Raw genomic sequence first — 57,671 nt, forward strand, 5'->3', positions numbered from 1 at the left:
GGATTCGGAAACCGGCGCACCGGTGCGCGAAAAGGTGCGGGTGTCGGCGCGGACCGTCGGCGCGGAGGTGGCGCGTCGGGCCCCGGGTACCGTCGCGCGACGGGATCGCATCTCGCCGGCGGTGGAGTGGAGCGGCAGGGGTTCGGCGACCGAGCGGCATGTCGAACGGGCACGTCCTCGCCACCCTGACGTGCTCGACTCGACGCCGGTGCTGCCGCAACTGCCGCCCGGGAAGAAATCTTCCTCGGCCGCGGCCGACCCGGGTACCAACGCCCGCCTCGCCGCCACGAGCCACGGATTCGGCGCCGCCGAGAACACGCAGGCGCGGGCGGCGAGCGCCACTCCGACGCACCTTCCCGACCCGGGCCACGGTACGCGTACGCATGGCGTCGAACGTGTCGAGCGCGACCCGGGCGGACACAGGTTTTCCTGACTCGACCGCGCTGCCCCGGCGTCGGCCGGGTCCGTTCGGGAGGCGATCGCCGGATGCCTCCCGGTGCCGACCCGGGCGGGTCGGGTCAGGGGCGGGTGAGGGCCTGATCGAGGAGGGCCTGGAGGGTGTGCTGCGGGACGGACGGGACGGACGGGTGTCGGCCCCGCCGTGGGGCGGGGCCGACGGAATCAGGCGGGGAGGGCGTCGACGGTGGGGACGACGGTGCCGAACAGGTCGGTGACGGTGGTGAGGGCGGCGGCCTGGAGCGCGGCTGCGGGCAGGACCGTGCCGTCGGGGGCGGTGAGCGCACGGGTGGCCGTGGCCTCGGCGACGACGGTGGGGCGGTAGCCGAGGTTGAAGGCGCCCTCGGCGGTGTGGTTCACGCACATGTGGGTCATGAAGCCGGCGATGACCAGGTCCTTGCCACTGCCCGGCGCGGCGCCCAGGTCGGTCAGGGTCTTCTCCAGCGCGGTGAGGTGGAAGGAGTTGGGGAACTCCTTGACCACGACCGCCTCGCCGTTCGCCGGCGCGACCTCGTCGCTGATGGCGCCGATGTGGGCGCGGATGTCGTACGGGGTGTTCGCGCCGCCGTCGTTGAGGACGTGGACGACCGGGGTACCGGCGGTGCGGGCGCGCTCCAGCAGGCGGGCGCCGGCGGCGAGGGCCTCCTCGGCGCCTTCCAGGGCCATCACACCGGTGCGGTAGGTGTTCTGGAAGTCGACCAGGATCAGGATGGAGTCGCTCAGGTTGGGCGGCCGGTTGTCCAGACCGATGACGTCGCGCAGGGTCGTGGAGGGCTGGTTCGTGCTCATCGAGCAACCTTTCGTGGGGAATCGGGCATGGCGAAGTCGACCGCCACGGCGGCGTGCCGGGCGGACGGGGATGGATGGTTGTTCGAGGGTGGCCGAGTGGCCGGGCGGTCCCGTGGTCGGGCGTTCCCGTGGCCGGGCGCTTCGGGCGCTCGGGCCGGTCAGGGGGTCCGGGTGCGGAAGCGTCGGCGGTAGGCGGCGGGGGTGGTGGCGAGCTGCCGTTTCACCGCCCGGTGCAGGGTCTCCGCCGAACCGAGTCCGGACGCGGCGGCGACCTGGTCGAGCGGATCGTCGGTGGTCTCCAGCAGGCGTCGGGCCACCTCGACCCGGGCGGCTTCGACGTAGGCGGCGGGGCCGGCGCCGGTCTCCTTCCTGAAGACGCGGGCGAAGTGCCGCTCGCTCAGACACATCCGGTCCGCGAGCACCTGTACGGACAGGTCCTCGTCGAGGTGCTCGGCGATCCACAACCGCAGCTCGTCGATGTCGCGGCGGGCGGAGGCGGGCCGGCTGAGCGGTACGGAGAACTGGCTCTGCCCGCCCTGCCGCTTGAGGTACATCACCAACTGCCGTGCCACCGCCAGCGCGACCTCCTCGCCCAGGTCCTCCGTCACCAGTGCGAGCGCGAGGTCCAGACAGGCGCTGATCCCGGCGCCCGTCCACAACCGGCCGCAGTCGTCGCGTACGAAGATCGGATCCGGGTCGACCACGACCGCCGGATGGTCGGCGGCGAGCTGCGCGGCGGTCGACCAGTGTGTGGTCGCCGTCCTCCCGTCCAGCAATCCGGCCGCCGCCAACACATGCGCGCCCACGCACACCGACGCCACCCGCCGGGCGTGCGGGGCGGTCTCCTTGACCCAGGCGACGACATCGGGGTCGATCCGGGCCACGGGGCCGTCGGCGGTCACGTCGACCGCACCGGGTACCAGCAGCGTGTCCACGTCCGTGCCGACCTCGTCGAAGGCCAGATCGGCCAGCAGCCGCACACCCGCCGACGTCCGCACCGGCCCGGCGGCCGGCCCGGCGAGGCGGACCCGGTAGTGGGCGCCGCTCGTGGTCTCCTCATTGGCCAGCGCGAAGACCTCGGCCGGTCCGGTGACGTCGAGGAGATCGACATCGGGGAAGACCGCGATGACGACACGGTGTGTGAGGGGCATGGCTCCATCCTCACGGGGACGACCGATGACCGCAATGACGGGCGACTGTCACATTCGGACATGCGGACATGCGGGTCTTCCCGGCATCGGGACATCCGGCCGAACGCGTCGGTCGGACCAGCCGTGCGGGCCGGTAGCCGAGAATCGGCCCGGGTACGTGCGTGCCCCGCGTGCGGGGGAGCCCCGCGGGCCCGTCTCGCAGGCGCCGTAGCATGCACAACAGCGCCTGCCCGGCGGGCAGTTGGCAATGTTCCCGGAGACGGAAAAGAGGCGAGGAATGTCGGACGCGGAGTGGATGTCCCAGGAACCGCAGGACGATGAGTGGCCGGTGGTCGATTTACGGCTGGACGTCCCGCATTCGGCCCGGGTCTACGACTACCTCATCGGAGGCAAGACCAACTTCGAGCCGGACCGGGTCGCCGCCAAGGCGTCGGTGCGGGCGTGGCCGGCGCTGCCGATCTCGATGCGCACCACCCGTACGTTCATGCAGCGCGCGGTGCGGCGGCTCACCGACGAGTACGGGGTCCGTCAGTTCCTGGACATCGGCACCGGCATCCCCACGTCGCCGAACGTGCACGAGATCGCGCAGGGCATCGCTCCCGAGACGCGGGTCGCGTACGTCGACAACGACCCGATCGTGCTGACCCACGCGCGGGCCCTGATGTCGAGCACCGCGCAGGGCAGGACCTGCTATATCGACGCCGACCTGCGCGACGTGGACTCGATCATCGGCGCCCCGCAACTGCGCGAGGTGCTGGACCTGACGAAGCCGGTGGCGCTGTCCCTGATCGCGATAGTGCACTTCGTCCTCGACGAGGACGACCCGCAGGGACTCGTGCGGCGGCTCATGGACGAGCTGGCGCCGGGCAGCTTCCTGGCACTCACCGTGTTCACCGGTGACACCGACCCGGTGGGCGTCGGCGGCGTCGAACGCGAGTACAACGCGCGCGGCATCCCCCTCCAGGTTCGGGACAAGGCGGAAACCCTCGCCTTCTTCGACGGCTACGACCTCCTCGACCCCGGCGTCACCCTGGTCCACCACTGGCGCCCCGACCCGGACGCCCCGCCCGTACGCGACGAGGACATCGCCATGTACGCCGGAGTGGCCGTCAAACGCTCCTGAGGGTCGTCGCGCGGGCGTGTCGGAGTCGACCCCGCTGCCGGTGGCGGGTAGTCGGCACGCTGTGCGGGTCGCGGTCGCGGGCCGCACCGGGCGGGTTCGTCACGGGTGGGGGTTGGGGTTGCGGGCCAGCCAGTCCTGGAGTTCGCGGTGGCGGAATTGGTAGGCGGTGCCGGCGGTGCGCAGGAGTCCGGCGGCGGTGGCCCAGTGCAGGAATCGGCCCAGGCGCCAGGGCAGGGCGCGGGAACCGGTGCGGACGCACAGCAGGAACAGTGCGTATCGCTGCGCGGCGGCGGTGGCCGTGAGCACGATCGCGAGGAAGACCACCAGTCCCAGCGCCGACCCGAACCGGACCCCGTAGCCGAGGCTGATTTCGTCCGCGACTCCGAGGGCGAGCCCGACCGTCACGCCGACCACGAGACCCGCCGCGAGACCCGCCGCGAGCGCGCCCGCGAGTTCGTCGCGCACGAGATCGCGGGGGTCCGCGACAGTGGCCCGACCGTCGTCGTCGCGCGAGCGCACGATCAGGCTCGCGACGCCGAGCGAGAGCGGCCACGTGAGCATGAGCACGATGGTGGAAGGGTCGATGCGGAGATCCCGGTCCAGGGCGCCGACGAGCACCAGGGCGAGGAAGCAGGCGACCTCCAGGGCGAGCAGGGTCAGGAGTTCGTGGCGACCCTCCCGGGTTGCCAGCCGCCCCGGAACCAGGTGCGTGGGTCCGGGCCAGGCCGCGCCCCAGCGCACGCCGAGCAGGCCGGAAACCGAGGCCCCGAAGACGACCGCGGATCCGATGGCGGCCCAGGAGGACTCGTACAGCAGGGGGCTCGACTCACGAGCCATCATCGCCGCCGCCACCAGGCCCACGCACACCACCAGGGCGGTGTGGATCAGCCGGGCGCGTCGAAGTCCTGCCAGCGGCCACAGTTCGTGCGGAATCAGGTCGGTCCCCGACAGTGTCCTGCCGTCCAGCACCCGAGGGGTCGCGGTGTTGGCGTCGAGATGGCGGGCGAGGACGGCGAGCCAGATGTGGACCCGGTCGGGGGAGTAGGCCGTGCCGCCGTCGGAGCGGGGGTGGTCGGCGGCGGCACGGATGTAGAACCCGTTGAGGTGGTCGCGCATGTCCTCGTCCCGGGCCAGGGCGGGGGAGAGGAGGTTTCGCGGCTGGTGGCGGTAGGCCGCCCCGCCGGGGTCGCGTTGTTCGTGGACGGTGACCGCCATCGTCAGCCGCCACGGGGTGGACAGTCCGCGGGCGAGGGACCCGGACGGCGCGGTGTCGAGGGCGTGGATCACCTCGCGCCACCGCCGGGGGTCCTCGACCCGGGCGAGGATGAACTCCCGGCCCTGGACGGGGGTGACGGGCGTGATCTCGACGCGGGCGGCGTCCTTGGTCCAGGTCTCCAGCGCCTCGTACGGGCCGCTGCGGCAGGTGAGCACGATTTTGGCCCGGGCCCGGCCGAGCGCGTACGCGTTCAACATCTCCAGAGCCCGCCGGGCTCGCGGCCCGCCGCGCGCGCCCCCGCCGGGCCCCGGGCCGGGTGCGCCGGGTGTGCCGCGCGGTTCGGTGTCGGTGGTGTCCATCTCGTCCAGCCCGTCCAGGACGGGCAGGATCATGCCCGCCTCGACCAACGCCCGCGCGGTGGCGGGGGTGAGCCGGTACACGCGTTCGAGGTGATCGCGTACCCACTCCTCGATCGCCGCACCACCCGCCGCCGCCGTCCCGACTCCCGGTGCGGTGTCGGGGAGTTCGCTCCACGAGGCCAGGGACATCCGCACGGGGACCGGGTCCTTGGGATCGCGGTTCTCCAGGAGCGCGAGCAGGAGTTCCAGGGCCAGGACGGTCTTGCCGGAGCCGGGCGCCCCGGTGATCACCAGGCGGCGCGGGCGAAGTCGGCGGTAGTAGTCGACCACGGTGCCCAGCCGCCCGTCGGGATCCGCGCCGTCGGCGTTGTGCGCGGGGGCGGGGCGAAGGACGAAGCGGAGGTCGATGGGCGTGTGCTCGCCGCCCAACAGCCGGGTCCGTTCCGGGGTTTCGGCGCGGATGACCGCGGCCGCCAGGCGGGCGGCCATCACCGCGGTATCGGTGGCCTGGAGCCGCAACGCGGTCCGTGACATGCGCGCGGACCATACGGCAACGCCCAGTCCGGGCAGGGCGATCGAGGCGCTCAACCAGTCGACGTCACCGCGCTCGACGCCCCGTGATCCCCACACGGCGAGCCAGACCACCCCCATCGCGCACACGATCCCCCACGCCCACCCGGCCGCGCGTCCCCCACGGTGTCCCATGAATGGTCATCATGGCGACCGGAGGCGCGCCGCATCGGGGTTTCGCGGGATCACGACCCGCCGGCGGCTCGGTGACGACGCGCGGTAGGGACCGGTGCGCCGGCGAGTGCACGACGGCTTCGGGTCGCGGCCGCACCGGGTGACGCCCGGCGGGAAGGTCCGCCGGGCGTCACCGTGTTCGGCTCGGGCCGGGTCTGGGGCCGCGTCTCGGGGCTGTCCCGGGTGCGCCCCTCGGATGCCCGTGGCGGCCCCGTTCAGCAGGCCCCGAGGTCCTGCCAGACGCCCCACTGGCCGGTGGTGCCGGGCGTCTCGCCGGTCGTCCACCACTTGGCCTTCCAGGTGTGACCCTGGTACGAGACCTGCTGCCCACCGGTGTAGATCGTGCCCGACGCCCATGGGGGCGCCGTGCACTGGTGGCCGTTGCCGCCGGTGACGGTCACGGTGTAGGTCGTCGCGTGGCTGCCGGAGGTGCCGGTCGCGGTGACGGTCAGGGTGTACGTGCCCGACACCGCCGCCGAGGTGGTGGCCACGGTGAGCGTCGAGGAGTCGCCCACCGGCACCGAGGTGGGGTTGAGCGAGGCGGTGACACCGGCAGGGGCGCCGCCGACGGTGAGGTTCACCGTCTGCGTGGCGCCGGCCGTCACCGCGGTCGCGATCGTGGAGGTGGTGGAGGCCCCGGCGGCGACGGTCCCGGACGCGGGGGTCGCCCGCACCGAGAAGTCGTTGGTCGGGTTGGTGGTGCCGCTGGTGAAGGGCTCGAAGATGTGGCTGAAGTCCCAGATGTTCTGGGCGATGCCGGAGCAGTTGTCCGCCGCCGGCTGGTTCGGGCAGTTGCCGTTGTCGCGTTGGAGGGCCCAGAACGAGAGGGTGTTGATGCCCTTGGCGACGGCCCAGTTGTAGACCTGTCGAGCGTTGGCGAGGGTGAACGTCTCGGCCGGCCCGAAGTCGTCGACGCCGATCATCTCGGTGACGCCGATCATGCCCCACAACTGCGCGGGGGTCTTGGTCGGGTAGAGCTGCGCGAGCGTGTTGTACAGCCCCTGGGCCGCGGTCTCGGTGTCGTTCGCCATGTTGTGCGTGGCGTTGTCGTAGTAGTCGAACGTCATCAGGTTGACGACGTCGACCTTGGTGCCGTTGGCGACGGCATTCCTGAGCAGGGCCACGCCGTTGGCGGCCGGGCCGCGGGTGGTGGTGGGCAGCGTGTAGGAGATCTCGATCTTGCGCCCGTTGGCCGCGGCCCAGTCCTGGACCTGCTTGATGGCCTTGTTTCGCCGGTCGATGCCCGCCGTGTTGTCGAGAGCGTCGATCTCGATGTCCATGTCGAGCCGGGTGACGTCGTAGGTCGTGATGACCTTCTGGTACGCGGCGGCGATCTGGTTGACGTCGTTGCAACTGTCGGCGATCTCGGTGCCGGTGGTGTCGGCCGTGTAGCCGCCGAACGAGGGGATGACGTCCCCGCCGTTGGCCTGAATGGTCCTGATGTCGGCGCCGAACGTCGAGGAGGCGATCGGCATGCCGGTGTCGCCGTTCCAGTACGGGGTGCAGGATCCCGCGGTCGCGGTCTGGAGGAACGCCATGGTCAGGTGCTTGGCACCGGACTGGGCGGCCAATGCGGCGGGACTCTCTCCGGTCCACGCCTCGAAGTAGGGGGCGAAGACGTGGGCCGGCAAGGGGGTTGCGGCCTGGGCGGGCCCACCACCCAGCACGGTCAGGCTCACCGCCGCGGCGGCGGTGACGGTCGCGGCTACCGCCGCGCGGAATGTACGTAAGAGTCGCATCTGCGTCCAGTCTGTATGCGGGGGACGTACCGCCGATTCGCGTGGCAAGGCGGCATGGGGTATGAGACAGCCCGGCGCTCGCAGAAGTCAATGGTCTGGACCAAAATTGGACTAGACCATTAATCTTGGAGGAAATCCTTTACGTGCAAGGGGAGTTGCTCGCCGGCCGATCCGCCGATCCGCCGGGCAAATGCGCGGGAGGCGCGGCGCAGGGCAGGATGGGCCCAGGCCGGACGGACCGGGCTCGCGGCACGACTCGCCCGACCCGTACGGCACTTGCCGCGTTGTACCCCAACCCGCCTCGGCCGGCCAGGAGTCCCATGAGCGACCCGAACGACATCCGCGCGACCCTGCTGGTGCTCTACTCGACCCGAATCGACGAGTGCCGAAGCTTCTACACCGATCTCGGCCTGCGTTTCGTCGCCGAGCAACACGGCCGGGGGCCCCGCCACTACGCGGCGACTCTCGCGGACGGCACGGTCTTCGAGATCTATCCGGCCCGTCCCGGCCGGGAGACCGGCGCCCTTCGCCTGGGCCTCGCGGTCACCGGTGCCACCGCGACGCCTCCGCTCACCCCCGGCCACCATCTGCTCTCCGATCCCGACGGTCGGACCGTCGACATCCGCGCGATCTGATCAAGATCAATTGTTTCCCGGGGGTGCGGTGTTCGGCGGCGTTCGTCGAATTGCGGTTCGTCGAACGTCGCGAGAGCGATTCGACGTATCGGAATTGCACGTGCCGGCTCTTTTCGGTGCCGGTGCCGGTGCCGGTGCCTTTGTCGACGCGATGCGCGTGAAGACCGTGCGCCGGCCGATCACCACATCCGACCGTATCGTTTTTTGGTGACCCGGAGGATTGGGCCGATCACCCGTGCCGATTTCCCGAGGTGCCGAAAAAACGCGACCGCCCCGGACAGCCTGACGGCGCTCCGGGGCGGGACCCGCGGATCGATTCACCCGCGTCGTCCGGGTCAGGGAGCCCGGAAGTAGTCGGGCTCGGGGCGCCTCGGCTCGCCGGGCGGCTGCTGCTGCCCGCCGCGGGCCGGGTCGGTGAAGGCGATGCCGTCCGTCCGGCGCTGCGCGAGGCGTTCCAGGCGGGCGCCGAGTTCGGCCTCCTCGCGCAGTTCGCCGGTCGAGGACGACAACGCGACGATGAACAGGGTGATCACGGTGAACAGGCTCACCCCGACCACGAGGGGAGCCAGGAACTGGGATGCCTCCACGCCGTGGAGGGCCGAGACGTGCGTGTTCGACTCCAGGGTCATCGCCGACATGCCGGTGTAGTGCATGCCGCTCACCGCGATGCCCATGATCAGCGAGGCACCGGTGACGGCCACGACTCCCTTGACGTTGAGCGCGGCCCACAACGCGGCGGTCGAGGCGACCACGGCGATCAGCACCGACAGCGTGACCCGGAACGTGTCGTAGCCGATGTCGTCGTTGATGCTCATCGCGGACATCCCGACGTAGTGCATGATCGCGACGCCGGAGCCGGTGGCGATCCCGCCGACGACGAGGCCGGTCGTCCGGGATCCACGCCTGCCGATGATGGCCATCCCGACGCCGACCACCGCGATCGCCAGCAGGAGGCTGACGACGGTGCGGGTCGCGTCGTACCGAATGGGTGTGTCGGTGACCGCGAATCCGAGCATCCCCACGAAATGCATGCCCCAGATCCCGGTACCGCCGATGGAGACGGACGCCAGGGCGAACCAGCGAACGCGCGGGGCTCCGGTGACCGCTCGGGCGCGGATCGCACACAAAAGCCCGAGTGCCGACCCGACGCAGGACATCAGATAGGCGACTGCCGGTGTGAGCAATCCGTTGGAGAAATGATCGATACTGCCCACGCTGGGTTACGCTCCGGATCGTTCCGAGTGCGATCGACTTGATCGGCCGCGCCAGCGTAGAACGACGCCGAAAGAAATATACACGCGGGTCGGTGAATTCTCGATAACGCCCGGCGTCGCGCAATTCCGGCCGCACGCTGAGTGAACGACCGCATTACGGGGAGCACTCGGGGCGCCCGATCACCGTCGTGTTCGCATCCACTCGGCGAAGGCCGCGAGACCCGCCTGCGGGTCGGCGCGCCCGACGCCGATGCGGAATCGGGCGGTGGGGGTCGCGGTGAGGTCCGAGCGGTAGATGCTCGCCGGCAACAGCAGGACGCCGGCCTCCTCGACCAGTCGGGTGCAGAACCGCTCGACTCCGTCGGCGCCCAGGTAGCGGGGATAGGCGACGCATCCGCCGTCGGGCGCCTGCCACTGGAAGTCGTCCCCGAACTCGGCGAAGAACGCGTCGAACGCCACCAGGTTGGCGGTGATCAGCGCGCGGTTGCGGGCCAGGATCCTCTCGCGGGCCTTCAGCGCGATCCGGGCCAGGACCTCGCCGGGCGCCGAGTTGCAGATGGTGGTGTAGTGCTTGGCGCGTTCCAGGCGGGTACGCAGCGCCCGGTCGCGGCAGGTGATCCAGCCGATGCGCAGCCCGGGCAGCCCCAGGGCCTTCGAGGTCACGTTCAACGACAGCGCGCTTCGCGACAGGTCGGCGGCCTGCGGCAGGGTACGGGCCGGGTCGCGTTCGAGTCCGCGGTAGACCTCGTCGCTGAACAGGTGGATGCCGCGCTCGTCGCACAGCCGGGCCAGGGCGGCGAAGTCGGTGGTGTCGATCACCTTGCCGGTGGGGTTGTTGGCGAAGTTCACCGAGAGGACCCGGGTGTTCGGGCGGATCGCCGCCGTCACCGCGTCCAGGTCCAGGGCCCAGTCCCGCGCCGCGTCCAGGGCCACGCCGGTGACCTCGCACAGCGCCAGCGGTACGGTCTCGGCCGCCTGATAGTTCGGGGTCACCACCACCGCGTGGTCGCCGGCGTCGAGCAGGACGTTCATCGCCAGGTAGAGGGCCTCCTCGGCGCCCGCGAAACAGATCACGTCGTCCGCGTCGGCGTGCTCGTACGTCGAGGCGATCACCGCGCGCAGGGCCGGGTCGCCGAAGGTCTCGGTGTAGCCCAGCGACAGGTGCTCGAAGGCGTCCCGGTCGGCGTCGTCGCCCAGCGCGAGCAGTTCGCGCAGGGTCATGGTCTGGGCGTCGGAGGCGGTCAGGTGGTGGCGGGCGGTGAACTCCCAGCGGGAGAAGTACGTTTCCAACCGGAATTCGGGCAGCCGGGTCATCCTTGTCGGCCTTTCGTGCTCGGTGCTCCGACTTCGGCCGGGGCCGGTGTGTCGATCAACGCCGCCCGGCCATGACGCGGGCGCGGAAGTCGTCCATGGACACGATCTTGTCCGGGGTGGGCATGGTGATGCTCACCGGCGCGCCGAACGAGTCGTAGGTCGTCGAGGAGACGTGGCCCGAGCGGTTGGAGTCCAGGCGCGGGATGTACGGCTTGTTCGTGGCGGCGACGAAGCAGGTGTCGGTGGTGGGGCCGGCGGTGGCGGTGACGGCCGTGGTCGCGACACCGGTCCGGCCCGCGCCGGGCGAAGGTGTCCAGGCCGGAGCCCAGGAGGCGTCGGCGCACTCCCAACAGTCGTGCCGGGAGAGCCGGACGAGGACGGCGTCCCGGTCGCCGAAGAAGCGCTATGACGTGGATATGGTGCCTTCGGGGATCTCGGCGGTCTTCGCCTTGTCGCCGGGGGCCAGCAGGTGCTCGTAGCCGGCGCTGCGCCAGACCAGGCGCTTGAACTGTTCCGGTGCCAGGGTGCCCCGCCACGGTGTGTCGCCGGGGCAGAACACCGCTTCGCACGCGGGGCAGTAGTGCGCCGGCTTCCACATCGGATCGGCTCGCGCCTCGCCGGCCGACTCGGAGTCCTTGTCGTGCCGGTCACCGCGGACCACCGCGATGGTCCCGACGAACAGCAGCACCGCCACCACCGCGCCGCCGATCGTGTACAGGGGCTTGTCGTTGGCGACACCCGTGTACGCGAAGCCGATCGCCATGGCGACCATGACCATGCCCTCGACGAAATGCAGGCAGCCGTCGCCGGAGGTGTTCGGCCCCTTCGCCAGCCGGTCGTGCAGGTTCTTCCGCGAGGCCCCCTTGGCCGACAGTGCGTTCTCCACCGAACGGGCCTCGGACCCACCGCAGTTCGGGCAACGGACGCCGGTCGGCTGTGCCGCTTCATGGTTCGCCATGTCTGTCACGCTAGTCCAGCCCGGATGCCCGGGTGCGTGGGCACCCGGGTCACCCGGTGCCGACGGGCGCCGGCAGACGCTCGCCCTCACCGACCGGAACTCGCTCGGCGACGCCGGAATCGATCAGGACGCCCGGGCGGCCTTCCCACGGGGCCGGCTATCCGGAATGCGCGTCGTCGGCGAAGTTCGCCGGGCGGGGCGTGGGCGCCCCGGGGGAGGGGCGGCACGCGGTTTCGGGGGTGGGGTCGCAGGGGGTGCGGCTGTCCCGAAAACGCGAGGGGGCGGTGGGCGGTTGGACGCGCGGCGGGGAATCACGTAGCTTCCCCGCCTGGGACAACTCGCTTGCCTGGTAAGGCATTTGCGCCCGATCCAGGTGATCCGCGCGCGCCTTGGTCGCCGGCGGGGAGGCCGCCCGACGCCGCTGTGCGGGAGGCTCGCACCCACCGCCGGTCCCGGGCGCTCGACCCAGGAGGCAACGCGTGACCATCACCACCCGCCACCGGCGAACCATGTACCTGTCGGCGGCTCTCGTCGCCATCTCCGTCGCGACACCCCTGACCCCGGCATCGGCCGGACCCCTCGGCAGCACTGCCGGGACGACCTACTACGTGGACGCCACGAACGGAGCCGACAGCCGAGCGGGCACCACCCCCGGCACCGCGTGGCGCACCCTCGACAAGGTCGGGGCCGCCGCCCTGCGCGCCGGCGACACCGTCGCCTTCAAGCGTGGCCAGTCCTGGACCGGCACCCTGGCACTGTCCCGCAGCGGCACGGCGACCGCACCGATCACGGTCGGCGCGTACGGCACCGGCGCGCTGCCCGTCGTGCGCGGCGGCGGAAGCTGTGTGGCCGTCACCGGCGCCTACTGGACCGTGCGCGACCTGCGGTTGACCGGGTGCGACTGGGCAGGCGTCGAGATCGAGGGCCACCACAACACGGTGACCGGGATCCGCGCCGACGCCAACGTGGTCGGCGTCTCCATCGCGGACACCGCCCACCACAACACCGTGACCCGCAGCCAACTGGTCGACAACAACAAGATGAGCGTCAACGATCCCGGCGGCGACAACGACTCCGGCGCCTTCGGCGTGCTGCTCAACGGGGACGACAACGTCGTCTCGCACAACACCATCAGCGGAAGCTACGCGGCCAGCTACGACTACGGCCAGGACGGGGCCGCCGTCGAGATCTACGACGGGGACCGCAACCGGATCGAGTACAACATCACCCGCGACAACGAGACCTTCTCGGAACTGGGCCACGACACGGGCAAGACCGCCGACGGCAACGTCTTCGCGTACAACGTCGTCACCTCCACCCACGAATACGCCACGTTCCTGGTGGTCCGAGGCCCCGGGAGCGGACTGGGCCCCAACCGTGACACCGTCGCCGTCAACAACTCGGTGAACCTGCCCGGCGCCAAGGCGCAGGGCTGGGTGTGCCACGACGGCTGCGGCCCGGACATCCTCAAGCTGCGCAACAACGTGATCTCGGTCGGCGGTCAGACCGGGTACGAGGACGGCGCGGGCGCGGACGAGAACACCGGGGTCTACAAGGGCGCGCAACACCGATTCACACTCGGCGCCCGCTCGGTGGTCGCCGACCCGCGCTTCACCGGCAGCACCGATCTGCACCCGCTCGCGGGCAGCCCGGCGATCGGGCGCGGGGAGCCGGCCGGCTACTCCGTGGACCTCGACGGCAAGCCGGTTCCGGCCACCGGCGCGACCGCGGGCGCGTACCAGTACCAGCCCTGACGGATGCCACCCGACACCTCGGCGCGGCGCCCGTCGTGGCCGCGTCGGGGTGTCCCGGGACGACCGGCCTGGAGCGCCTGTTCACCGCGTCGCGCGGCCGGTCCGTCCGTCCCTGGACCACGAGGAGACCGCACCGCGGTGATCGGATCGCGGCGATCGCACCGCGGTGATCAGATCGCGGTGATCCGACCGCACTCGCGGCACGCGGTGTTGATGCGGTCGAGGATGAGGCGGGGGTTCTTCAGGCCGGCCGGGTTGCCGACGGTCGCGACGTTGCTGCCGGCCACGAGGAATCCCGAGACACCGGACAGCGCTTCGACGTCGCGCAGATACAGCGCCGCGGCGTCCTCGGTGGCGAAGGTCAGGAACGTGCCCAGGCCGCTGATCAGGGGCTTGCTGTCGGTGGACTTCGCGTAGCAGTCATAGCTGCGCATCTGCACGATCCTGGCGCGATGCGCGGCCGGAACGCGGGTCTTGAGGTCGGCGTCGGACCACTTGGGGACGGGGCAACTCGGGAGGTTCGCGTACGCCTGGCCGAGCGAGCGGTTCACGTCGTCGAAGCCGAACGAGCCGCCGGTTGCCGAGGATGTCGCGGTGGGGGAGGTGGTGACCGTCGGCGTCGTGGTGTAGCGGGCGCCGCCGGACGTACTGCCGTACGAACCACTGGAGCCGCTCGACGAGGAACCGCCGGACGAGGAGTGCGAACCGCCGCCTCGGGAACGGTGCTTCTTTCCGCCGCCACCACATCCGGCCAGCAGGCTGCCGGCCACCACCACCGCGAGTACCGCCGTCGTGGTCCGCCGGTTCGGGCGTATCCGTGGTGTCCGCACTCGAAGGCTCCTGCTCGTTTCGTCCGACTCGGTCCCCGTTGCGGCGCGGTGAGGTGGCGCCGACCAACCGCAGTGACGCTATCGGCCGAGTCCACCGGCCGCTTCGGGGTAATCCCTCGCGCGCTCCGAGCGCTCTGTCCTGGGCAGGGGGAATTCCAAAGTTTCCACCCGCGGCCCTGTGCTCGGGCCGCGCAGGTTGGGACGGCTCTGTTCGCCGGCTGCTCCCGGCCGGGGACAGCCATGCTTTTGACTTCGTCCCCACTCTGGAAAACATCGAGTTTTCTTTTCGCGAGAACTTCTACTCGAAAGACAAAGTCTCTAGCGTTGCCGAGCACACGGCGGGCTCGAGCGTTTCGGTTCCTCCCTCCTCGCCGTGCACGACCCGACGCACGCCGCCTGACCGCCCTCGGCCCGATCCCGGGCCTGCTCGGCCGTCCGTGAGAAGGAGTCCGCAATGGCCGCGATCCCGCCCCCGGAACAGGAGCCCGTGCTCCTGGCCATGCGGGCGATCGTCAAGCAGTTCCCGGGAGTTCGCGCGCTGGACGGCGTGTCCCTGGAGGTTCGCGACGCGGAGGTGCACTGCCTGCTCGGGCAGAACGGCGCCGGAAAGTCCACGCTGATCAAGGTGCTCGCCGGCGCCCACCAACCGGACGAAGGCATCCTGGTGTGGCGCGGGCAGGAGGTGCGCCCGGCCAATCCCACCGCCGCGATCCGGCTCGGCATCTCGACGATCTACCAGGAACTCGACCTCGTGGACGGGCTGTCCGTCGCGGAGAACGTCTTCCTGGGCCACGAGCGTTCGCGCGCCGGATTCACTCGGCGAGGCGAGATCAACCGCGCGACCACAGCCCTGCTCGCCCGGCTCGGACACGGCGAGATCCCGCCCACGACACCGGTACGTCGACTGCCCGCGTCCGGGCGACAGATCGTGAGCATGGCCCGAGCGCTCTCGCACGACGCCCGACTGATCGTGATGGACGAGCCGTCCGCGGCGCTGGCCCACGACGAGGTCGACAGCCTCTTCCGCACGGTGCGCGAACTGACCGCCTCGGGCGTCGCGGTGGTGTACATCTCGCATCGCCTGGACGAGATCCGCGAGATCGGCGACCGGGTGACCGTGCTCAAGGACGGCCGCACGGTCGCCTCGGGACTGGCCGCCCGGGACACCCCGACGCAGCGGATCGTCTCGCTGATGACCGGGCGGCGGATCGAGTACGTGTTCCCGCCGCGTGCGACACCGGCCCCCACGGCGCAGGTGTCCGCCGCGCCATTCGCGGCGTGCACGGCGTCCGCGCCGTCCGCGAAATCCGCGCCGTCCGCGAAATCCGCGACGCGCGACGCCGGGGCCGGCGCGCGTTCGGATCCGGCGGACCCGGCCGTCCCCGAGGTCTTGAGAGTCGTGGGACTGGGCCTGCGGGGCCGTTTCCACGACGTCTCGTTCTCGGTGGGCGCGGGCGAGATCGTCGGCCTGGCCGGACTCGTCGGCTCCGGTCGCTCGGAGATCCTGCAGACCATCTACGGCGCGATCAGGGCCACCACGGGACAGGTCCACCTCGACGGGAAGCCGGTCCGGCCGGGCAGCACGCACGCGGCGGTCGGGCGTGGCATGGGCCTGGCCCCCGAGGAACGCAAGTCGCAGGGCCTGCTGATGCTCGACAGCGTCGCGCGCAACATCGGCATCGCGTCGTTGCGGCGCTACTCCCGGCTCGGGTGGTTCGACCGGGCCCGGGAGGTCGCCGACGCCGAACGCCAGGCCCACACGCTCGACATCCGCCCGGCCGACCCGCTGCGGCCGGTACGGGTGTTGTCCGGCGGCAACCAGCAAAAGGTGGTGCTGGCCCGGTGGTTGCTGCGCGGCTGCCGGTTGTTGCTCCTGGACGAGCCGACCCGCGGCGTGGACATCGGCGCGCGCAGCGAGCTGTACGCGCGGATGCGCGCGCTCGCCGACAGCGGAGTGGCCATCCTCCTGGTCTCCAGCGAGATCCCCGAGGTGTTGGGGCTGTCCGACCGGGTCCTGGTGATCCGGGACGGCCGCATCATCGAACACGCCCCCGCACGCGACCTGGACGAACACCGCGTCCTGGACCTGGTCATGGAAGGCGGCAGCCTGTGAACCGCGACGTGCGCGAGGGACCCGCGACCGACGGCCCGCTCGGGAAGTCGTCCGAGAGCGCCGACGACCGGCCCGCCCCGGCGGACCCCGAACCGACCGGGATCCGGGAGACCGGCGGCGCGCGGCACGGCCCGCTCGGCTTCCTGTTCGCCCGGGCCGGCGGCTCCGGCGCCGCGCAGCACGTCGCGCTGCTCGTGGCGCTGGGCCTGCTGTTCGTGATCGGCCTGACCACCAAGGGGGATCGGTTCGCGACCGGCAGCAACATGGTCACCATCCTGTCGCTGGCGGCCGTCGTCGGGGTGATCACGGTGGGCATGACGTTCGTGATCATCGGCGGTGGCATCGACCTGTCCGTCGGCGCGTTGATCGCGCTGTCCTCGGTATGGTCGACCACCGTCGCCACCCAGGACACCGGCCTGTTCGGCATGTTGTTCACCGCGATCGTGGTCGGGGTCGTCTGCGGACTCCTCAACGGCCTGCTGATCGCCTACGGCGGACTCGTCGCCTTCATCGTCACGCTCGCCGTCAGCGTCTCGGCCCGGGGCCTGGCCGAACAGATCTCCGACCGCAAGTCGCAACTGGTCGAGGTCGACGGCTTCCTGAGGATCGCGGAGAACAAGGTGTTCGGGATCCCCACCCACGTCTACCTGTTCCTCGTGGTGGTGATCGTGGGCTGGATCGTGCTCAACCGCACCACCTTCGGCCGCCGCACGTTCGCGGTCGGCGGCAACCCGGAGGCCGCGCGGCTGGCCGGGATCAACGTCCGGCTGCACGTCTGCCTGTTGTACGTGGTCTCCGGCCTGTGCTGCGGCATCGCGGCGATCATGCTCACGGCGCAGGCGAACACCGGGGCCAGTACGCACGGCCAACTCTACGAACTCGACGCCATCGCGGCCGTGGTGATCGGCGGAACGCTGCTCACCGGCGGCTTCGGCTCGGTCGTCGGATCGATCCTCGGGGTGCTCGTGTTCACCACGATCCAGGACCTGTTCATCCTCAACAACCTCGCGTCGCCGATCCAGCAGATCGCCAAGGGCGTGATCATCGTCGCGGTCCTGCTGATCCAGCGCTGGGGCGGCATCCGCCGCCGCGTGAACGGCTGATCGCTCCGCTCTCCCGCCGCCAACCCTCGTCCCTCGGGAGTCATCCATGTCCCACCTCCACCGCAGAGGCTTCTTCCTGGGCGGCGCCGCACTCGGCGCGGGTGCCCTGGTCGCCGGATGTACCGGCAATTCCTCGGACAAGGACACCGGTCCGCAGGTCAAGGCGCCGCCGGCCGCGTCCGGCGGGTCCACGCAGCCGGGCAAGCCGGTCACCATCGGCTTCTCGGCGCCCGCCGCCGACCACGGCTGGACCGGCGCGATCAGTCTCAACGCCAAGGCCCAGGCCAAAGAGTTCGCCGATGTCACGCTCAAGGCCACCGAGGGCACCAACGACGTCAACCAGCAGATCCAGCAGGTCCAGTCGCTGATCGACGCGAAGGTCGACGTCCTGGTGATCCTGCCCTACGACGGCAAGGCGCTGACGGCCGTCGCCCGTCGGGCGATGGAGGCCGGCATCCCCGTGGTCAACCTGGACCGGGTGTTCGCCAACGCCCTCTCGTTCCGCACCTGGATCGGCGGCGACAACTACGGCATGGGGGTCAACGCGGGCACCTACATCGCCAAGCGGATGAAGGAGGCGGGCAAGGCCAATCCGGTGGTCGTCGAGGTGGCCGGGATCGACAACCTCGAACTGACGCAGCAGCGCAGCAAGGGCTTCCGGGAGGCGTTGGAGGCGGCCGGGATGAAGGTCGCCGCCCGCCAGTCGGCCGACTTCACCGCCGCCACCGGGCAACGGGTCGCCGCCCAGATGCTCCAGGCCACCGGGCGGATCGACGCGATGTGGAACCACGACGACGACCAGGGCATCGGCGTCATGGCCGCGATCAAACAGGCGGGCCGCGACAGCGAGTTCCTGCTGGTGGGTGGCGCCGGTTCGCGCAAGGCCCTGGAGGACATCAAGGCCGACAACACCCCGCTCAAGGCCACCGTGCTCTACCCGCCGAGCATGGCGTCGTCGGCGATCATCCTGGCGCGGATGATCGGTCAGGCCGCGGCGCCGGCCGACCTGGCCGAGCAGGAGGTACCCGCGTCGATCACGACGTACTCGGCCGTGGTGACCAAGGAGAACGCCGACCGGTACATGGCCACCGCGTTCTCCTGAGGGCCCCGCGGCGGCCGGACCGTACCTCGCCGTATCCGGCCGCCGCCCGCGGTCCGCACATCGAGCGCCGTGACCCGGGGTGCGAGCCCGAGTCGTGTCCCGACATCGAAAGGCACATCACGCCCATGTCGTCTCTGCCGCACCTCGACCGAAGCACCGGCCCGACCCTGGGCATCGGCCTGGTCGGGCACTCCTTCATGGGGCGTGTGCATTCGCACGCCTGGAGATCGGTCGGCGCCTTCTTCGACCTGCCGCTGGTGCCGGCCATGCGGGTCGTGGCCGGTCGCGACGCGGCTCGCGTCCGGGCCGCCGCGGCCCGGTTGGGGTGGGCCCGGGCGAGTACCGACTGGCGCGAACTGCTGGAGTGCGACGACATCCAGCTCGTGGACATCTGTACGCAGGGCTCCTCGCACGCGGAGATCGCGATCGCCGCGTTGGAGGCCGGCAAGCACGTCCTGTGCGAGAAACCGCTCGCGAACACCGTCGCCGAGGCGGAGGCGATGGCACGTGCGGCGGACGAGGCCGCCGCACGCGGGGTGCTGGCCATGGTGGGCTTCAACTACCGCCGCGTGCCCGCCCTCGCGCTGGCCCGGTCGCTGGTGGCGGAGGGTCGGCTCGGCACGATCCGGCACATCCGCGCGCGCTATCTCCAGGATTGGATCGTCGACCCCGAACACCCGTTGGTGTGGCGGCTGGTGCGTGAGCAGGCCGGCTCCGGGGCACTGGGCGACATCGGCGCGCACATCGTCGACCTGGCCCAGTTCCTGACCGGCGACGTGATCACCGGCGTGAGCGCGATCACCGAGACCTTCGTCCGGGAACGACCGCTGGGCGTCGCGACAGAGGGCATCGGAGCCGGGGCGGGCGGGGCGGTACGCGGCGCCGGCACCGGAACGGTCACCGTGGACGACGCGGCCATCTTCCTCGCCCGCACCAGCGGCGGCGCGCTGGCGACCTTCGAGGCCACCCGCTTCGCCACCGGCCGCAAGAACGCGCTCAGCGTCGAACTCAACGGCTCGCGCGGCAGCGTGACCTTCGACTTCGAGGCGATGAACGACCTGTGGTTCCACGACCACGACGAATCCACCAGAACGGCGGGCTTCCGCCGCGTCGTGGTCACCGAACCGTCCCACCCGTACACCGCGGCCTGGTGGCCGCCGGGCCACGGGCTGGGCTACGAACACAGTTTCACCCACCAGGCCGCGGACCTGATCGAAGCCGTGGCCGACGGCGCCACGCCGCGCCCGTCGTTCGCGGACGGCCTGCGCGTACAGCGTGTCCTGGCCGCCGTCGAGGCCAGCGCGGCCGACCAAAGCCGCTGGACCCCCGTACCCGGCGGCGTGTGACCCGCGGTCGTCGAGTCAACGAAGCGGGCCCGATTCCCGGTTCGGCCTGCGGTCCGAAGGCGTGAAACCGGATCTGCCCCGGTCGGCTTCGCCACCGTGCGCGGCATCCCGGGTCGACGACGAGCCGGCCCGGCGCGGACCTGCCCGGCGCAAGGAGGACAGTCCCTTCGCCGTCACCGGGCCGGCGACGCTCGTCACGGCCCTGGTGGCCGGGGGCCGCCCGGACCGGCCCCCGGCGGTCGGCCCCGGCGGCTCGGGCCCCACCGACCGCGCCTGTGCGGGCCGCGCGAACGGTTGGAGCGGGGAGGAACCCCGCTCGGCGGGCAACCCGTCCCTCTTGTCGAGTCGGGTGTGCAGTTCGCGCACGGCCAGACGCAGATGCGGAGCCGCGGCGATGATCGCGTCCACGGGACCCACGGCCCGGGTGACCTCCAGACTGACCCAGTCCGCGCCCCGTCCCAAAAGATGGACTCGGGCGCCGGACTCGGCGAACAACTCGTACTTGTTCCGCGCCGCGTACTTGCCGACGTGGTGCGCGGCCGTTCGGTCGTTCACCAGGCGTAGCGCGGGCTGCTCCTTGAAGAACATCTCCGCCGACTTGGTGTACGCGGGCACCTGCGGCTGGGAGGAGGCCGCACGTTCGAGGGCGGCCTGCTTGGCGAAGTGCGGATCCCGCTTGAGCAGGTCGGGCAGGAATCCCTCGCCCACGTGGATCTCGCGGAGGTGCTCCAACTCGTGCAGGAACATCGCCACCGCACCGAACCGGTCGCCCATCAGCAGGTGGTTCGCTTCCCGGTTCTTCACCAGTCTGGTCAGCAGCTCCGGGCGTCGGCCGGCACCCAGGTAGTCGATGTTCAGCTTCACCTCCCCGGCTTCCGCTTCCGCGAGTGTCGCTTCGTTCTTGTTGTCCGACGGGATATGGCCCAGGGAGAGCCGGTTGAAGGGCACGTCGCGATGGAGGCGGGCCCAGTGCACGGAAGCCAGCGCGAGTTCCTTCATCGAGTACAGGTCCCCGCCGGTCAGATCGACCGCGACGTCGCGCCCGGTCGCCTTGCGCAGCTCCTCGCGCATGAGCCGCTGGACGTCGGCGACCGAGCCCGCGTCGACGAGTTCCTCGAAGAAGGGCTCTCGGTGCGTGACGCCCGAACGCACCCGGTTGTTCGCCCGGGCCGCAGCCGCCGTTTCCGGGGCGCCCATCGGTCGGCCATCCGTGTCGGGCGTCGCACCGGCTCGTAGCCAGTCGTCCAAAGGCACCGCCCCGCCCCCTTGCCACCCTTGTCCAAGGTCGCCGGGCCCGAGCGTACCGAAGGGTTTGGGCCGGGTGGGCGATGCGGCCGGCGCCGCGTCGACATCGGCCGTTCGCTCGGCGATTCGGGGCGGGGGATATCGGTTCGCGTACCGGCGGGCCCGCGTCCTAGCATGCGCGCCATGGCCAAGACACCCGTGCTCACTCCGCGGTCGGACGACTTCCCCCGCTGGTATCAGGAACTGATCAACAAGGCCGAACTGGCGGACAACGGTCCGGTGCGCGGCACCATGGTCATTCGACCGTACGGGTACAGCCTGTGGGAGCGGATGCAGCAGGAGATGGACGCCCGGATCAAGCGGGCGGGCGCCTCGAACGCGTACTTCCCGCTCCTGATCCCGCAGTCCTACCTGACGAAGGAGGCCGAGCACGTCGAGGGCTTCGCCCCCGAGCTCGCCGTCGTCACGCACGGCGGCGGCAAGGAACTGGACGAGCCCGTCGTCATCCGCCCCACCTCCGAGACGATCATCAACGACTACTTCGCCAAATGGGTGCAGAGCTACCGCGACCTGCCCCTGCTGATCAACCAGTGGGCGAACGTGGTGCGTTGGGAGCTGCGCCCGCGCGTGTTCCTGCGGACGACGGAATTCCTGTGGCAGGAGGGCCACACCGCGCACGCCACCCAGGAGGAGGCCCGGGACTACGCCGCGCTCATCCACCGCGACGTGTACGCCGAGTTCATGGAGAACGTGCTCGCCATGGACGTCGTGCCGGGGCGCAAGACGGCCAGGGAGCGGTTCGCCGGAGCGATCAACACGCTCACCCTGGAGGGCATGATGGGCGACGGCAAGGCGCTGCAACTGGGCACCAGTCACGAACTCGGGCAGAACTTCGCCAAGGCGTTCGACATCCGATACCTGTCCAAGGACGGTCGCCAGGAGTACGCCTGGCAGACCTCCTGGGGCTCCACCACACGCATGATCGGCGCCCTGGTGATGATGCACGGCGACGACAACGGTCTGCGGGTCCCGCCGATGCTGGCGCCGATCCAGGCGGTGGTGGTGGCGATCAAGGCCGACGACGCGGTGGTGGCGAAGGTCCGCGAGATCGGTGAGCGGCTGACGGCGGCGGGTGTGCGGGTGCGGGTGGACGACCGTACGGACACCCCCTTCGGCCGCCGTGCCGTGGACTGGGAGCTCAAGGGTGTGCCGGTACGGATCGAGGTCGGGCCGCGCGATCTGGACAACGGCACCGCCGTGTTGGTCCGGCGCCACGTGGGAGGCAAGGAGCCGGTGGCGATCGAGGCACTGTCCGCGCTCGTGCCCCGGGCGCTCGCGGACGACCAGGCGCTGCTCCTGGCGCAGTCCCGCGAACGCCGCCGGGACCGCACCGTCGAGGTGGGCACGATCGAGGACGCCGCGGCGGCCGCCGGCACCGGCTGGGCGCGCATCCCCTGGGCCACACTCGGCCCGGAGGGCGAGGCGCGGCTCGCCGAGCAGGGCGTGTCCGTGCGCTGCCTGATCGCCGAGGACGGGTCGGTTCCCGCGAGCGACGAGCAACCGGGCAACATCGCGATCGTGGCGCGGGCATACTGATCCCCGAACTGCCCCCCGCCGCACCCTGATTGCGGGCGGGGGGCGGCACACGGGAGCGAAGGAGCACTGTGCAACCCACCGCGTCGCCGGCGTCCGAGGACCCCGAATTGCTCACCGCGCCCATCGACCGGTGGGGAAATCATCGATGGTTCCCGGTCCGCAGGGTCGAGTCCTACGCCGACCTGAGTGTCGCGCTGCACGAGCTCGTGGCCGATGCGATGCCCGTGATCACCGTCGTCGGCGGCGCGGCGGGAGCCGGTGCGGCGACGGCCGCGGACAAGGCGGTGTACGAGGAAATCCTGCTGACCGCCGCGAGGTTCTCGGCCGCGGTGTTCTTCGGCGGTACCGATTCCGGCTGCCTCAAGGAAGTCGGCGAGGCCAAGCGCCGGTTGGTCGCCGAGGGTCGACTGGGGATGGCGGACGCCCCGCTGGTCGGCGTCGTGGCCGAGGGCACGGTGGCCGCTCCCGGATCGCGCTACGATCCGAACAGGAAGGCACCGCTGCAACCCGACCAGGATCTGATCCTCGTGGTGCCGGGCGAGAACTTCGGTGACGAGTCCTGGGCGCTCGCACAGACCGGTCGGCTCCTGTCCCAAGGGCAGGGATCCGCCACCGTGCTGATCAACGGCGGCGGGATCACCGTCCAGGACGCGACGCATCGCGTGCGGGACATGACCGAGAACGGCAGGCCCGTCCAGGACGCGATCCTGCTGGCCTACCGAGGCTCCGGACGCGCGGCCGACGACATCATCGCGGCGAAGGAGAACGGTGGCGGACACCGGGACCCCCGGATCAACACCATCGCCGCGCACAGCCAAACGCGTGCCTTCGGCTCGGCAGCCGATCTCCGACGCCAACTGGGCGCGCACTTCACGGCCGCCGGACACGTGGCCCGCGTGCCCGGCGATCCGAGAACGGCGAGAATGGCGCCGGAGGTCACCGTTCCGCCGGTTTCGCTCCCGGTGCCGGCCGTCGTCGCCGGTCTGACACCGATGCGGGCGTACGAGATGGGACAGATGACGGTCGGCAGCACCGGGCCGCGCCATCTGTCCCACGCACGCACCGATCCGGTTCTGCATCGATCGTGGCGGGAGGCCGGCAAGGCCTCCCGCAAGGCCGCGCTGGACAAGCTGAGCCGGGACAACGCCGGCTACCGGGAGGACGATCGGGCGGGCGACGAACGGCGAAGCGTCGCCGCCTACAACGCGGGGCTTCGGGAAGCCTTCTGGCGCGCCCACGACCACATCCGAGACGGCGATATCTCGGCGCCGGGCAGGCTGACCCACCTGGCGGCCAAGGGCTTCGGCGTGTCCAAGCAGGCGCCGCCGCTGGGCCCCGGCGACACGGCACCGGTCAACGGCGGCAGCCCGGACTGGACGCGGGTCGTGGTGCCCTCGCTCGCGCCCGGCGTCGATCGGCGCGCCGGCTCGCCCGACGCGCGTGCGGGGCGAAGCGCCGTGCACGGCCGGGGAGCCTGACCCGTCCGGCCCGCCTGACCCGTCCGGCCCGTCGACCCGTGTGGCCCGATGTCAGGGAACCCGTCGGCTGTCGGCTGCGTCAGTTCTGCGAACCCGCACGGACGTGACGAACGAGGGAGTGGCACGGTGACGGCACGACAAAGGACCGCGGCGGCGTTGACGACGGGGCTGGTGGTGCTCGGCCTGGCCGGTTGTGGGAGTTCGGGGAAGGATCCCCTGTCGTTGCCGAGCCCGGAACCCACCCGGTCGCAGTCCTCGACCACCGCGCCGCCGGTCGAGCGGGAGACCGAGGTGAACACCGAGGCGGTGGCGTTCCGGGTCCGGGCCTCGAGTCCGGTGCGGCCGACGACCGCGCCCGCGACCGAGGGGTGCGCGCAGGTCGTGGTGCGGCTGGGCGATGTCACGATCGAGTCCAACTCGACGCAGTGCAAGGCGCAGACCCAGGCTCCGGGCAATGGCCGGCACGGCATGTACCGCACCGCCGCGGACGTTCCGGCCGGCGCCGCGACGGAGACGATCCGTACGCCGCTCGGCGACGCGATCCTGTTCACCCAGCGCTACTTCGAGGCGACCAACTCGGTGACGTACTGGAACGAACCGGTCGCCGTGGTGACCTTGAGGAACCCGAAGCAGGCGACCCATCCGACGCTGATCCTGCGCTCCGACAAGGGAAAGCTCGATCAGGCGGCGCTGCGGACGTTCGTCGAGACGAAGCTGTCGCCCTCGGGGTGAGTAGGACAGCCGCGTGTCCGCTTCGGGCAGGTCGGTGCGCGGATCGACGTCCCGAGAAAGAGGATGGCCCGAACCGGTGCCGTCTGCCGTCGGCGATTCGGACGGATTCGGCGGTCGTTCTTTGTCCGGCAGGACGAGTCGAGGTGTTCGGACGCTGCCTACCGTGAGCGTCCTCTGCGGCACTGGGCCGTTCTCCGAGGAGGTATCCAGCATGGGACGATCCGATGCGGTCGGGTCCACCGTCCGGATGGTGGGTTCGGACGCCCGTACACCGGTCGGCGCCGAACCGGAGGGCGGAAGGCAGGCGTGGTTCGCCTTCCTCGGCAGTGGCGACCGCGCCGGGATCCCACAGACGAGGCGCGCCCTCTCCCGGGCGGCCGGCACGGGGACCGGCTCGGGCGCGGCGAAGGTCGCCGGCCGGGGTGCCGTCGACGGCCGCGTCGGTGATGCCCGATGAGACGCGGTGTACGCGGAGCCGCGACGGTGGTCGCGTTGGGTCTGCTCGCCGTCGGGTGTGGCGGCACCGGCTCGAGCGGCTCGGGTGGCGGCGACACGCTCACCATCGCCATCACCGCCGACCCCGGCAACCTGTCCCCGCTCACCTCGCTGACCAAGATCACGTCGTTGCTGAGCCGGTTCTCCTACGACACCCTGGTGAACGTCGAGCCCGACGGGAAGATCGTCTCGGGCGTCGCCGAGAAGTGGACGACCGACGCCGTCTCGGCGACCTTCACGCTCCGGCGCGACGTGACGTGCGGCGACGGCCGACCGCTCACCGCGTCCGCCGTCGCGGCCCAGTACAACTACGTCCTCGACCCGAAGAACACCTCACCCCTGTTGGGTCTGGGGGTGACGCCCGGAACCGTCGCGACCGCCGACGACGCCACCAACACGCTGACACTGAGGACTCAGGAGCCCACCCCCTTCCTGCTGCGGGGTGTGTGGGGACTGCCGTTGGTCTGTCCCTCGGGGCTCGCGTCGCCCGACTCGCTGACCCACGCGACCGACGGCACCGGTCCCTACCGACTCACCGAGACGGCACCGGGCGACCACTTCACCTTCACCAGGCGAGCCGACTACACCTGGGGCCCGAACGGGGCGACCACCGCCGAACTGCCCGAGCGGGTGGTCTTCAAGGTCGTCGCCAACGAGTCCACCACGGCCAACCTGCTCCTGGCCAAGCAGATCGACATCGCCCCCGTCAACGGTCCCGACCGGGTCCGGCTCACGGCGGCGGGGCTGAAGTACCAGATCCAGCGCGACCCGCTCGGCATGCTCTTGTTCAACGAGGCAGCCGACCACGTCACCGCCGATCCGCGGGTGCGGTGGGCATTGACCGCCGTGCTCGACCGCAAACAGTTGGGGGCCGTGGCCACCGGTGGCAAGGGAGCGCCGCCGGCCAGGGTCGGCGTCACCATGTTGCCGCCCTGTCCGGCCGACGCCGTGAGCGCGAACAGCCCGCCGCACGACAAGGCCGGTGCCGCGGCGGCGTTGCGCGCCGCGGGCTGGGAGAAGTCCGGCGGGCACTGGAGCAAGGACGGCAAACAACTGTCGATCGTGCTGCCCTACCCCTCCACGTCGGGTTCCCAGGTGGTGTCCGCCGTCGAGTTGGCGGTCAAGCAGTGGAACGCGTTCGGCGTGAAGGTCACCCGCAAGCCGCTCACCTCGGCCACCACCGGCGAGGTGCTGGCCTCCGGCCAGTGGGACATCTCCTGGACGCCGCTGGCGCTCGCGCAACCCGACCATCTCGTCCCCTTCTTCAGCGGCCCCCCGGGGCCCGACGGGATCAACTTCGGCGCCGTCGACAACCCCGAGTACCAGCGCCTGGTGGGCCTCGCGATGGCCAAGCCGGACGTCGCGGGCTGCGACGAATGGACGGCGGCCGAAGCCGAGTTGATCAAACGCGTCGACGTGGTGACCTTCGTGGACTCGCTCTCGCCGTACTTCAACACCAAGGGCACCACGTTCGCGATCGACGCCGCCGGCATCGCGCCGATGTCCCTGCGCCGGGGCCGCGGGTGAGCAATCCCGCCTCCCGGCCGCGTCGACGTCGGTGATCGCACCGCGACAGTCGGGGACGAGCACGCCTTCGCAGCCGTGACGAACCGCCGCCCGAACTCGGGAAGATGTCGGGGATCTGTCGGAAACCCTTGGGCGCACGGTGATTTCGTCTCGTAATCCGGTGGCGGCGCGGTGGTTTCGTCACGGGTGAGGACCACCGCGGCGCGGCGGGGGGAGCGGCTCGGCCTTCGGGACCCCGGTGCGGATCCCGACGGTGGGGGTCAGACGCTGACGCGGGCGCGGACGGTGGCGCGGACGTGGGGGCCGAGGGAGTTCGTGCCGGTGACGCGGAGGTCCACCTCGTCGCCGGTCACGGCGGTCACCTCGGCGTCGAGGGTGAGGGTGTCCCCCGTGTGGTTGGGCGCGAGGAGGTGCAGGTCGACCTCCAGGAGCCGGGTGGCCGGGCCGCCCCAGTCGGTGACCACTCCGCCGACGAGGCCGGTGGTGGCGAGGATGTTGGTGAAGATGCCGGGGCGCCGGAGCGAGGTGCGCGTCCAGTCGGCGTCGTGGTGGGCGGCGTAGAAGTCCTGGGTGGCGAACGCGGTCGCGATCACGAACGTGGGGGTGATCGGGATCGTGGTGACGGGGGTGCGGTCGCCCACCCGGGGGGCCGCCGTGAGCGGGCGGCAGGTCCGGGGGCTCGCGGGTGTGGGCGGGGCCGGATCCGCCGGGGCGTTCGGCGCGGCGGCGTCGGACGCGTCCGGTGCGGCGACGTCGGGTGCGCCGGCCGGTGGTTCCGGCGTACGGAAGCACAGCACGGTCCAGTCGACCGTCGCGACGTCCGCCTCGTCCTGGTCGCGGAAGGTCATCCGTGTCGTGACGAAGTAGCCCGGCCCCAGCGCCGTCCGCTTGCGCGGCGATACCGTCGTGAGCACGCTCTCGCAGGTGAGGTGGTCCCCGACCGCCGCCTCGCGGTGGTACTGCTGCCGGCATCGGGTCGCCGCGCGGGCGGTGTACCCGTGCGCGGTGAGGAGCCGGTGTACGGCCGCCGCCGGGTTGTCGGTTTCCTTGTCGGTCGACCGGCCGTCGGGTGACCGGCCGTCGGTCGACCCGTTCTTCGACGACGCCTCGTGCGCCGATTCGCCGGCCAGGTAGGGCGCGTACCCGGGAACCTGGGACAACGTGGCGGCCAGGGCGGAGAGTCGGGGCATGGTCCACGCCTGGATCATGGTCGGCGGCGCGACGATCCCGGCCCGCCCGGTCGCCGCGGCGGCGTCGGCGTCGCGGTAGACGGGGTTGGGGTCGCCGAGGGCGTCGGCCCAGGTGTCGAGCATGGGCGCGTTGACCGGGTGCCGGGCGCGCACGACGGATTTGGTGCCCCGCGCCACACAATCCCGGAGCGTGCGTTCCGGTTCCACGGTGTCGGTCGTCATGCCCGCCTCGCCTTTCGGACGATCGCCGCCTGTCGGTTGCCGTCGCCTACCCTATCGATCTACTTGACATTGACAAGCGATTGGCTCGCGTCGATGATCGGCGAGAGGGGGCGTGGGGCGTGGGGCGGCAGAGGCGCACAAGCGCACGCGCTCACGGGTCGCGGTGAATTCCCGCCCCCGTCACGTGTGTCGAGGCACGCGCCGAGATGCCGGGCCGAACGCGGCGGGGACGCGTTCGAGGATGCCGCCCGCGAAGACGTCGTACAGCGGCAGGGACGTCAGGTGCACGTAGCCGATGTGGCAGTCGCAGGCCCGCTTGGGGCAGGGCGGCGCCGGCGCGAGACCGGCGCGGAACGAGCCGTCGTAGAGGTTGCCCAGCACCTCGGGCACGAAATGGCAGCGGCGTACGGTGCCTTCGCCGTCGACACTGATCACGGTGTCACCGGTGCGGCACCGCACGCCGAGGGCGGGATGCGGGTCCCGGCTGAAGCCGAAGTGCGGGTCCAGCGCTGCCCATTCGGCCGCCGCCGCGTCGGTGTACGCGTGTCCCTCGGCGGCGTTGACCCAGAGGTACACGTCGGCGGGAAGCTCGTTCCGCAAGGTCCGCGCGGCGGGCAGGTGTTCCGGCAGGCCGACGACGCCGACGCTGAAGCGCACGCCACGCGCGTGCAGGTCACGGCAACGCTCCAGGAAGCGCGCGTGGCGGACCTGGTCGGGGTGGTACGTCGCCCAGAGCGCCAGGCGGGTGAGGTCGGCCGCCTCGGTCCATCGGGGATGCGCGCTCAGGTTGGTCTGGATGGCGACGCGTTCGACGTGCGGGAGGCGGCTCAGGTCGGCGAGCGTACGGCGGTACCAACTGCGTACGAGACCCTCGCCCCACGGGGTGAACAGGACCGACACGCGGTGCGGCGAGTGCGTCACCCAGTCCGCGAAGCGTTCCAACGCCGCGCGGTCGGCCCGTAGTTGCTCGGGCGTGTCGCGGCGCTTGGCGAACGGACAGTAGCCACAGTCGTAGTCGCACGAAGCGAGCGGACCCCGGTACAGGAGTGTCAACGGGTCGGCGCGCGCGCCGAGTTCGACCAGCGGAAGCGTGGCGGGGGGAGAACCCGTCATCGCGGCCGGTATCCGTGCATCAGGGCGGAAGTCTCGGGCGAGAACAGCGCGGGACCGATCGCGTCGGACCAGGCCAGGCCCTCGTCGGTCAGGCGTATGCCCGCTTCGGACACGGTCAGCAGGCCCGCGTCGGCGAGCGGCGCCAGTTCGGCGGCGAAGTCGGCCTCGGCGTCGGTGCCGAACGTGGCCCGGTAGTCGTTGGCGGCCAGGCCGTCGGCCTGCAGCAGCGAGGTGAGCAGGTGGCGTCTGCGTCGTTCCCCGCCGTCCAGTCGACAGCCCACGCGGGCACGGGTGAAGGCTTCCTGATCGAGCGTCACGTAGTCGTCGATGATCGCACGCACCTCGCCGACACCGACCGCGTACTCGAACGAGTAGTGCAGGTCGGCGGTGTACGAGCGGGCGCCGCAGCCCAGGCCGATCATGCCGTCGCGCTGGCAGCGGTAGCCGCCTTCCGCGTCGGTGCCGGCCGCGTCGGTGCCGGCCGCGCCTGCCGACCCGGCGGTGTCGGGGAGGGCGTCCGCGCGGCGGAACATGCGCATCGAGACCTGCTCGTAGCCGGCCGCGCGCAGATGGTCGCGGCCCGCCCGATAGAGGGCGAGACGGTCCTGGTCCCAGTCGGCGCGCGTGACGGCGCGTCGGCCGAGGCCGGTGAGCGGGCGCACGTACAGCGGATACAGGTACAACTCCTCCGGTCGCCAGGCGAGCGCCGCGTCGATCGAGGCGAGCCAACTCGCCCGCGTCTGGCCGTCGATGCCGTAGATCAGGTCGATGTTGAGCGTCGGCACCGCGGCGTGCCGGATCGCCGCCAGCGCGGCCTCGACGTCGGCGCGGCGCTGCGGGCGCCCGCTCGCGCGGGCCTCGGCGTCGTCGAACGACTGGACGCCGATGCTGACCCGCGTCGTCCCACGCTCGGCCAACACCGCCAGGCGCTCGGGCGTCGCCGTCGCGGGGGAGGTCTCCACGGACATCGGGATCGCGCCGAGGTCCGCGCCCATCACCTCCGTCGCGATGTCGAACAGTCTTTCCAGTTCGGGCGCGTCCAGGTAGGTGGGCGTTCCGCCGCCCACCGCCGCGACCGCGAAACGTGCCTCGGGGATCGCCTCGCGCACGGCCCGCGCCTGCCGTTCGAGCGCGTCCAGGTAGTGCCCGACCAGTTCCGCCGGGGCGCCGGTGCGGGTGAACAGGTTGCAGAAGCCGCAGCGCATCTCGCAGAACGGCACGTGCACGTACAGGAACAGTGCCGACAGGTCCCGGCCCCGCCACACATCGCTCAGCGTGGGCGTCGGAGCGAGCGGGCGGTAGGCGGTCTTGTGCGGATACGAGTAGACGTATCCGGCGTACGGCGAGCCGAGCAGGTCCCGCGCCGACGATGGAACCACCAGGGGATCGGCGGTGCTGGACGATCCCATGAGCGGACGACCTCCGAGGACGTGGGTGAGTACCGGGTGCGGTGTTCGCACACCCCGACTCTATGAGTGGGCGCCGACAGGCCGACCGACCGCCCGGTGTCTCGGGAGGGGGCGGGTGGTCCGGGCCGCCGCGCGTTGCCGATCAAGGCGTGGGCGGGGTCACCATGCGCCGGGATCGAGGGTGAACTGCGCGTACGGCACGGTCCACACGACCTCGTGGCCGATGCGGTGCCCGGTGTAGCCGTCCTCGCCGTACGCCGTGCCGTGATCCGACGTCAGGATCGTGAAACACGGGCGGCGGGCGCTCATCGCCCGGAAGAGCCGGCCCAGATGTCGGTCCACGTACTCCAGCGCCGCCGCGTGCGTCTCGCGGGTATCGCCCTCGGCGGCCGTCGCACCGGGCCGGTGGAACCAGTTCGGCTGGTGCAGCGCCGCCACGTTGACCAGCAGGAAGAGTCGCCGGTCGGGGTCGAGGGCGGCGACGACGCGTTCCGCGCAGACCACTTGTGCCTCGAACGAGGTGGGCGAGGTGACGCCGAGTTCGGGATCCCAATGGCTCTCCGCGAACAGGCCGGGCAGTACCGAGCCGAGCGGGCCGCGTTTGTTGAAGAAGCCGACGCCGCCGACGCAGGCCGTGTGATAGCCGGCGCGGGCCAGCCCGGAGGGCAGATCGGGCTCGTCGAACACCCACGTGTGCGGCGCGGTGGACTCGCTGCCGCCGAAGCGCGCCGCGAACAGGCGCGGATGCGGACCCTGCCCCAGCGGGGTGGGCAGGAACCCGGCGAGGAACGCGGTGTGCGCGGCGTAGGTGAAGCTGCCGGGAGTGTGCCGCGCCTCCCAGCGCCCCCCGGGCAGCACCCGCGCGAGGGTGGGCAGTCGGCCCGCCGCCACGAGTTCCGCGGCCACGTCGTAGCGGAGCGTGTCGAGGGTCACCATGAGCAGATCGTGCCGGCCGACGACCTCGTTCATGTCGGGGTCGTGGCCGTTGCGGCCGTCGTTCCCGCGGCGCGGTGGGGGTGTCGTCAGGTCGGGCACGGCAGTCGTTCCTCGTCGGGTGTCTCGCGGTTCGGTGTTTCGCGCTTCGGTGTTTCTCGATCCGGTGTTTCGCGGTCCGGTGCCTCGCGGTCCGGTGGCTCGCGGTCCGCCGCTGGGCGGTCCGGTGCCTGGCAGTGTGCCGTCTCGAGGTCCGGCGCTTCGCGGTCCGATGGCTCGCGTCCCGCATGTCGTGGCCTCGCGGGAGGGCGCCGGTTCTCGACCAGGGCGCGGATCTGTTCCTGCCATGTGTCCCGGCCCCGGTGCAGCACACCCGGCAGCAGATCGCCGAACGCGTTGACCTCACCGACCGCGTGGTGGCGGCGGTCGACCGCGACCAGGAGATCGACGCCGACGTGCAGCGTGCGGGGAAAACATCCGGCCGCGCGAACACACGTCGTCATCGCCTCCTCCCAGGCGGCGGTCCCCACGGCGCGGCGGACCGCGTCGACGTCGACGCGGGCGTTGCCCAGGTGCAGGTTGGTCATCGGGGTACGGCTGCCGCGCGCGACGACGTGTGTGGCACGGCCCGCGACGACCAGGACGCGCAGGTCGACGGCGAGTCCGTCGAGGGTGAGTTTGGGCAGCCAGGTCTCGACGTGCACGCCGTCCGCGCACAGTGCGTCGATCAGGGCCGCGATATCCCCCTCGTCGCGGTACTTGCGCACCCGCAACGAGTTGAACAGGGCGATCCCCGAGGCGGTGCGCACCAGTTCGGTGGACGTGGTGGCCTGTACGCGCGTCCCCGAGGTCTCCAGGGCGACCACCCCGGACGCCGACGAGCCGTGCGCGGGCTTGACGAACACGCGCGGCCGGCCGGTGTCGCGCATCAGGTCGCGCAGGTGGGTGTAGGAGCGCACGGCGACGCCGCGCCCCTCCGGGCCGAGCCCCGGCGGGACCGGGACGCCCGCGTCGCGCAGCCGCCCGTGCGCGCGCGGCTTGTCGAACATGACGGCGATGTCGTCGGGGTCGTTGACCAGCCACGCGCCGGGCGTCGCGGCGACGGCGTTTCGTACGCGCCCCAGCGCGCGCACAAAGGTCGCGTGGCGGACCGCACCGCCCTCGACGCGGTGTGGGTCGGACGGTCCGCCGAGCAGTGCGTGGACGACGGGGTTCTCGCCGGGGGAGTCGATCCGCACCGGCCCGGCGGCGAAAGCCGGTTCCGCGCCGCCGCCCAGCACGTCCTCCCAGGGGACGACGCGCGGGGCCGGCAACCCGGCGGCCCGCGCCGCCGCGTCGAATCCCACGACGCGCCGGTGCCCCGGATTGGCGACGACCGTGATCACGGTCACGGCAGGCATCGCACGACGCGGAGATCGGCCGTGCCCGTGGGGCCGATCGCGCCGACGCAGCGTGCCCGGGCGTGCCCGCAGGTCATTCGGAGACCTCCACGTATCGGGGGTCGCCGCCCCAGTCGCGGGGGCTTTCGGGGGCGGAGATCTCCACCGTCACGCCGGATGCCCGCAGCGTGGCCCGCAGGCGCTCGGCCACGGCGTCGTCCAGGAAGTGGTGACGGATCGTCAGATTCCGCAGCCGGCCCAGGGATCGGCTGTTCAGCAGCGCCTCGGCGCCGTCGTTGCTCAGGATTCCCATCGACAGGTCTAGGGATTCGAGCCGGGGAGTGACGGCGGCGCTCGCGATCGCGGCGGCGATCTCGTTCTGCAATTCGCTGTTCATCAACCCGAGATGCCGAAGCCGGGGCACTCGCGTTCCGGACAGGAGGTCGGCGAGGTCGTCGACGCGGGCATCACCGCCGTAGTCGTCGACGCCGAGCCACATGTCGAGTTCCTCGAGCGCGGGGAGGTCGCTCATGCCGACGGCGCGCACGATCCGAGCGGACAGGCCGCCGCTCTCGAAGCGGAGCCGGCGCAGGTGCTCGTGGCGCACCGGAGTCAGGGCGGGCGCTTCCTCGGTGGCGTTCTCGCTGCCCCGCAACACCAGTTCCTCGAGGTGTGGGAAGGCTTCGAGGAGTCCGGTGGAGGGGCCGATGCCGATCCAGGAGATCTCGGATTCCTCCTGCACCACGTCGCCGACGAACAGATGGCGCAGCGCCGGAAAGCGGGCGGCGTCGCGGACCAGCAGTTCGGTCAGCGGGTTCTCCTCGGACATGTCCACGTCCCAGGCGCCGACGATCAGCGCGGTGACTCGTGTGGTGTCGACATTGGCGAGGAAGTAGGCGTAGAGGTCGGTGAGTTCGGGGTCGTCTTCCCAGTGGCGGTGGCGCAGCCGCCATGCGACGGCGTCCGCGGGGTGGTCGCCGGGCGCGATGCCGTACGGCGGCGTGGGCTTGCCGCGGAGGCCCTGCTCGGGTTGCCGCCCGGGAACGGCCGAGGGCTGCTTCGAGTCGGGTGGCCTCAGGTCGGCGACGGGCAGGCCGCCGAAGTGTTCGAGGTAGGTGTAGATGCTCATGCCGAGAGGTCACCTGCGTGGGTTCGGGTGGGTGCGGATCGGTGCGCGTAGGAGTCCTGCCTACCAGAGCGCACCGACGACCGGCGCGGAGGGAGCGCCGACGGGTCGGCTCGCGGTCGGTCCCGTCCCGGGACGGCGGGCGATCGCGCCGGTGTTCCTTCGGCCGGCGCCTGCCGCGCGGGCTTCCGCAGCCCGTGTCACACTTTCCCGCCGACGTTCGTCTACATCGCATGGAGAACGAACCCGGGCCCGAGCCCGCGTGGCGTGCGGAGTGGACGGCCGAGCAGTTCGAGGGGCTGCGCCCGCACCTGAGGTCCGTCGCGTACGGCATCCTCGGTTCGCGCGCCGACGCCGAGGACGCGATCCAGGAGACCTGGCTGCGGGTGTCGCGCACCGAGCACGAGGACATTCGCGACCTGCGGGCCTGGCTGACCACGATCGTCGGGCGGATCTGCCTCGACATGCTGCGCGCACGGCGGCTGCGGCGTGAGGACTATCCGGGCACGTGGTTGCCGGAGCCGATCGTGCGCTCGGCCGACGCCGACGCGTACGACCCCGAACGCAAGACCATCGAGGCCGACGCGATCGGCCTGGCGCTGCTGATCGTGCTGGAGACCTTGAATCCGGCCGAGCGGCTCGCCTTCGTGCTGCACGACGTGTTCGGCGTGCCGTTCGACGAGGTCGGCCCCATCGTCGACCGCAGCCCGGCGGCTGCCCGGCAGTTGGCCTGCCGGGCGCGGCGGCGGGTGCGATCCGCGCCGCAGCCGGAGGGCGACCTCAAGCGGCAGCGCCGCGTCGTCGACGCGTTCATGGCCGCCGCGCAGGACGGCGACTTCGACGCGCTCCTGGCCCATCTCGACCCGGACGTCTCCTTCCAACTCGACCTGGGACCGACCCGGCACTCGGTCCCGGCCGGCGTGGTCGGCGCCGAGAAGGTCGCACGGCAGATGTTGCGCTCGGCCCCGCTCTTCCTGCCGTACGCCCGCCCCGTCCTGGTCAACGGCGCCCCGGGTCGGTTGGTGGGCGACCCCAACCGGCCCAGCGGCGTCGCGGGCTTCACCGTGGCGGGTGACCGGATCGTGCGGATCGACGTGATCGCCAACCCCGAGAAGCTCAAGGCGGTTTCGCTGGACATCGTCGACGACGCCGACCCGATCGACTACCCCGACTTCACCCGAGCCCCGCACGGGCCGCGGGCCGCGGACGACACCCACCGACCCCCCGACGACACCGAGAGCTGACCCGCCCGACCTTCGCCGCGCGGTACGAGCCGCGCGCACCTCCCGTGACCACCTCGGGCGACGCCCCGGCACGACCGTCGCCTCGTCCCCGCACGCCCGAAACCGAACCGCACCCCAGTCCTGGAGCACTCATGTCCACCGACACCTTCGCATCGACCGACTCGACGGATCCGCCGAAGTCCGCGGCTCCGGCCGAGTCCGACGCCTCGTTCCTGACCACCGCGCGGGGCAAACTCACCCTCGTGCTGCTGTGCGCGGTGGCCTTCCTCGACTTCGTCGACGCCTCCATCGTCAACATCGCGCTGCCGGCCATCCAACGCGACCTGGACCTGAGCAACCAGGGTCTGCAATGGGTGCCGTCCGGCTACCTCCTGACCTACGGCGGCCTGATGCTCCTGGGCGGGCGGGCCGCGGACCTGATCGGGCGCCGCCGGGTCCTGACCGGGGGCACGCTGGTGTTCGCCGCCTCCTCCCTGATCGGTGGACTGGCGCAGAGTTCCGAGGTGTTGATCGGCGCCCGGCTCGCCCAGGGCGTGGGCGCGTCGATGATGTTGCCCGCGGCCCTGTCGATCCTGACCACCTCGTTCGGTACCGGTTCCGACCGCAACAAGGCGCTCGGCGCCTGGGCGGGCACCGGCGCACTCGCCTCCGCCGTCGGCGTGTTCCTGGGCGGAGTGCTCACCGAGGGCCCCGGGTGGCGCTGGGTCATGTTCGTCAACCTGCCGGTCTGCGCGCTCGTGCTGCCGGTCATCCCCCGACTCCTGCCCGACGACAAACGCCGGGCATCGGTACGGGGCTTCGACTTCCTGGGCACCGCACTGGCCACCGGCGGACTGGTGCTGCTGGTCTACGGCCTGGTCAAGGCCCCCGACCAGGGCTGGTCGTCCACCCGCACCCTGGTCGAACTGGGCGTAGCCGCCTGCCTGTTGTTCGCCTTCGTCGTCAACGAGGCGGTCATCGGCAACCCGCTGATGCCGTTGGGCATCTTCCGGGTCAAGGGTCTGGCCGCGGCGAACATCACGCAACTGGTGGCCATGTCCGGCTTCATCGCGATGTTCTTCTTCATCACCCTGTACGTGCAGGGTGTCATGGGCTACTCCGAGATCAAGGCCGGATCCGCGTTCCTGCCGGTCACCGTGGGTGTGGGCATCGCCGCCGGAATGGCCCAGCCGCTGCTGGCCCGGGTCGGCACCCGTCCGCTGATCGTGGTCGGCTCGCTCATCGCCTCCGCCGGGGTCTGGTTGTTGTCCCGGATCCCGGTGGACGGCACCTACCTCGGGGACCTGTTGCCCGGCCTGGTCGTGATGTCCTTCGGGCTCGGCTTCGTCTTCGTCGGCGTCGCCACCGCCGCCAACGCGGGTGTCCCCGCCGAACAGGCGGGCCTGGCGGCGGCGCTGATGAACACCGCGCAACAACTCGGCGGCGCGTTCGGCCTCGCGATCCTCTCCGCCGTGGCGACCGCGGAGACCACCCACCGACTGGCCGCCGGCGACGCCGCGGCCTCCGCCTACACGGACGGTTACCAAAAGGCGCTGCTGGTCGGCGCGTTCCTCCTCGCGGGCGCGGCCGTGGTCGGCCTGTTCGTCGCCAACACCCGCGGTGAGGAGACGAGCTGACCCACACCCGGCCCGGCCGCGCGCCGCAGGGCCCGTCGACCGATCCGGCCGCGACGATGCTTCGGCCCGGCCGGTCGAGGCCTCCCGGCGGCCGGCCGGGCGGGCGGGGTCAGTTCGTGGTCGGGGCGGCGCTCGGGGTCGGTCGTCGGGTCAGGTGGCTCAGGGCGTTCGCGATGATGCCGCGGCCGATGGATCCGTGGGCCGTCATGATCGATTCGGGGTGGAACTGCACGGCCGCGAGCGGGCGTTCGGTGTGCTCGACGACCATCGCGACGCCGTCGTCCGTGGTGGCGCAGACCCGCAGTCGCGGTGGCAGGTCCTTCGCGTCCACGTACAGCGAGTGGTAGCGGCCGACTTCGAACGTCTCCGGGAGGCCGGCGAGCAACCCGCCGCGGGGATCGGTGACCCGCACCCGCGAGGACCGCCCGTGGACGGGACGGTCCAGGACGCCGAGCGTGCCGCCCAGGTATTCGACGAGGCCCTGCAATCCGAGACACACCCCGAACACCGGGGTGCCGAGTGCCTCCGCCGCGGCCAGCGTCTCGGCGACGCCGAAGTCGCTCGGGCGCCCCGGGCCGGGGGACAACACGAGCAGGTCCGGCCGGGTGCGTTCCAGGACCGCCAGGTGGTGCGGCGGCCGGAACGTGGCCACCTCGGCGCCGCACTGACGGAAGTAGTCGGCCAGGCAGTGCACGAACGAGTCCTGGTGGTCGACCATCAGGACCCTGGGCCGGGCGGCCGGCTCGGCGATCGGCGACGACCGCCGGATCGCCGCCGGAACCGGCACCGGCATCGGCGCCGGGGCGCGGACCTCGGGTGCCTCCGCCTCGTCCAGCGCGGCCAGCAGGGCCCGGGCCTTCAGTTCGGTCTCCGCCTCTTCCGCCCGGGGGTCGGACGCGCACAACAACGTCGCCCCGGTCCGGACGACGGCCGTTCCGCGGCGGATCTGGATGGTGCGCAGCGTGAGCGCGCTGTCCAGGCCCCCGTCGAAGCGGATCCGGCCGACGGCTCCGCCGTACCAGCGCCGGGGCGACCTCTCCTCGCGCTCGAGGTACTGCACCGCGGCCCGCTTGGGCGCGCCGGTGACGGTGACCGCCCACAGGTGCGCCAGGAACGCGTCCAGGGCGTCGAGTTCGGGTCTCAGGCGCCCCTCCACACGGTCGACGGTGTGGATCAGCGTGGCGTGGAACTCGACGCGGCGCCGAGCGGTGACCCGGATGCTCCCGGGTACGCACACCTTCGCCTTGTCGTTGCGGTCCACGTCGGTGCACATGGTGAGTTCGGACTCCTCCTTCTCGGATTCCAACAGCCTGCGCACCCGCGCCGCGTCCTCCAGCGCGTCGCGGCCGCGTGCGATCGTGCCGCTGATCGGCGTGGACTCCACGACGAGGTGTCCGTCCGTTCCGGCGTCCCCTCCCGCTCCGGCGTCCCCTCCCGCCCGGACCGCGACGAACCGCTCGGGTGACGCCCCGATCAGGTGCTCACGCTCCCCGAGATTCATCAACAGCGCGTAGGGGGCGGGGTTGCGGGCGTACAGCCGCCGGTACACCGTCGACGGCGGCGCGGTCGCGGCGCGGCGGAACTCACGGCCGGGCACGACCTCGAACAGGTCACCCGCGTGGAAGGCCGAGCGGGCCCGCTCCACGACCCGGGCGTACTCGCCGGGAGCGTGGTCGTCCCCCGCGACCGCGCCTCCGGGGCGGAAGGCGGCGTCCGCGGTGGTACGCGGCAGTCCGTCGGTGCGCGCGCGACCGTCGTGGAACTCGTACCGGTGCCGGATCGCCGAGTCGTTGCGCTCGTCCACCTCGAGGAGTTCGTCCGGCAGGTGCAGGACGAGCATGCGGTCGCCGGGATCGCGTTCTCGCGCGATCGTGATGCCCTCCATCCCCAGGATCAGGTCGTAGCCGAAGGCTCCGTACAGGCCCAGGCAGGAGTCCGCGGGAGAGCGCATCGCGTCCACCAACTCCCGGAGCACGGTGAAGACCCCGGCCCGGCGGGTACGGTCCTCCTCGGCGATCGCCTCGTTGGGGGACGGCACGGTCCCGTACACCCCGTCCGCGCGGACCTCCCGATCGTGCAGGACGCCGGCGGTCGCCCGGGCCAGCGCGGGAAGCAGCACCCGGCCCCGGGCGTTGAGCGCGCGCACGGCGAGCAGGGAACCGCGGACGCTCACCTCGATCGGCGGGTCGGCGTATCCCACGACCGTTCCGTTCCCGACATGGGCGAGCATGCCGCGGCGCCGGTCCAGCCGTTCCTCCAGCGCCGCCAACGCGGGGCCCGCCCGTCCCGCGTACGCGGACGAACGGCGCACTCGGATGCCGTTCGGCAGGTGCCAGGACAGCTCCCGGGGCGTGTCGGCGGAACGGACTTCGAGCATTTCCGGTAGCGCCATGGCGAAGCCCCTCCGTGAAGTGGTGTGCCGACCGGGCCGCGTGCCGCGGTGTGCCGACGGGCGGTCGTGCCGCGATGTGCCCACGGGCCGTCGTGCCGCGGTGTGCCGACGGGCCGTCGTGCCGCGGTGTGCCGACGGGTCGTCGTGCCGCGGTGTGCCGACCGGTCCATCACACGCGCCGGGCAAGTGCCTTCGCAATCGGCTGGGTTGCGCGGCCGGGAACGTCCGGCCCCACATGCGGTGAATGTTGCTCAACCCCGCGACCCGGGAGCGCAACCGGTTGCCCCCGGCCTCCCGACGTGGGTGCACTGGACCCGTTCCCGCAAGGCCGCCGCGTCGGTGTCGTCGACGCGCCGGGCGGGAGCGCCTCCCTTCTTCCCACCGAGAATCGGGGACCCCATGCTCTCGGCCCGACACACCCTGCTCCCACGACCGGCACGCGTCGCCCTGGCCCGGGACACCCGGCTCGGGGGTGGCAACCTCTGGCGTACCGCGCTGGAGCACAGCCGGGCCCCCGACGCACCCCTGCTCGTGGCGGACCCGCCGCTCGTGGTCGGCGACGGGACCCGGCGGCGGGAGTTCGGCATCGCCGCACTCGACGCCCTCGCCGACGCGTGGGCGTGCCACTACCTCGACCAGGGCGTACGACCGCGCGACCGGGTCGCCATCTACATCGAGGACTCCTTCGAAGACCACGTGCACCTGGCCGCGCTCGCCCGGATCGGGGCCATCGCGGTCCTCGTCAACGGCCGGATGCCGCCCGAGCTCGCGCTCGGCCTGATGGACCGCGCCGACCCGGTCGGCCTGTACACCGACCCCGCGCACCTGGAACTCCTCGCCGGTCGGCACCGGGAACTGCCCGGACTGCGCTGGACGCACACCCGCGCGGACGCGGCCGGGCTCGGCAGTCCGGAACTACCCGGCAAGGCGAGATACCGGCACGGCGACAACGACCCGATCTTCCTGTGCCATTCGTCCGGCACCACCGGCCGGCCCAAGCTGGTCACCTGGACCCACCGGCAGAGCGTCGCGGGTACCCGGTTCCGGCTCGCCACCCAACCCGAGCCCGACGACTCGCTGTTGTTGTGCGCGGCCCCCCTCAGCCACGGGGCCGCGATCGCGATCACCTTCTTCGCGCTGGCGGCGGGTCTGCCCGTGGTCTCCTTCGCCGACCGCACCGCCGCCGGCCTGTCCCGCGCCGCCGCCGCGCACCGGCCGACGACGATCTTCGCGTTCAACCACACCCTCGCCGAACTCGCCGTCTCGGACCCGGACCCGGCGGACTTCACGTCGGTGACGGACTGGGTCAACGTGGGCGACTCCGCCCACGAGGCGCACGTGCGGTCGCTGGTACGGATGGGCGGGCGCACCGTGACGGGCAACGCCGTACCGGGCTCGGTCTTCAACGACATCCTCGGCTCGTCCGAACTCGGCTGGGCGGCGCTGCGCCGCTCCACCGCACCCGACACACCCTCGTCCCCGCGTCACCTCGGCAGGCCCGGCTCGGCGATGAAGGTGGCGGTACTGCGCGAGGACGGCAGCCACGCCGACGTGGGGGAGGTGGGCATGCTCGGTGTCCGCGGGGAGTCGGTGACCACCGGCTATTGGAACGACTCGGACACCTACCACCGCAGTTTCCTCGGCGGCTGGTTCCTGTCCGGGGACCTGGTGCGCCGCACCGCGGAGAACCACTACTTCCACGTCGACCGCGTCGTGGACACCATCCACACCGCGGGATCGCCGGGCCACTCCGTCCTGATGGAGGAGGTGATCCTGCTCGCCCTGCCCGAAGCGGCCGACTGCGCGGTGGTCGCGGGAGGCGACCGCGGCGCGAGCGTACCGGTGGCGGTGGTCCGGCTGCGGGGGGAGCACGCGGACCCGGCGGGACTGCTCGATCGGGCCAACACCGCGCTCGCCGCGGCCGGTCAGCCCGACCTGGCCGCCCTGGAGATCGCCGCCGATGACGCGGACCTGCCCGTCGGCGCGACCGGGAAGGTCCTCAAACGGCAACTGCGGGAGAAGTACCACGACTTGCCCGGCCATCTGGCGACCGCGGCGCGGGAGTCCGTGGCCGTCCGGCGCGAACCGAACCGCCCACCCCGGCACGAGGAATCCATGACCCACCGCACCACGCCGGATGTGACCACCGCCCCGGACGCGACCGCCACGCCGGACGCGACCACCGCCCCGGATGCGATCGCCGCCCCGGATGCGATCGCCACCCCGGATGCGATCGCCACGCCGGAGGGCGTGCGGGCGATCGCCGCCGCGGTGCTGGAGACGGAACCCGAGCGGATCACGCCCGACGCGGCCTTCCACGCACAACTGGAGATGGACTCGCTCCAGAAGACCGAATTCGTGGCACGGGTCGAACGCGCCTTCGAGGTGCGGTTCGCCGCCGAGGAGGCGGCCCGACTGGACTGCCTGGCCGACGTGCTCGCCGCGCTGCGTCGGCACGGCGTCGGCGCCGACCCGCGGAACGACCGGGGAGGCTCCCGATGAACCCCGTCGACCTGCTCCTGCTGCGGCACACCGCGGCCGGCCGGGGCAGCCGTACGAGCGTCACCGACCGCACCGGTGCCATGACCTACGCCGAACTGACCGAGGCGGCACGCGGGTACGCCGGCGCACTGGCGGCCGGCGGGATCCGCCGGGGTTGCCGCGCCCTGGTGGTCTCCGACGACACGGCGGACGCGATCGTCGCCGTCCTGGGCCTGTGGTGGCACGGCTGCGTGCCGGTCGTACTCAGCCCGATGCTCCGCGACGCCGAGCTCGTGTTCATCGCCGGGGACTGCGCCGCCGAATACGCGGATCTCCACCTTGCGCGCGAGCGTCGCGACGAACTGGCCGCGGCCCTGGGGCCGCTCGGCTTCCGCCACGAACACCCGGACGAGACAGGGGCGTTCGTCGACCCGGGCGCACCCGCGAGGTTCGCCGAGGGAGCCGAGGTGTTGGTGCAGTACACCTCGGGCAGCACCGGCCGGCCGCGCGGCGTACGCCACTCCATGGGCGGGCTGCTCGCCGTGCTGAACGGCTTCGGCGGCGTGCTCGCGCTGACCGAATCGGACACCGTCCTGTCCACCGCCAAGCTCTCCTTCGGTTACGGCTTCGGCAACTCGCTGCTGTTCCCCCTCGCGGCCGGCGCCGGCTCGGCGCTGCTCACCGGCCCCGTCGACGCGTTCAGCGTGACCACCGCGATCGACCGGTACCGGCCGACCGTGCTGTGCGCCGTGCCCAGGGTCTACGAATCCCTGCTGGCCGCGGTCGCCGGCCGAGGAGCGGCCCCGGACACCGCCGGCATCCGCCTCGCGGTCGCCGCCGGCGAGCACCTGCCCGCCGACCTCGCCCGCCGCACCACCGAGACCTTCGGGTTCCCGCTGGTCAACGGCCTCGGCGCGACCGAGGTCCTGCACATCGTGCTGGCCACCGCGACCGACGCCCCGCCGCACGGATCCACCGGCAACCCGGTGCCGGGCGTGACGGCGACCGTCCGCGACGAGCACGGGCGGCCGGTGCCGGCCGGGATCCACGGCCGGCTGCACATCTCGTCCGCGTCCGCCGCGCTCGGCTACATCGACCGGCCCGACGCCCAGGCGCGCACGTTCGCCGACGGGGGCGTCTACCCGGGCGACGTCGTGCACCGCACGCCCGACGGGGACTTCCGGCACGTCTGCCGTACGGACGACCTGCTCAACATCGGCGGCCACAAGGTGGCGCCCGCGGAGATCGAGGCACTGCTCAAGGCGACCGAGGGCGTCGCGGACTGCGCCGTCGTCGCCGACCGGGACCCGGCCGGCCTGCAACAGGCCGTGGCCTACGCCGTTCCCGTGCCCGGCGCCGCGCCGGAGGAGGTGCGCCGCAGCGCCCTGCGCGCCCTCCGCGAGCAATTGCCGCCGCACCGCCGCCCCTCGCGGATCGAACTCATCGACGCGTTGCCGACCACCTCCACCGGAAAGCTCGCCCGCTACCGGCTGCGCACCCCCGAGGAGACGCGATGACCTGGGACATCGTCGGCATGGGCGCGGTCACCTGCCTCGCGGACGAACCGGGTGCGATCCACCGGGCGTTGTGCCGAGGCGAGAGCGGAGTCGCCCCGCTGCGCGCCTTCGACAGCGCGGGGTTCCGGGTGAAGAACGCGTACGAGATCGACGATCGCGCCGTGCCGGGCCGCGACGAGCCCGGCCGGGCCACCCGTTGGCTGCGCGCGGCGGTCGCCGCGGCGCTCGCGGACGCCGGGCTGGACGATGGGGGACCGGCCCACGGCCCAGGACCGGCCGACGTCGGAGTCGGCGAAGCGGGACGCACGGACGCGGATCCGGGCGGCGGCGCAGCGTACGGGGGGACGCGGGCCGGCGGGATCGCGGACATCCCGGTGATCGTCGGAACCACCCTGCGCGAGCTGCGCTCGGCGGAACTGTGGTGGCGCGACGGCACCGAACTCGAACCCACCGACCTGCACTTCGCCCGGGCCATGCGCGACGCGTTCGGGACCACCCGCACGCACACCGTGGCGAGCGCGTGCGCCGCGTCCCTGTACGCCCTGGGCATGGCCACCGACCTGATCGCGCTCGGCCTGGCGGAGACCGTCGTGGTGGCCGGCACCGACTCCCTCACCGAGAGCGCCTTCGGCGGGCTCGACCGCGTGCAGAACCCGGCGCCGCAGTCGATCCGCCCGTTCGACCGCGACCGGAGGGGCATGGTCATGGGCGAGGGCGCGGTGGCCGTCGTGGTGCGCCGGGCCGGCACCCACCACCGGCCGGCCCTCGCACAGGTCCGCGGCGTCGCGATGAACTGCGACGCCGCCCATCCGACGGTGCCCGACTCGGCAAGCGTGACCGCGGCCGTGCACGAGGCGCACCGGCGAGCCGCGGTCCGGCCCCAGGACGTCGACCTGGTCGTCGTGCACGGCAGCGGCACCCGACACAACGACGTGGTCGAATCCGAAGTCCTGGACGAGGTGTTCGGACGGTCCCGGCCCGGCCCGCTGGTCACCTCGATCAAATCCGGACTGGGGCACACGTGCGGCGGCTCCGGCCTGATGAGCCTGGTCATCGCCGTGCTGGCGCTGCGATCGGGGGAACTCCCGCCGATCGCCGACCTGCGCGAGCCGATCCCGGAGGCCGCGAACCTGCGCCTGGTCGCGGGCGAACCCGCCTTCGGCGGATTCGCCACCGCGCAGATCAACGCGATCGGCCTGGGCGGCATCAACGCCGTCGCCGTCGTGGGGAAGGCGCCGTGATGCCGGCCGGGACGACGTACGGGACGGCGCCCGTGATCACCGGCTGCGGCCTCGCGGTCTCCGGTCTGCGCGACGAATACGACCTGCTGGAGCCGGCCGAAGCCGGAGTCGGGGCCGTCGCGGACCGCGATCCGGACGCCGGTCGCGCCGGCGCGGGGATGCGGCACAAGGACCGCGCCTCCCGCCTGGCCCTGCACGCCGTACGCCGGGCCCTGGACGGCGTGGCGCTGCGCGATCCCGCGGCCACCGCCGTCATCGTCAGCAGCAACTTCGGCAACCTGGACACCGTCTGCGACTTCACCGACACCATCGCGGCGGAGACCGTCACCGGCCTGAGCCCCATCCGGGTCCCGCACATGTCGAGCAACGTCACCGCCGGCTGGGTGGCGATCGCGCACGGCCTGCGCGGACCCAACATCACCCTGTGCAGTGGCACGACCGGCGGTCTGGACGCCGTGTTCTGGGCCGCGGCGCTGCTCACCGCCGGACGCGCCGAGGCCGCCGTCGTGGTCGGCGTCGAACCGGACACCGCGCCGGTGGCCCGGTTGCACCGTCAGCACGGCGGCGGGCGGTGGCTGGACGGCGCGGCCTGCCTGGTCGTGGAAAAGCCCGAACACGCCCGCGCCCGCGGCGTGCGACCGCGCGCGGTGATCACCGGGTACGGCCGAGCGGCCGCCCGCGCCGACGCGGTCGGGCAGGCGACGAAGGCCTACGACCGCCCGATCGCACGGTGGGTGGCCGCCGGCCGGCAGGCGTCGACACTCGACCTGACCGCCCGGCTGGGTCGGTGCTCGGGCGCGCTCGGAGTGCTGCAATGCGCGGCCGCGGCGGCCTGGTTCGACCAATCGGGCGACGAATCGGTGCTGGCCGTCGCCGGCGACGACCGCATCGGCGCCGGATCCGACGGCGAGGGTGATCCCGGCGGCGTGGCGGCCGTACTGCTCACCCGCCCCGAACCGGTCCGCGCGGGAGGTGGTCGCCATGACACCGAGGCCTGACGAACGCCGGGCCGTGCTCACCGGCCTCGGCGCCGTCTCCTGCCTGGGGGCCGGAGTCGGCGCGTACTGGAACGCGCTGCTCGCCGGCGGCGCCGCACCGCGCGAGGTCGACCTGCCGCACCTGAACATGCGGGCGACCCGGATGTACCGGGTACCCGGGGCCGCCGTCCCCGAGCACCCGCGCCGGCACGCGGGCGTCCCGCTCGGCGCGGTGCCGCGGATGGCGGTGGGAGCCGCGCTCGAAGCGCTCGACGACGCCGGGATCGGGCAGGGCGACCGCGCCGACGTGCCCGTGGTCATGGGCTGCGAAATGGGAAACGCGAGCGTGCAGGAGGAGCGGCGCGGCGCCGACGGGGCCGGCCGCCCGCGCTGGACACCGCTCGCGGTCGCCGCCGCGGTCGTGGGCGCGGCCATCGGCTCGCGCCGGGGCAACATCAGTGTGGGCAACGCCTGTTCGGCGGGCGGGTACGCGCTCGGCATCGCCTCGGACATGATCCGCTCGGGTGAGGCGTCCGTGGTCCTGGTCGGCGCCGCGGACGGGGTCACCCGGGTCGGCATGGGCGGATTCGACCGGCTCGGCGCGGCCGACCCGCGAAGCTGCCGCCCCTTCGCCCGGGACCGGGCCGGCACCATGTTCGGCGACGGCGCCGCGATGGTCGTGCTGGAGTCGGCGGCGCACGCCCGACGGCGCGGGGCCCGCGCGTACGCGGAACTCGCCGGGGTGGCGTGGAGTTGCGACGCGCTGCACCCGACCGCGCCCGACCCGGACGCTGCCCAGCTCGTGCGCGCGATGCACGAGGCCCTGGCCGACGCGGGCCTGCGCCCGGACCAGGTGGGCTGCGTGCTGCCGCACGCGACCGGCACCCCGCTCAACGACGCGGTGGAGAGCCGCGCGCTGCGCCGGGTGTTCGGACAGGTGGCCGACCCGCTACCGCTGTTCGCACTCAAGGCGTTGATCGGACACACCTCGGCGGCGGCCGGGATCTTCGCCTGCCTGACCTCCGCGCTGATCCTCGCCCGGGCGCGGATCCCCGCGAACGCCCCGGTGGAGCAGGACCCGGAATGCGACGTGTGGCTTCCCCGGGAGGGCCCGCTGCGTCTCGAACGCCCGGCGGTGCTGGTGAACACCTGCGCCTTCGGCGGCAACAACTCCTCCTTCGCGCTCGCCGGACAGGGGTGGTCGGCATGACCGCCCCGGCGCGGATGCGCGTCACGGGTCTGGGGGTGATCGCTCCCGGCGTGGACCGGCCCGATGGTGCGCTCGGGCCGCGACTCGCCGCGCGCCCCGGATGGTTCGAGGTCGCCCAAGCCCTGCCCGGGCGCGGCTATCGCCGGTTGCCCGCCGGCTGCCTCCACCTGCTCGCCGCGGCCAGGGCGGCGTCGCTCGACACCGGCCCGTGGTTCACCGAGGTTCCCGCACACCGGCGGGCCGCGGTCGTGGGAACCAACAACGCCGGCGCGGCCCTGATCGAGGAGTTCGACCGCACGATCATCGACCTCGGCGCCGCCGAACTGCCGCCCGCCCGCGTCCCGTACATGGCGATGAGCATGTTCGCGGCCCGACTGGCGCCCGAACACCTGCTGCGCGGCTTCGACCTGACCACCAACTCACCGGCCGTGGCGGGGCTGGACGCACTCCAGAGCGCCGCACGCGCACTCGCCGCCGGGCGCGCGTCGGTCGTCCTGGCCGGCGCCGTGGAGGAACCACCCCCGGCCGCACAGCGGTCGAGCGCCCGATCCGGCGCCGCGCCGGCCGACATCGGAGCCGCGGTCCTGGTCTGCGAACCCGAGGAGGCACTCGCCGGCGGGGCCGGCGTGTACGGCTACTGCTCGACGTACAGCGCGTTCCTTCCCGGCCCCGACAGCGCGCGGGCCGTCCTCGAGGCGTTGTGGCGGCAACTCGCCCACGACGGCCCACCGCCGCACCACATCGACACCGTGCTCGACGACTCCGCGATCGGCGCGGCCGTCGCGGCACGGCTGGCCGAACTCGCCCCGGACGGCGAGATCACCGCCGTACCCGCGGCGATCGGCGGCGGTTGCCTGACCCCGGTGCGCCGCGTCGTCGGCCGGCTCGGCACGCCCGGCGGCCTCACCGATCGCCTCGCGGTCGTCGCCGCGTCCGCCCACGGCCACCTCTCGATCACCGACATCACCCCGTACACCGGCCGCACGCGCAACACGCCCGGCGCGCCGGGCCCGCACGGCACGTAAAGCACACACGGCACGCCGCCGGACGACGCCCGGACGACACCGGCCACCACGAAGGGACACCGACCATGACCAAGCCCATCCCCACCCGCGATGAACTGCGCGACTTCTTCGTCGAGGAACTCGAACTCGCCGACGAGATGGTCGCCTACGACAGCGAGTTCGCCGTCGACCTCGGCATCGACTCGCTCACCACGATGGAACTCATGGTGCAGTTGGAGAAGCGCTACGGTGTGCGGCTCGCGGAGTCCGAATTCGCCGAACTCACCTCGGTGGACGCCGTACACGCATTCCTGTCGGCCCGGCTCGGGGCGGCCTGAGCGTGGCGGACACCCGACGGCCGGTCGCGGTGGTGACCGGAGGATCACGCGGCATCGGACGGGCCGTGGTGAACCGACTGGCCGCGGACGGATTCGACGTCGCCTTCTGCTACCGGTCCCGACCGGACGCCGCGGCCAAGGTCGTGGCCGAGGCCGGCGCGGCCGGCGCCACCGTCGTGGCACACCGGGCCGACGTCTCGGCCGCGCACGAGGCCCGCGCCCTCGTCGCGGTCGCCGAGGCGCGACTGGGGCCGCTGTCGACCCTGGTCACGTGTGCCGGTGTCGTGCGCGACCGGCCGCTGGCGCGCATGTCCGACGAGGACTGGGACGAGGTGATCCGCACCAATCTGGACGGGACCTACCACGTCTGCCGGGCCGCAGCCCTCGCGCTGATGCGGCACGGCGGCGGCTGCATCCTCACCCTGTCCTCGATCGCCGCCGCGCACGGCAGCGCCGGCCAGAGCAACTACGCCGCGTCCAAGGCGGGCATCGTCGGCTTCACCACATCCCTGGCCCGCGAACTCGGCCGCTTCGGGGTGCGCTCCAACGTGGTCGCCCCCGGCCTGATCGACACCGACATGACCGCGGAACTGGCGGACGCGGCAAAGGCGTCCATCCTCGACCGGATCCCGCTGCGCCGACCGGGCAGCCCCGAGGAGGTCGCCGACCTGGTCTCGTTCCTCGCCTCGGACCGGGCCCGCTACATCAACGGCCAAGTGATCGGGGTGGACGGCGGGCTGATCCTGTGACCGCCCGGCCGACACCCCCACGACTGTGCAAGTGGTGCCCCGCATCGAGGAGTTCGCCATGTACGACGTGATCGTCGTCGGTGCCCGCTGCGCCGGCGCGCCGACGGCAATGCTGTTCGCCCGCGCCGGATACCGCGTCCTGATGCTGGAACGGGCCCGGTTTCCCCGCGACACGCTCTCCACCCTGTACATCCATCAACCGGGCAGCGCACTGCTCGACGCGTGGGGCCTGCTGGACCGCGTCACGGCCACCGGCTGCCCGCCGATCACGGCCGCGACACACCGCATGGGAGAGGTGACCCTGGCGGGCACGCCGACCCCGATCGGGGACATCGGCGCGGCCTACGCGCCGCGCCGGTATCTGCTCGACAACATCCTCGCCGAGGCCGCGACCGCCGCCGGAGTGGAATTCCGCGAGCGGTGCCGGGTCACGGACGTGGTCTTCGACGGCGACCGGGCCGTGGGCGTGCGATGGCGCGCCGGGGCGAGCACCGGCACCGACGCCGCCGCGCTCGTCGTCGGCGCGGACGGCATGCGGTCCGTTGTGGCGGATTCCGTCCGGGCCCCGGTGACGCGCGAGAACCCCGTGCTGAGCTGCGTCTACTACGGCTACTGGGAAGGCGTGCCCGCGGACCGGTTCGAGGCGTACGCCGTGCGCGGACACTGGGTGGGCTGCGTCCCGACCAACGACGGCCGCACGCTGATCGGGGTCTATCGCCCGCAGGCCGCGTACGCGGCGCTGCGGGCCCGCCCCGAGGCCGGCTATCTCGAGGGTCTGGCCGCGGCGGCGCCGGAACTGCACGACCGGGCCCGGGCCGGCACCCGGGTGGAGCGGCTCTTCGGCTGCGGCACGCAACTCAACTTCTTCCGCGGCGCGTTCGGCCCGGGCTGGGCGCTGGTCGGCGACGCCGGGCACCACAAGGACTCCATCACCGCGGACGGCATCACCGCGGCCTTTCGTCAGGCCGCCCTGCTCACCGCCTGCGTGGGCACCGACCTGCACGACGAGCCGCTGCTGCGGGCGGCGTTGCGGCGCTTCGCCCGACACCGCGACCGGCTGCTCGCCGACCGCTACACCGACGCCCTGGCGCTCGCACGGCTGCGCCCCGACCGCGGGCAGGACCGGCTGGCGGCGATCGCGGACGATCCCGCGCTGACCCGGCGCTTTTTCGACCGGGCGGCCGGTCCCGCCCCGGACATGACGGACGTACTACAGGAGGGTCGAGTACGCATATGACCACCGGCTTCGGCATCGCCTTCCCCGGGCAGGGCACCAAGGCGGCGGCGCTCACCGCGGCCCTGCACGCCCACCACCGGCACGCGCTCGTGGCGCGACTGTTGGACACCTTCGACACAGCCGACCCGGACGCCCTGGACCTGACCGACACCGCCGTCAACCAACCGGCCACCTGCGCCGTGGGCATCGCCGCCGTCGAGGCCGCCTTCGGGCCGTCCGTCCGTCCACCCTTGGCCATCGGACACAGCCTCGGTGAACTCACCGCCGCCGCGTGCGCCGGATTCCTGGACGCGCACGACGCGTTCGACCTCGCGGTCGCCCGCGGCGCGTTGTGCCGTGCGCAGAACCTGCGCCGGCCCGGGGCCATGGTCGCGGTGGTGGGCGCCGAACCGGCCGACGTCGAGTGGCTGCGCCGCCGCGTGCTGGCCGAGCGCGGCGGCATCCTCGAGATCGCCGGCCTCAACAGCGCGCGCCAGGTCGTACTGTCCGGCGACCCCGCCGCCGTGCGCGAGACCGTGCGGCTGGCCGCCGAACTGTGCCTGCGCGCCGAACCGTTGCCCATCGCCGGAGGTTTCCACAGTCCGCTCATGATGGACGCGGTCCCGCGCTGGCGCAGCCGGCTGGAGGCCGTGGACTTCCGCCCGGGCACCGCACGGTTCGTCTCGGCGATCGACGCGCGCGAGCACACCGACCCCGAGGAGGTCCGCGAACGGCTGGTGCAAGGGCTCGTGCTCCCGGTCCGCTGGCGTGAGGCGATGCACGCGGTCCGCGACCTCGGGGTCCCCGGACTGATCGACGCGGGACCGGGGGACACGCTGCTCCGACTCGGGCGCAGGGACCGGTCGACGCCCTTCGTCGGCATCGGTGATCCGGCCGCGCGGGCGACGGCACACGAACGGGCACGGCCTGGGACGCCCCCGCAGCCCCCGGCACGCCCGCGGACACAGTCACGGACGCGTCCGCGGGCACCTTCGCAGCCGCAGCCGCAGGGGCCTTCGCAGTCACAGTCACCGCCGCGGACGCCTGCGCAGTCACAGCCGCAGCCACAGCCACAGCCGCGGGCACGGACGTGGACGCCTGCGCAGCCGCAGCCGCGCACGCCCCTCGGCCAGGATCACCGGACCGACCGCTCGTCCGATCCGCCGCCACCCGATACACCCATCCGCCGCCGACGCTCGGGAGGCGTCACATGATCCGCGAAGACATCCCCGCCCCCGCCCGAACCGGACCCGCGACGCGCGGCGCGGATCCGCGCACGGACGCGCTGCTCGACCCGGACATCGTCCCGGCCTCGTCCGCCTCGTCCGCCTCGTCCACCCCGCTCGTCCCGTCCGTCCCGCGCCGGCCCGGATCCGACCGCCGCGTCCTGCTCACCGGCGCGACCGGTTTCCTCGGTGCCTTCCTCCTGCGCGAACTCCTGGACCGCACCGACGACGACGTGTGGTGCCTGGTCCGCGCCGACAGCCCGCAGCACGCGCGACATCGCCTCCAGGAGACGATGCGGCGCTACCTGCTGTGGGACGCCGACACGGCCGCCCGGATCGTCCCGATCACGGGCGACCTGGCTCGACCCCGCCTCGGCCTGGCCCCACGACAATGGTCCCGACTCGCCGAACGCGTCGACGTCATCCAGCACAGCGGGGCACGGGTCAGCCACGTCGCGCGCTACGAACCGCTCCGCGACGCCAACGTACGAGGCACCGCGGAGGTACTGCGGCTGGCCTGCGCGGACCATGTCAAGCCGGTGCACTTCGTCTCCACCGCGGCGCTGTCCACCGATCCCGCCGACCCCGCCGGGCAACCTCCGCCGCCCGGGACGCCGGCAGCCGGCTACGTGACGAGCAAGTGGGTCGCGGAGCGCCTGGTGCTCCAGGCCGGCGAGCGGGGTGTGCCGGTCGCCGTCTACCGCCCCGGGCGGATCAGCGGCCACTCGGTCACGGGCGCGTGCCAACTCGACGACGCCGTCTGGAACCTCGTGCGCGCGGTCGTGCTCCTGGGAGCGGCTCCCGACGTCACCGCTGCCCAGGTGTCCTTCACACCTGTGGACCACGTGGCCCGCGCCATCGTGCACGGGCCCGCCGCGGACCGGCCCGCGGCGCCCGTGCGCTACCTGCTGAACTCCTCCGGGATGCCGCTGCGCGAACTGCTCGGGCACGTGGCGAAGCGGTTTCCGATCGCCATCGTGCCGCCCGACGTGTGGCTCACCCGCCTGTGGGACGCGCGGCACGGGTACGACGGCGCCCTCACCAGAGCGAGCCTGCTGCTGGCCTCCTACCGGGCGCTGCTCGGTGGAACCGCCCGCCCGCCCATCGGCGACGCCGGCGTCGTCCCGGACGGTGCGAGCGGCGCCGACATCGCCTGCCCGCCGATCGACGGCACGCTGATCAACGCCCATCTCGACTACTTCGAATCCGTGGGTTTCCTGCCGTCCGCCGCCACACAATCCCCTGCATAATGGGCAACCGAATCTTCGGAAACAGTTGGGATACCGATCCTTTTCGGTGGAGCCGGCTCGCTCGGCGCCCGAATCCTATCGTCGGCGTAAAGAAACGACGACGCCGGAGCGAACAACCCTCACACGGCCTTGACACGCGCCTCCCTAGTCTTATCGAGACACGATCCACGGGGAGCTCGACCATGGTCCAGCCGTTTGCGTTAACCATTCCTCCTGCCATTCTCATCGTCAGTGACACCCCGGAGTATTCCGCCGACGGAACGCAGCTCTTCCCGGGTCTGCGCAGCACGATCGGCACGGTCGCCGGCCGCCGCCCGGAATGGCTTCGGGTCGGCCCGGCCGGCCGCGACGCCGTACCCCGCGAGCTGCTACGCGCCTCGGCCGCACGCGCCCACGCGCTGGTGCTGCTGACCGCCGTGCGCAACAACTCCTGCTCCGGCGAGATCAAACTCGCCCTCGACCAGCTCGACGGCGGCCCGGTGCGGCGCAAACCGGTGGGCCTGGTCTCGGTGAGCGCCGCCCGCGGCACCCACGCGGTGGACCATCTCCGAATCGTGCTGGCCGCGTTGGACGCGGTGGTCATCCCCAGCGCGCTGACCGTGCCCGGCCACCCGACCGCCACCCCGCCGCCCGGAACGCGGGACGAGGCGCCGCATGCCACGCTGAGCGGCTTCGTCGAGGAGCTCCTGTGGTTCACCGGCCGATTGCGCGCGGACGCGCCCGGCGCGCCCGCACCCGCCGAACACCGAGGGGTGGACACGGTGGCCGAGCAGGTCGACACCGCCGTGACCTTCATCCGGGAGAGATTCACCGACAACGAACTGACACTCCAACTGGCCGCCCGAGCCGCGCACATGAGCAAATACCACTTCTCGCGGACCTTCAAGAAGCGGACCGGTCACAGATTCATAGATTTCGTCACGGAGCTGCGTATGGAACTCGCCCGTGCATTGCTGATGGAAAGCAGCCTCCCGGTGGCCGATATCTGCGTCAAGGTCGGTTATCGGGACCTCAGTCATTTCCAGCGCACTTTCAAGGCGACCTACTCACTATCGCCTTCCGTGTTTCGCTCGGCGGCGCAGGCCGGACTCACGCCGAGCGGCATCGAAGCAGTCGAATCGACGGATATCGCGGCACGCCGGCCCGTCCTGTGCGCGCCGGGTGAAGGGAGCCGACATTGACCGGCCCGGTGCCGCACTACCTGTGCGGCCGATGGCACACGCCCGCCGACTCCGGGATCACGCGCCGACACGCGGTGCACGGACACGAGGTCTTCCGGGTCACCACGACCGCGATCGACGCCGCCCCGGCGTTCGGGTACGCCCGCTCGGTGGGCATCCCCGCGCTGCACCGGACCGACTTCGCCGGGCGGGCCCGATGGACCAACCGGCTGGCACGCCATCTCGCGGTCCACCGCGAGGAGTTCGTCCGTCTCCTCGCCCACCTGGGCAGCTCGCCGACCGACGCCGCACAGGACTTCGACAGCGGGCTGGAGACGATGCGGCACTGCGCCGCGGCACTCACCCGCCGGCTGGCCGACGGCGGCGCGACGGCGGACGGCCGGCTCCTGGTGGAAGACGCGGCCGACCCGCCCTTCGGGGTACGGGGTTCGGCGACCCGGTCCGTCCTGGACGGGCCGCCCGGCGTCGCGGTGCAGATCAGCGGCTTCAGCCTGCCCGCGACCACCACGCTCGGCGCCTTCGCCCACGCGTTCGTCGCGGGCACACCCCTCATCGTCCGGCCGTCGCACCGCACCGCCCAGGTGGTGGCACACCTGGTGCGGCGGATCACCGAGTGCGACGGAATCCCGGACGGAGCACTCCAGTTCGTGTCCGGACCCACCCGCCTGGCCGACCACCTCACCGCCCACGACCTGCTCCGCTTCACCGGGACGTCGGCCACCGCCACCCGGCTGCGCGGGCGGATCGCGAGGCTTGCCGCCCCGCCCCGCGAGGACTACGCCACGGACGCCCTGGACTGCGCGGTGCTGGGCGCCGACGCCACACCCGGCACGGCGGCCTTCGCGGTGTTCGTGGACCGACTGGTGACCGCCATGACGGCGCACGCGGGTCAGACACGGGCGGCGGTGCGCCGCGCCTTCGTGCCGGCGCCGCTCCTGGACGCGGTGGCGGACGCGACCGCCGCCGCGCTGGACGAGATCCGACCGGGTGACCCGTATATCACCGGAGTGGGCATGGGGCCGCTGATCGACGCGCCGCATCGGCGCCGCGTCCTGGCGGATGTCACCCGACTGCGCGGGGCCACCCGCACGATCCGCGGGACGCCGGGCCGGATCGCGGCGGTCGCCGACGAGCGGCGCTTCGGCGCGCTCATGCCGCCGGTGCTGCTGGCCGCCGACGACCCGGGACGGCGCGAGGTGCACGAGGTGCAGGCGTTCGGGCCGGTCGCAACTCTCGTGCCGTACCGCTCGTCGGCCGACATCCGCGACGCGCTCGCCCTCGGCGGCCGTGACCTGCACGGCTGGGTGGTCACCGAGGACCCCGCAACGGCCCGTGACCTGGTCCGCGGGCTGACCCCCACGCACAGCCGCGTCGAGATCGTCGACCCGCGGGACGCGTGCGCCGACCGAAGCGCTCCGGAGGACACGGAACGCCTTCGTCCGCTCCACCGCCACCTGGGCACCACGAACGTCCGGGCCTCGCCCGGGCATCTGGCGGCGGTCACCGATCGATGGGAACCGGGGGCCGCCCGCACGCACGGCCCGACCCATCCCCTGCGCCGATACCTGAGCGACCTGCGCGCCGGCGACGCCGTGACGGTCGGCCCGCGCACACTCACCCGGGCCGACATCGACCGTTTCGCCGAACTCACCGGCGATCACTACTACTTGCACACCGACGACGCCACCGCGACCGGTCATCCGCTCTATCGCGGGATCGTCGCCCACGGCTACCTGGTCCTGTCGCTCGCGGCAGGCATGTTCGTACCGCCCGAACCCGGGCCCGTACTGGCCAACCGCGCACTGGAGAACCTGCGCTTCTCGACCCCGGTACGGCCGGACGACGCACTGACCGTCACCCTGACCGCCCGGCGGATCACCGCACGCCCCGGTGCCCGCCACGGCGAAGTGCGCTGGCACGTCGAGGTCGTCAACCAGGACGCCCGGCCCGTCGCGGACTTCGACCTGATCACCCTGACCGCCGACCGGCCCACCGACGCCGGGGACAAGGACGTGACGCATGCGCGCCACCACCATTCACGGCCCCTATGACATCCGCGTCGAGGACGTCCCCGACCCGCGCGTGCGGCGGCCCGGCGACGCGGTGGTCCAGGTCCTGCGCGCGTGTGTGTGCGGCAGCGACCTGTGGGCCTACCGGGGCGAGTCCGCCCGCACACCCGGACAGCGCATCGGGCACGAATTCCTGGGCACCGTCGTGGAAACCGGCTCCGAGGTGCGCGCGGTACGCCCCGGCGACCTGGTCATCGCCCCGTTCACCTGGTCCGACGGGAACTGCGTCTTCTGCGCGGAGCGCCTGCCCACCTCCTGCACCAACGGCGGAATGTGGGGCGCGGTCGGGTCCGACGGCGGCCAGGGCGAGGGCGTCCGGGTCCCGTACGCCGACAGCACCCTGGTCAAGGTGCCCGCCGAGGCCGCCTCGGACGACCGGCTGCTCGGCGCGCTGCTCGCACTGACGGACGTCATGGGCACCGGCTACCACGCGGCGGTGAGCGCCGGCGCCCGGCCGGGTGCGATCGTCGCCGTGGTGGGCGACGGCGCGGTCGGGCTGTGCGCCGTCCTGGCCGCCCGCATGCTGGGCGCGGAGCACGTCATCGCGCTGGGCCGACACGCGGCCCGGCTGCGCCTGGCCCACGAGTTCGGCGCCGCCCGCACGATCACCGAACGCGGCGAGGCGGCCGTGACGGCGGTACGCGAGACGACGGGCGGCCACGGCGTGCACGCCGCGATCGAGGCCGTGGGCAGCGAGGAGGCGATGCGTACCGCCATCGGCGTCACCCGCCCCGGCGGCGCCATCGGCTGGGTCGGCGCCCCGCACGGAAGCGACCGCGGACTGGACGTCGGCGCCCTGTTCATGAAGAACCTCACCCTGCGCGGCGGCATCGCCCCCGTCCGGTCCTACCTCCCCGACCTGTTGCCGCGCGTGCTCGACGGCACACTCGACCCCTCACCGGTGTTCGACAGCACGATCCCCCTCGCATCGATCGCCGACGGATACCGCGCCATGCACGACCGCAGCGCCCTGAAGGTCCTGGTCAGGCCCTGAAGGCCCGGGATCCCGCCGACCGTTCCCCGCACCGCCGGTGCCCCACGCACCCCCACCACACGACGCCGAGCACACGAAAGGCCGTGAGCCGCATGCAGATCATCCACCGCGACGACCTCGAGGCGATCACCTCCGTGGTCGTCGACGAATCCGTCCACGACATCGGGCTGTTGAAGGACTTCCACCGCCATCCGGCACTCAAGGAATTCATCCCCGACCTCGCGCGGGTATCGATGAGTTGGGTACGACTGCTCCCCGACCAGGCACAGGCCGTGCACCGGCATCCCGTCAAGAGCATGGTCGTCGCGGCGGTCGGATCCGGGCGAACGCTCGGCGAACTCCGGCAGGAGATCGGGCCGGGCGACATCGTGCTGCTCCCGCCGGGTGACGACCACGGCTTCGTGGGCACCGGACCGGCCGGGTTCTGGGCCTTGTCGATCCAGTTCGAGGGCGCCGGACTGTACGAGAACACCGAGTCCCCGCGCGTGAGTTACCTGGCCGACCGGCACGAGGTGGCGGCCGTGCGGGCGGCGAACGAACGGCACATGGCCGGATACCGGGACAGCGCCCTGATC

46 protein-coding genes (2 of these 46 running past the window's edge) are annotated in these 57,671 nt (G+C 72.3%); 30 read left to right on the forward strand and 16 right to left on the reverse strand.

The features are described from left to right. Positions 1 to 433, forward strand: partial view of a hypothetical protein gene (locus tag ACWCPW_RS26830; protein WP_449764146.1) — the end only. Its footprint begins 1,067 nt before the window's first position; only the last 433 of its 1,500 coding nucleotides appear in the window; its start codon lies beyond the left edge, outside the window; its stop codon occupies positions 431 to 433. Between the two features lie 188 nt (positions 434 to 621). On the opposite strand, the gene ACWCPW_RS26835 is transcribed toward ACWCPW_RS26830, so the two are convergent. Together ACWCPW_RS26835 and ACWCPW_RS26840 are read right to left on the reverse strand one after the other, a co-directional pair. After that, complete coding sequence (locus tag ACWCPW_RS26835) at positions 622 to 1,245, reverse strand: isochorismatase family protein (RefSeq protein ID WP_449764147.1); 624 nt, start codon at positions 1,243 to 1,245, stop codon at positions 622 to 624. Positions 1,246 to 1,403: 158 nt separating this feature from the next. Continuing rightward, the gene (locus ACWCPW_RS26840; RefSeq protein ID WP_449764148.1) at positions 1,404 to 2,396 is read right to left on the reverse strand and encodes a GlxA family transcriptional regulator; all 993 of its coding nucleotides are present in this window, start codon (positions 2,394 to 2,396) and stop codon (positions 1,404 to 1,406) included. Positions 2,397 to 2,673: 277 nt separating this feature from the next. Here ACWCPW_RS26840 and ACWCPW_RS26845 point away from each other — a divergent pair, with 277 nt between their 5' ends. Beyond that, on the forward strand, positions 2,674 to 3,519 hold the full coding sequence (locus ACWCPW_RS26845) for an SAM-dependent methyltransferase (RefSeq protein WP_449764149.1): 846 nt from the start codon (positions 2,674 to 2,676) through the stop codon (positions 3,517 to 3,519). A gap of 99 nt (positions 3,520 to 3,618) precedes the next feature. On the opposite strand, the gene ACWCPW_RS26850 is transcribed toward ACWCPW_RS26845, so the two are convergent. Both ACWCPW_RS26850 and ACWCPW_RS26855 read right to left on the reverse strand, forming a co-directional pair. Then, positions 3,619 to 5,799: an NACHT domain-containing protein gene (locus ACWCPW_RS26850; protein ID WP_449764150.1), complete on the reverse strand. Its 2,181-nt coding sequence runs from the start codon at positions 5,797 to 5,799 to the stop codon at positions 3,619 to 3,621. Positions 5,800 to 6,053: 254 nt separating this feature from the next. Further along, positions 6,054 to 7,577, reverse strand: a complete 1,524-nt coding sequence (locus ACWCPW_RS26855; RefSeq protein WP_449764151.1) for a glycosyl hydrolase family 18 protein — start codon at positions 7,575 to 7,577, stop codon at positions 6,054 to 6,056. 320 nt (positions 7,578 to 7,897) lie between these two features. Here ACWCPW_RS26855 and ACWCPW_RS26860 point away from each other — a divergent pair, with 320 nt between their 5' ends. Next, positions 7,898 to 8,212, forward strand: a complete 315-nt coding sequence (locus tag ACWCPW_RS26860; protein WP_449764152.1) for a glyoxalase/bleomycin resistance/dioxygenase family protein — start codon at positions 7,898 to 7,900, stop codon at positions 8,210 to 8,212. Between the two features lie 335 nt (positions 8,213 to 8,547). On the opposite strand, the gene ACWCPW_RS26865 is transcribed toward ACWCPW_RS26860, so the two are convergent. The 3 genes from ACWCPW_RS26865 to ACWCPW_RS26875 form a co-directional block, all read right to left on the reverse strand. Continuing rightward, positions 8,548 to 9,426: an MHYT domain-containing protein gene (locus tag ACWCPW_RS26865; protein ID WP_449764153.1), complete on the reverse strand. Its 879-nt coding sequence runs from the start codon at positions 9,424 to 9,426 to the stop codon at positions 8,548 to 8,550. Between the two features lie 180 nt (positions 9,427 to 9,606). After that, positions 9,607 to 10,740 (reverse strand): aminotransferase class I/II-fold pyridoxal phosphate-dependent enzyme, encoded by a 1,134-nt coding sequence (locus tag ACWCPW_RS26870; RefSeq protein ID WP_449764154.1) that lies wholly within the window; start codon positions 10,738 to 10,740, stop codon positions 9,607 to 9,609. Positions 10,741 to 11,143: 403 nt separating this feature from the next. After that, a complete protein-coding gene (locus tag ACWCPW_RS26875; protein WP_449764155.1) occupies positions 11,144 to 11,698 on the reverse strand; it encodes a hypothetical protein in 555 nt (184 codons plus the stop codon). A gap of 479 nt (positions 11,699 to 12,177) precedes the next feature. Here ACWCPW_RS26875 and ACWCPW_RS26880 point away from each other — a divergent pair, with 479 nt between their 5' ends. Further along, positions 12,178 to 13,452, forward strand: coding sequence for a hypothetical protein (locus ACWCPW_RS26880; protein WP_449764156.1), 1,275 nt, complete (start codon positions 12,178 to 12,180; stop codon positions 13,450 to 13,452). Between the two features lie 170 nt (positions 13,453 to 13,622). Here the strand turns inward: ACWCPW_RS26880 and ACWCPW_RS26885 are convergent, their stop codons facing one another. Then, complete coding sequence (locus ACWCPW_RS26885) at positions 13,623 to 14,282, reverse strand: hypothetical protein (RefSeq protein WP_449764157.1); 660 nt, start codon at positions 14,280 to 14,282, stop codon at positions 13,623 to 13,625. A 454-nt stretch (positions 14,283 to 14,736) separates the two neighbouring features. Here ACWCPW_RS26885 and ACWCPW_RS26890 point away from each other — a divergent pair, with 454 nt between their 5' ends. The 4 genes from ACWCPW_RS26890 (at position 14,737) to ACWCPW_RS26905 (ending at position 19,946) form a co-directional block, all read left to right on the forward strand. After that, positions 14,737 to 16,395, forward strand: coding sequence for a sugar ABC transporter ATP-binding protein (locus ACWCPW_RS26890; RefSeq protein WP_449764158.1), 1,659 nt, complete (start codon positions 14,737 to 14,739; stop codon positions 16,393 to 16,395). Further along, positions 16,392 to 17,498 carry an ABC transporter permease gene (locus tag ACWCPW_RS26895; protein ID WP_449764159.1) on the forward strand — a complete coding sequence of 369 codons (1,107 nt, stop codon included), beginning with the start codon at positions 16,392 to 16,394 and terminating at the stop codon, positions 17,496 to 17,498. Before ACWCPW_RS26890 ends, ACWCPW_RS26895 begins: the two co-directional genes overlap by 4 nt. A 46-nt stretch (positions 17,499 to 17,544) precedes the next feature. Beyond that, a complete protein-coding gene (locus tag ACWCPW_RS26900; protein ID WP_449764160.1) occupies positions 17,545 to 18,600 on the forward strand; it encodes a substrate-binding domain-containing protein in 1,056 nt (351 codons plus the stop codon). A gap of 125 nt (positions 18,601 to 18,725) precedes the next feature. After that, on the forward strand, positions 18,726 to 19,946 hold the full coding sequence (locus ACWCPW_RS26905; protein ID WP_449764161.1) for a Gfo/Idh/MocA family protein: 1,221 nt from the start codon (positions 18,726 to 18,728) through the stop codon (positions 19,944 to 19,946). A gap of 15 nt (positions 19,947 to 19,961) precedes the next feature. Here the strand turns inward: ACWCPW_RS26905 and ACWCPW_RS26910 are convergent, their stop codons facing one another. Next, positions 19,962 to 21,143, reverse strand: a complete 1,182-nt coding sequence (locus ACWCPW_RS26910) for a hypothetical protein (protein ID WP_449764162.1) — start codon at positions 21,141 to 21,143, stop codon at positions 19,962 to 19,964. Between the two features lie 231 nt (positions 21,144 to 21,374). On the opposite strand from ACWCPW_RS26910, the gene proS reads away from it, so the two are divergent. The 5 genes from proS to ACWCPW_RS26935 all read left to right on the forward strand — a co-directional run bounded on the left by proS (position 21,375) and on the right by ACWCPW_RS26935 (position 27,019). Next, positions 21,375 to 22,787, forward strand: coding sequence for a proline--tRNA ligase (proS, locus tag ACWCPW_RS26915; RefSeq protein ID WP_449764163.1), 1,413 nt, complete (start codon positions 21,375 to 21,377; stop codon positions 22,785 to 22,787). 68 nt (positions 22,788 to 22,855) lie between these two features. Next, positions 22,856 to 24,265: a hypothetical protein gene (locus ACWCPW_RS26920; RefSeq protein ID WP_449764164.1), complete on the forward strand. Its 1,410-nt coding sequence runs from the start codon at positions 22,856 to 22,858 to the stop codon at positions 24,263 to 24,265. 126 nt (positions 24,266 to 24,391) lie between these two features. Continuing rightward, positions 24,392 to 24,997: a hypothetical protein gene (locus ACWCPW_RS26925; RefSeq protein ID WP_449764165.1), complete on the forward strand. Its 606-nt coding sequence runs from the start codon at positions 24,392 to 24,394 to the stop codon at positions 24,995 to 24,997. A 211-nt stretch (positions 24,998 to 25,208) separates the two neighbouring features. Continuing rightward, positions 25,209 to 25,454 (forward strand): hypothetical protein, encoded by a 246-nt coding sequence (locus tag ACWCPW_RS26930; protein ID WP_449764166.1) that lies wholly within the window; start codon positions 25,209 to 25,211, stop codon positions 25,452 to 25,454. After that, positions 25,451 to 27,019 (forward strand): ABC transporter substrate-binding protein, encoded by a 1,569-nt coding sequence (locus tag ACWCPW_RS26935; protein WP_449764167.1) that lies wholly within the window; start codon positions 25,451 to 25,453, stop codon positions 27,017 to 27,019. The genes ACWCPW_RS26930 and ACWCPW_RS26935 overlap by 4 nt, the downstream gene beginning before the upstream one ends. A 260-nt stretch (positions 27,020 to 27,279) precedes the next feature. Here ACWCPW_RS26935 and ACWCPW_RS26940 read toward each other — a convergent pair whose 3' ends face one another. From ACWCPW_RS26940 to ACWCPW_RS26965, 6 genes are all read right to left on the reverse strand, one after another. Continuing rightward, positions 27,280 to 28,431 carry an FAS1-like dehydratase domain-containing protein gene (locus tag ACWCPW_RS26940; protein WP_449764168.1) on the reverse strand — a complete coding sequence of 384 codons (1,152 nt, stop codon included), beginning with the start codon at positions 28,429 to 28,431 and terminating at the stop codon, positions 27,280 to 27,282. 180 nt (positions 28,432 to 28,611) lie between these two features. Beyond that, the gene (locus ACWCPW_RS26945) at positions 28,612 to 29,544 is read right to left on the reverse strand and encodes an STM4011 family radical SAM protein (protein WP_449764169.1); all 933 of its coding nucleotides are present in this window, start codon (positions 29,542 to 29,544) and stop codon (positions 28,612 to 28,614) included. Next, positions 29,541 to 30,953, reverse strand: a complete 1,413-nt coding sequence (locus ACWCPW_RS26950; RefSeq protein WP_449764170.1) for an STM4012 family radical SAM protein — start codon at positions 30,951 to 30,953, stop codon at positions 29,541 to 29,543. Before ACWCPW_RS26950 ends, ACWCPW_RS26945 begins: the two co-directional genes overlap by 4 nt. A gap of 159 nt (positions 30,954 to 31,112) precedes the next feature. Continuing rightward, positions 31,113 to 31,922, reverse strand: a complete 810-nt coding sequence (locus ACWCPW_RS26955) for an STM4013/SEN3800 family hydrolase (protein WP_449764197.1) — start codon at positions 31,920 to 31,922, stop codon at positions 31,113 to 31,115. A 53-nt stretch (positions 31,923 to 31,975) separates the two neighbouring features. Further along, positions 31,976 to 33,286, reverse strand: a complete 1,311-nt coding sequence (locus ACWCPW_RS26960; protein WP_449764171.1) for an STM4014 family protein — start codon at positions 33,284 to 33,286, stop codon at positions 31,976 to 31,978. Between the two features lie 73 nt (positions 33,287 to 33,359). Continuing rightward, entirely contained in the window at positions 33,360 to 34,394 is a 1,035-nt protein-coding gene (locus ACWCPW_RS26965; RefSeq protein ID WP_449764172.1) for an STM4015 family protein, read from the reverse strand. 230 nt (positions 34,395 to 34,624) lie between these two features. Here ACWCPW_RS26965 and sigJ point away from each other — a divergent pair, with 230 nt between their 5' ends. After that, positions 34,625 to 35,635, forward strand: a complete 1,011-nt coding sequence (sigJ, locus tag ACWCPW_RS26970) for an RNA polymerase sigma factor SigJ (protein ID WP_449764173.1) — start codon at positions 34,625 to 34,627, stop codon at positions 35,633 to 35,635. Between the two features lie 131 nt (positions 35,636 to 35,766). Continuing rightward, entirely contained in the window at positions 35,767 to 37,251 is a 1,485-nt protein-coding gene (locus tag ACWCPW_RS26975) for an MFS transporter (RefSeq protein ID WP_449764174.1), read from the forward strand. Positions 37,252 to 37,360: 109 nt separating this feature from the next. Here ACWCPW_RS26975 and ACWCPW_RS26980 read toward each other — a convergent pair whose 3' ends face one another. Continuing rightward, positions 37,361 to 39,643 (reverse strand): anthranilate synthase component I, encoded by a 2,283-nt coding sequence (locus ACWCPW_RS26980; protein WP_449764175.1) that lies wholly within the window; start codon positions 39,641 to 39,643, stop codon positions 37,361 to 37,363. 399 nt (positions 39,644 to 40,042) lie between these two features. Between ACWCPW_RS26980 and ACWCPW_RS26985 the strand changes: the two genes are divergently transcribed. The 15 genes from ACWCPW_RS26985 to ACWCPW_RS27055 form a co-directional block, all read left to right on the forward strand. Continuing rightward, positions 40,043 to 42,145 (forward strand): AMP-binding protein, encoded by a 2,103-nt coding sequence (locus ACWCPW_RS26985; RefSeq protein WP_449764176.1) that lies wholly within the window; start codon positions 40,043 to 40,045, stop codon positions 42,143 to 42,145. Next, positions 42,142 to 43,641: an AMP-binding protein gene (locus ACWCPW_RS26990; protein ID WP_449764177.1), complete on the forward strand. Its 1,500-nt coding sequence runs from the start codon at positions 42,142 to 42,144 to the stop codon at positions 43,639 to 43,641. Before ACWCPW_RS26985 ends, ACWCPW_RS26990 begins: the two co-directional genes overlap by 4 nt. Then, positions 43,638 to 44,882, forward strand: coding sequence for a beta-ketoacyl synthase N-terminal-like domain-containing protein (locus ACWCPW_RS26995; RefSeq protein ID WP_449764178.1), 1,245 nt, complete (start codon positions 43,638 to 43,640; stop codon positions 44,880 to 44,882). Before ACWCPW_RS26990 ends, ACWCPW_RS26995 begins: the two co-directional genes overlap by 4 nt. Further along, the gene (locus ACWCPW_RS27000) at positions 44,882 to 45,880 is read left to right on the forward strand and encodes a beta-ketoacyl synthase N-terminal-like domain-containing protein (RefSeq protein WP_449764179.1); all 999 of its coding nucleotides are present in this window, start codon (positions 44,882 to 44,884) and stop codon (positions 45,878 to 45,880) included. The genes ACWCPW_RS26995 and ACWCPW_RS27000 overlap by 1 nt, the downstream gene beginning before the upstream one ends. Continuing rightward, the gene (locus ACWCPW_RS27005; protein WP_449764180.1) at positions 45,864 to 47,069 is read left to right on the forward strand and encodes a beta-ketoacyl-[acyl-carrier-protein] synthase family protein; all 1,206 of its coding nucleotides are present in this window, start codon (positions 45,864 to 45,866) and stop codon (positions 47,067 to 47,069) included. Before ACWCPW_RS27000 ends, ACWCPW_RS27005 begins: the two co-directional genes overlap by 17 nt. Further along, positions 47,066 to 48,094, forward strand: coding sequence for a beta-ketoacyl synthase N-terminal-like domain-containing protein (locus tag ACWCPW_RS27010; RefSeq protein WP_449764181.1), 1,029 nt, complete (start codon positions 47,066 to 47,068; stop codon positions 48,092 to 48,094). The genes ACWCPW_RS27005 and ACWCPW_RS27010 overlap by 4 nt, the downstream gene beginning before the upstream one ends. Before the next feature lie 65 nt (positions 48,095 to 48,159). Next, positions 48,160 to 48,411 carry an acyl carrier protein gene (locus tag ACWCPW_RS27015; RefSeq protein ID WP_449764182.1) on the forward strand — a complete coding sequence of 84 codons (252 nt, stop codon included), beginning with the start codon at positions 48,160 to 48,162 and terminating at the stop codon, positions 48,409 to 48,411. A 2-nt stretch (positions 48,412 to 48,413) separates the two neighbouring features. After that, positions 48,414 to 49,160, forward strand: coding sequence for an SDR family oxidoreductase (locus ACWCPW_RS27020; RefSeq protein ID WP_449764183.1), 747 nt, complete (start codon positions 48,414 to 48,416; stop codon positions 49,158 to 49,160). Between the two features lie 34 nt (positions 49,161 to 49,194). After that, positions 49,195 to 50,397 carry an NAD(P)/FAD-dependent oxidoreductase gene (locus ACWCPW_RS27025; protein WP_449764184.1) on the forward strand — a complete coding sequence of 401 codons (1,203 nt, stop codon included), beginning with the start codon at positions 49,195 to 49,197 and terminating at the stop codon, positions 50,395 to 50,397. Then, positions 50,394 to 51,590 carry an acyltransferase domain-containing protein gene (locus ACWCPW_RS27030; protein ID WP_449764185.1) on the forward strand — a complete coding sequence of 399 codons (1,197 nt, stop codon included), beginning with the start codon at positions 50,394 to 50,396 and terminating at the stop codon, positions 51,588 to 51,590. Before ACWCPW_RS27025 ends, ACWCPW_RS27030 begins: the two co-directional genes overlap by 4 nt. Continuing rightward, complete coding sequence (locus ACWCPW_RS27035) at positions 51,587 to 52,852, forward strand: thioester reductase domain-containing protein (protein WP_449764186.1); 1,266 nt, start codon at positions 51,587 to 51,589, stop codon at positions 52,850 to 52,852. Before ACWCPW_RS27030 ends, ACWCPW_RS27035 begins: the two co-directional genes overlap by 4 nt. After that, a complete protein-coding gene (locus ACWCPW_RS27040; protein WP_449764187.1) occupies positions 52,852 to 54,033 on the forward strand; it encodes a helix-turn-helix domain-containing protein in 1,182 nt (393 codons plus the stop codon). Before ACWCPW_RS27035 ends, ACWCPW_RS27040 begins: the two co-directional genes overlap by 1 nt. Beyond that, entirely contained in the window at positions 54,030 to 56,084 is a 2,055-nt protein-coding gene (locus ACWCPW_RS27045) for an aldehyde dehydrogenase family protein (RefSeq protein ID WP_449764188.1), read from the forward strand. The genes ACWCPW_RS27040 and ACWCPW_RS27045 overlap by 4 nt, the downstream gene beginning before the upstream one ends. Further along, entirely contained in the window at positions 56,053 to 57,096 is a 1,044-nt protein-coding gene (locus ACWCPW_RS27050) for a zinc-dependent alcohol dehydrogenase family protein (RefSeq protein WP_449764189.1), read from the forward strand. Before ACWCPW_RS27045 ends, ACWCPW_RS27050 begins: the two co-directional genes overlap by 32 nt. An 83-nt stretch (positions 57,097 to 57,179) precedes the next feature. Next, positions 57,180 to 57,671, forward strand: the 5' end (the start) of a protein-coding gene (locus ACWCPW_RS27055; protein ID WP_449764190.1) for a hypothetical protein. Its footprint extends 540 nt past the window's final position; only the first 492 of its 1,032 coding nucleotides appear in the window; its start codon is at positions 57,180 to 57,182; the stop codon falls past the right edge of the window.

This window comes from Embleya sp. NPDC001921, from assembly GCF_053594475.1.

Bases quoted from the DNA above. Each gene is read 5' to 3' on its own strand.
- ACWCPW_RS26850 (WP_449764150.1), bottom strand. From the start codon at position 5,799: ATGGGACACCGTGGGGGACGCGCGGCCGGGTGGGCGTGGGGGATCGTG.
- ACWCPW_RS26960 (WP_449764171.1), bottom strand. From the start codon at position 33,286: ATGCCTGCCGTGACCGTGATCACGGTCGTCGCCAATCCGGGGCACCGG.
- ACWCPW_RS26965 (WP_449764172.1), bottom strand. From the start codon at position 34,394: ATGAGCATCTACACCTACCTCGAACACTTCGGCGGCCTGCCCGTCGCC.
- ACWCPW_RS27030 (WP_449764185.1), top strand. From the start codon at position 50,394: ATGACCACCGGCTTCGGCATCGCCTTCCCCGGGCAGGGCACCAAGGCG.
- ACWCPW_RS26840 (WP_449764148.1), bottom strand. From the start codon at position 2,396: ATGCCCCTCACACACCGTGTCGTCATCGCGGTCTTCCCCGATGTCGAT.
- ACWCPW_RS26905 (WP_449764161.1), top strand. From the start codon at position 18,726: ATGTCGTCTCTGCCGCACCTCGACCGAAGCACCGGCCCGACCCTGGGC.
- ACWCPW_RS26955 (WP_449764197.1), bottom strand. From the start codon at position 31,922: ATGAACGAGGTCGTCGGCCGGCACGATCTGCTCATGGTGACCCTCGAC.
- ACWCPW_RS26940 (WP_449764168.1), bottom strand. From the start codon at position 28,431: ATGACGACCGACACCGTGGAACCGGAACGCACGCTCCGGGATTGTGTG.
- ACWCPW_RS26945 (WP_449764169.1), bottom strand. From the start codon at position 29,544: ATGACGGGTTCTCCCCCCGCCACGCTTCCGCTGGTCGAACTCGGCGCG.
- ACWCPW_RS26950 (WP_449764170.1), bottom strand. From the start codon at position 30,953: ATGGGATCGTCCAGCACCGCCGATCCCCTGGTGGTTCCATCGTCGGCG.
- ACWCPW_RS26985 (WP_449764176.1), top strand. From the start codon at position 40,043: ATGCTCTCGGCCCGACACACCCTGCTCCCACGACCGGCACGCGTCGCC.
- ACWCPW_RS26860 (WP_449764152.1), top strand. From the start codon at position 7,898: ATGAGCGACCCGAACGACATCCGCGCGACCCTGCTGGTGCTCTACTCG.
- ACWCPW_RS26900 (WP_449764160.1), top strand. From the start codon at position 17,545: ATGTCCCACCTCCACCGCAGAGGCTTCTTCCTGGGCGGCGCCGCACTC.
- sigJ (WP_449764173.1), top strand. From the start codon at position 34,625: ATGGAGAACGAACCCGGGCCCGAGCCCGCGTGGCGTGCGGAGTGGACG.
- ACWCPW_RS26870 (WP_449764154.1), bottom strand. From the start codon at position 10,740: ATGACCCGGCTGCCCGAATTCCGGTTGGAAACGTACTTCTCCCGCTGG.
- ACWCPW_RS26855 (WP_449764151.1), bottom strand. From the start codon at position 7,577: ATGCGACTCTTACGTACATTCCGCGCGGCGGTAGCCGCGACCGTCACC.
- ACWCPW_RS26935 (WP_449764167.1), top strand. From the start codon at position 25,451: ATGAGACGCGGTGTACGCGGAGCCGCGACGGTGGTCGCGTTGGGTCTG.
- ACWCPW_RS27005 (WP_449764180.1), top strand. From the start codon at position 45,864: ATGACACCGAGGCCTGACGAACGCCGGGCCGTGCTCACCGGCCTCGGC.
- ACWCPW_RS26930 (WP_449764166.1), top strand. From the start codon at position 25,209: ATGGGACGATCCGATGCGGTCGGGTCCACCGTCCGGATGGTGGGTTCG.
- ACWCPW_RS26975 (WP_449764174.1), top strand. From the start codon at position 35,767: ATGTCCACCGACACCTTCGCATCGACCGACTCGACGGATCCGCCGAAG.
- ACWCPW_RS26910 (WP_449764162.1), bottom strand. From the start codon at position 21,143: ATGGGCGCCCCGGAAACGGCGGCTGCGGCCCGGGCGAACAACCGGGTG.
- ACWCPW_RS27040 (WP_449764187.1), top strand. From the start codon at position 52,852: ATGGGCAACCGAATCTTCGGAAACAGTTGGGATACCGATCCTTTTCGG.
- ACWCPW_RS26875 (WP_449764155.1), bottom strand. From the start codon at position 11,698: ATGGCGAACCATGAAGCGGCACAGCCGACCGGCGTCCGTTGCCCGAAC.
- proS (WP_449764163.1), top strand. From the start codon at position 21,375: ATGGCCAAGACACCCGTGCTCACTCCGCGGTCGGACGACTTCCCCCGC.
- ACWCPW_RS27015 (WP_449764182.1), top strand. From the start codon at position 48,160: ATGACCAAGCCCATCCCCACCCGCGATGAACTGCGCGACTTCTTCGTC.
- ACWCPW_RS26990 (WP_449764177.1), top strand. From the start codon at position 42,142: ATGAACCCCGTCGACCTGCTCCTGCTGCGGCACACCGCGGCCGGCCGG.
- ACWCPW_RS27050 (WP_449764189.1), top strand. From the start codon at position 56,053: ATGCGCGCCACCACCATTCACGGCCCCTATGACATCCGCGTCGAGGAC.
- ACWCPW_RS26890 (WP_449764158.1), top strand. From the start codon at position 14,737: ATGGCCGCGATCCCGCCCCCGGAACAGGAGCCCGTGCTCCTGGCCATG.
- ACWCPW_RS27000 (WP_449764179.1), top strand. From the start codon at position 44,882: ATGCCGGCCGGGACGACGTACGGGACGGCGCCCGTGATCACCGGCTGC.
- ACWCPW_RS26845 (WP_449764149.1), top strand. From the start codon at position 2,674: ATGTCGGACGCGGAGTGGATGTCCCAGGAACCGCAGGACGATGAGTGG.
- ACWCPW_RS27010 (WP_449764181.1), top strand. From the start codon at position 47,066: ATGACCGCCCCGGCGCGGATGCGCGTCACGGGTCTGGGGGTGATCGCT.
- ACWCPW_RS26995 (WP_449764178.1), top strand. From the start codon at position 43,638: ATGACCTGGGACATCGTCGGCATGGGCGCGGTCACCTGCCTCGCGGAC.
- ACWCPW_RS27035 (WP_449764186.1), top strand. From the start codon at position 51,587: ATGATCCGCGAAGACATCCCCGCCCCCGCCCGAACCGGACCCGCGACG.
- ACWCPW_RS26835 (WP_449764147.1), bottom strand. From the start codon at position 1,245: ATGAGCACGAACCAGCCCTCCACGACCCTGCGCGACGTCATCGGTCTG.
- ACWCPW_RS26980 (WP_449764175.1), bottom strand. From the start codon at position 39,643: ATGGCGCTACCGGAAATGCTCGAAGTCCGTTCCGCCGACACGCCCCGG.